A 56,644-nucleotide genomic window follows, 5' to 3' on the forward strand; every position below is an offset into this window, starting at 1 on the left:
ACGGCGCCGAGCAGATCGCCGTCCGCGCGCGTGACGCCGGCTTCGAGGTGGTCTACCAGGGCATCCGGCTCACTCCGGAGCAGATCGTGGACGCGGCCCTCGCCGAGGACGTGCACGCGGTCGGCCTGTCCATCCTGTCCGGCTCGCACGCCCAGCTGGTGCCGGACGTCCTGGACCGGCTCCGTGTGGCCGGTGCCACAGATATACCGGTGATCGCCGGTGGCATCATCCCGAATGGTGACGCCGAACAGCTGCGGGCAGCCGGAGTGGCCGCGGTCTTCACCCCGAAGGACTTCGACATCACCGGAATCATCGGCCGGATCGTCGACGAGATCCGGAACGCGAACAAGCTCGACCCCCTGGAGGTCCCCGCATGACCGTCAACCGTCTGCGTCCCCGCCGCTCGTGTCTCGCGGTACCGGGAAGCAACCCCCGCTTCCTGGAGAAGGCGCAGGGCCTCCCGGCGGACCAGGTCTTCCTCGACCTGGAGGACGCGTGCGCCCCGCTCGCCAAGCCCGAGGCGCGGCACACCATCGTCAAGTTCCTCAACGAGGGTGACTGGACCGGCAAGACGAGGGTCGTGCGCGTCAACGACTGGACGACCGAGTGGACGTACCGCGATGTCGTCACGGTCGTCGAGGGGGCCGGCCAGAACCTCGACTGCATCATGCTGCCGAAGGTGCAGACGGCCGAGCAGATCGTCGCCCTCGACCTCCTGCTGACGCAGATCGAGAAGACGATGGGCTTCGAGGTCGGCAAGATCGGCATCGAGGCGCAGATCGAGAACGCCCAGGGCCTCAACAACGTCAACGAGATCGCGACGGCCTCCCAGCGCGTCGAGACGATCATCTTCGGCCCGGCCGACTTCATGGCGTCGATCAACATGAAGTCGCTGGTCGTGGGCGAGCAGCCGCCCGGCTACCCGGCGGACGCCTACCACTACATCCTGATGAAGATCCTGATGGCCGCCCGCGCCAACAACCTCCAGGCGATCGACGGCCCCTACCTCCAGATCCGCAACATCGACGGCTACCGCGAGGTCGCCCAGCGTGCCGCGGCCCTCGGTTTCGACGGCAAGTGGGTGCTGCACCCGGGCCAGGTCGAGGCGTCCAACGAGATCTTCTCGCCCTCCCAGGAGGACTACGACCACGCCGAGCTGATCCTGGACGCGTACGACTACTACACGTCCGAGGCGGGCGGCAAGAAGGGCTCGGCGATGCTCGGCGACGAGATGATCGACGAGGCCAGCCGCAAGATGGCCCTGGTCATCTCCGGCAAGGGCCGCGCGGCCGGCATGCAGCGCACCAGCAAGTTCGAGATCCCGGAGGGCTGAGCGCGATGCAGTTCGGACGCACGTACGAGGAGTTCGAGGTCGGGGCGGTCTACAAGCACTGGCCCGGGAAGACGGTCACCGAGTACGACGACCACCTCTTCTGTCTCCTCACCATGAACCACCACCCGCTCCACATGGACGTCAACTACGCCGAGAAGACGACGGACTTCGGCAAGAACGTGGTGGTCGGGAACTACATCTACTCCCTGCTGCTCGGGATGTCCGTGCCGGACGTCTCCGGCAAGGCGATCGCCAACCTGGAGATCGAGTCGCTCAAGCACGTGGCGCCGACCTTCCACGGCGACACGATCTACGGCCAGACGACCGTGCTCGACAAGTGGCCCTCCAAGTCGAAGAACGACCGCGGGATCGTCTACGTCGAGACCAAGGGCTACAAGCAGGACGGCACGCTGGTCTGCGTGTTCCGCCGCAAGGTCATGGTGCCCACCGAGACCTACATCAAGGAGCGCGGCGGCGAACAGCCCGGCCGCCCGGAACTTCAGGAGGGCTGACCGACATGGCACGCCTCGCCCAGACCCACGGCCTCACGGACGTCCAGCAGGAGATCCTGTCCACCGTCCGGGACTTCGTGGACAAGGAGATCATCCCGGTCGCGACGGAGCTGGAGCACCGCGACGAGTACCCGCAGCAGATCGTCGACGGGCTCAAGGAGTTGGGCCTGTTCGGCCTGATGATCCCCGAGGAGTACGGCGGTCTGGGCGAGTCCCTCCTGACGTACGCGCTGTGCGTGGAGGAGATCGCCCGCGGCTGGATGTCGGTGTCCGGCATCATCAACACCCACTTCATCGTGGCGTACATGCTCAAGCAGCACGGCACGCAGGAGCAGAAGGACCACTTCCTGCCGCGCATGGCGGCCGGCGACGTCCGGGGCGCCTTCTCGATGTCGGAGCCGGGCCTGGGGTCGGACGTGTCCGCCATCACCTCGAAGGCGGTCAAGGACGGCGACGAGTACGTCCTGAACGGCCAGAAGATGTGGCTGACGAACGGCGGAACGTCAACTCTGGTCGCCGTTCTCGTCCGAAGTGACGAAGGACACCCTGAGGGCACCGCGCCCCACAAGTCGATGACGACCTTCCTGATCGAGAAGGAGCCCGGTTTCGGAGAGGTCCGTCCCGGCCTCACCATCCCCGGGAAGATCGACAAGATGGGCTACAAGGGTGTCGACACCACCGAGCTGATCATGGATGGCCTGCGACTTCCGGCCGATCGGGTGCTCGGCGGGGTCACCGGCCGAGGTTTTTACCAAATGATGGACGGCGTGGAAGTGGGCCGCGTGAATGTGGCGGCGCGTGGCTGCGGCGTCGCTCAGCGTGCCTTCGAGCTGGGCGTCTCGTACGCCCAGCAGCGCCACACCTTCGGCAAGGCGATCGCCCAGCACCAGGCGATTCAGTTCAAGCTGGCCGAGATGGCTACCAAGGTCGAGGCCGCGCATGCGATGATGGTCAACGCGGCACGCAAAAAGGACTCCGGGGAGCGAAACGACCTTGAGGCAGGGATGGCGAAGTACCTCGCCTCCGAATACTGCAAAGAGGTCGTGGAAGACGCCTTCCGGATCCACGGCGGCTACGGCTTCTCCAAGGAGTACGAGATCGAGCGCCTCTACCGTGAGGCTCCGATGCTGCTGATCGGTGAAGGTACCGCCGAGATCCAGAAAATGATCATCGGTCGCAGGCTGCTCGAAGAGTATCGGTTCCAGGGCTAGATGTCCGGATACGGGGTGTTTTCTTGGAGAAGAAGATCACACCCCGTCAAGTCGGTTCAGACGCCGACTCGGCTTCCTGGCTTGCCCAGTTGTGGCCCGCGACCGGTACGATCCCGGAAAGCCGCCGTCCCCCGTCTAGTGCGCGGCATCATCCGCTACGAAGGTCATCCATGCCCCACAGCCAAACCTCTGCACATCGCGACAGCCTGGCAGGCGTACGCCTCGCGCGCGGAGCATCGCCGTGGCTCCTCCCGACCGTCGCCACCGCAGCACTGAGCCTGGTACGCGCGCGCAAGTCGGGCGCCGCCAAGGCCGTCGCCGTGCCCGCCACCGCGCTGGCGGCGGGCATGCTGTGGTTCTTCCGCGACCCCGAGCGTGAGATCGCCCCGGGCCGGGTCATCTCGCCCGCCGACGGTGTGGTGCAGAGCATCATGCCGTGGAAGGACGGTCGCACCCGCGTCGCGATCTTCATGAGCCCGCTCAACGTCCACGTCAACCGCGCGCCGCTCTCCGGCACGGTGACGTCGGTCGAGCACATCCCCGGCGGGTTCGTTCCGGCGTTCAACAAGGAGAGCGAGAACAACGAGCGCGTCGTCTGGCACTTCGACACCGAACTCGGTGACATCGAGATGATCCAGATCGCCGGCGCGGTGGCCCGCCGCATCGTGCCCTACATCCCGCAGGGCACGAAGGTCGAGCAGGGTGACCGCATCGGTCTGATCCGCTTCGGCTCGCGCGTCGACATCTACCTGCCGGAGGGCGTGGAGGTCGCGGTCGAGGTCGGCCAGAAGACGACGGCTGGGGTGACTCGCATTGACCGTGACTGATCCTGAGACCCAGGCGGGCTGGGTGCCCGAGGCCGACGCGGTGGACGACGAGGAGGAGATGCCGCTCTCTCTCCGCCTCTCAATAGCGGACACCCTCACCCTCGGCAACGCCACGTGCGGCTTCATGGCGGTGTACTTCACCACCACCGGCATCCTGATCCCGCACCTCACCGACAGCCAGGAGTCCGGCATGGCGCGCAACAGCGCGGCCACGGCGGTCATCCTCATGCTGTGCGCGGCGGTCTTCGACCTGTTCGACGGCCTGGTGGCGCGCAAGCTGCGCTCCTCGCCGATGGGCGCGGAGCTGGACAACCTCTCCGACCTGATCAGCTTCGGTCTGGCGCCGGCGTACTTCGTCCTCGTCTACGGCATGGTGGCGGACGACGCCTCGCAGAAGGTGGCCGCGGTCGGAGCGGTGGTGGTGCTGCTGGCCGTGGTGCTGAGACTCGCGCGGTTCTCCTGTGTGACGGTCAAGGACGGCACCTTCCAGGGGATGCCGTCGCCGTTCGGCGCGCTCACCGTGGTCTCGATCGTGCTCCTGGAGCTGCCCTTCGTGGCGACGCTCCTGGCGATCGTGGGTACGGCCTGGCTGATGGTGAGCCGGGTCGAGTACCCGAAGCCGCGGGGCCGCCTCGCGGTGGCGATGCTCTCCTGGATCGTCCTGGGCATGGGCCTCCTCGCGGCCTGGGCGTTCGGCGCCCCCAGCGGCCAGCTCCTCCTCCAGACGGGCTGCGCCCTCCAGCTGGTGATGGGCGCGGTGATCCCCCTGTTCGCCACCGCCCGCCGCGTGAACAACTTCCGCGACAACAGGCGCGAGGCGAGGGCGGCCCAGCTGCCGTAAGGCTCCGCCGCAGCACGTCGCCGAGGGGCCCGAACCGATACCGGTTCGGGCCCCTCGCTGTTCACCGTACGACGTCTGCGCCGGCCCTGGGATCGCGCCCCCGGACAGGTCCCCTCAGACGAGGAAGTCCCGCCCGATCCGCTCCGCCACGTCCTCCAGGATCGGGCCCGCCTCCGCGATGCACCGCTGGATGTCCGGCTCGGCGTCGGTGAGGGGGTAGGCGCGGCGGATGCCGGCCCTGCCGATGGCCTCCGGGGGCAGCGCGAGGCGGCCGCAGACCGCGACGACCTCCTTGTCCTTCGCGCGGGCGGCCGCGGCGACGCCCGCCGGGGCCTTGCCGTGCAGGGTCTGCTCGTCGAGGGAGCCCTCGCCGGTGATGACCAGGTCCGCCCACTCCAGCGCGGGCGCGAAGCCGAGCACGTCGAGCATGACCTCGATGCCGGGGCGGAAGCGGGCGCCGAGGAGGAGGGCGCCGTACCCGATGCCGCCGGCCGCGCCCGCACCCGGTGAGGCCGCGTACTCGGCGGCCTTCGCGCCGACGGCCTTCTCCAGCACCTGCGCGTAATGGGCCAGGGCGGAGTCCAGTGCCTCGACGTCGTCCGGGGAGGCGCCCTTCTGCGGGCCGTAGACCGCGGGGGCGCCCTTGGGTCCGGTCAGCGGGTTGTCGACATCGCTGGCCAGGATGAACTCGACGGAGGCGAACCGCGGGTCCAGGTCCGACAGGTCGGCCGAGGCCAGGTGGGCGAGGCCTCCGCCGCCGGGGGCCACGGGCTCGCCGTCGGCGTCCAGGAAGCGGGCGCCGAGCGCGGAGAGCATTCCGGCGCCGCCGTCCGTGGTGGCGCTGCCGCCGACCCCGAACACGATCGTGCGGGCGCCCGCGTCCAGCGCGGCGCGCAGCAGTTCTCCGGAGCCGTACGTCGATGCCGTGAGCGGGGCGAAGACACCCGCGGGCAGCCGTTGCAGACCGCTGGCCTCGGCCATCTCGACGACGGCGGTGTCCCCGCGGACCGCGAAGGCGGCGGTGATCTCCTGTCCGAGGGGCCCGGCGACCGCCACTTCCCGGCGTTCGAAACCGGCCGCGACCGCCGCGGCGACGGTGCCGTCACCGCCGTCGGCGACCGGCAGCGCCTCCACCTCCAGGCCCGGCACGACCCGGCGCAGCCCGGCCTCCACCCGCTCGGCGACCTGCACGGCCGTCAGCGAGCCCTTGAACTTGTCCGCGGCGATGAGCACGCGCTGTGTCACGTCTTCCCCTTGCTCTCCGGGCCTCGTGCATGTCAAGGCCAGTCGCGCCGCTGCGACCTTAACCGGAGACACACCCCGCCGTCATGCACCGCCCGGAGGCTGAGAAGGCGTTGCGAACCCTCTGTGCGCTCCCCCGGAATGGGGTAAACCGGAGCTATGACCCCTGTGGGCACTGAGCCAGAGCTCGGCGACCGCATCCTCGGGGGCTGGCTGGGCCGGATCGCGGGCAACATGCTCGGCAAGCCGGTCGAGCAGGGCGACCTGTGGACGCGGGACCGGATCGACCGCTATCTGCGGCAGGCCGCCGCCCTGCCCCTGACCGACTACCTTCCCGAGCCCGTCGGCGAGAGCGACGGCTTCGAGCTGCGGCCCGAGTGGCGCCAGTGCGTGCGCGGCCGCATCCACGGCAGCTGCCGTGACGACGACGTCGACTACGCCATCCTCGGCCTCGACCTCCTGGAGACCCACGGCTTCGCCTTCAGCACCGAGCAGGTGGGCGACCAGTGGTTGCTGAGGCTGCCGTATCTGCAGACGTTCACCGCGGAGCGGGCCGCCTACCGCAACCTCGCCAACGGGCTGAAACCGCCGCTGACGGCGACGTACGACAACCCCTGCCAGGAGTGGATCGGGGCGCTCATCCGGGCCGACATCTACGGCTGGACCAGCCCCGGTGCCCCACGCCGCGCCGCCTCGCTGGCCCGCCGGGACGCGGTGCTCTCGCACACCGGTAACGGCGTGTACGGGGCGATGTGGGCGGCGGCGCTGATCTCGGCGGCGTTCACCGTGGGCACCGTGCGGCAGGCCGTGGACCAGGCGCTCACCGTGATCCCGGCGAGCAGTCGGCTCGCCCGGACCGTGCGCCGGGTGGTGTCCCTGCACGACACCCGGATGACCTGGGAGGACACGCTGACGACGGTCGCGGAGGAGACCGCCGGGCTCGGCTGGATCCACACCATCCCGAACGCGGCCGTGCTGACCGCGGGCCTGCTGTACGGCGACGGCGACTTCACCCGCACCATCACGCTCACCGTCCGCGGCGGTCTGGACACCGACTCCAACGGCGCGACCGCGGGCTCGGTGGCCGGAGTGCTCACCGGGGCGGACGCGATCCCGGACCAGTGGAAGGAGCCGCTGGAGGACCGGGTGCGCAGCGCGGTGTTCGGCTTCGACGGGGTGCACATCAGCGAACTGGCGGAGCGGACGGTGCGGTTGGCGGGGGCAGGGGCGGAGGGCTGAGACGGCCGGGCCGGGGCGCGCGGAAGCCACGGGGGCGCCCCCTGAGCCCCGTGACCACCTGCTGAGCCGGTGAAGGCGGCCGCGGATGCTGGTTACCCTTCGAGGATGACCACCACCCCTGACTTCGCCGCGTACATCGCCGGTCTTCCCCGGATCCTCGCCGGTGCCGCCGCTCTCTTCCGTGACGCCTCGGGCCGGGTCCTGCTCGTCGAGCCCAACTACCGTGAGGGCTGGGCGCTTCCGGGCGGCACGATCGAGTCCGACGAGGGCGAGACCCCGCGCCAGGGGGCGCGTCGCGAGACGCTCGAGGAGATCGGGCTCGACCGCGACCTCGGCCGGCTGCTCGCGGTGGACTGGGTGTACCGGCCGACCTGGCCGCCGCTGGTGGCGTACCTCTACGACGGCGGTGTCCTCGGCGAGGACGACCTCAAGGCGATCCGGCTCCAGGAGGAGGAGTTGCTGTCGTGGCGGCTCGTGCCGCACGAGGAGCTGGCCGACTATCTGCCCGACGGGCTCGGCCGCCGGGTCCTGGTCGCGCTGGACGTGCTGGCGGACGGGTCGGGGACGGCGGAGCTGGAGAACGGGCGCCGGGTGGGCTGAGCCGGCGCGCCGTCGGCCCTCATGGTTGCTCGCGCCCTGCCGGTGGGATATCCGCTCGCCGCACCCGGATCACCCATCCTACCCTCGGCTCATGACCAAGCCCCTCGTCGCGCTCCTCAGCGGCGCCGGTATCTCCACGGACTCCGGGATCCCCGACTACCGCGGCCCGAACGGCCTGTGGCGCAAGGACCCCGAGGCCGAGAAGCTCGTGACGTACGACTACTACATGAGCGACCCGGAGATCCGGCGCCGCTCGTGGCGGATGCGGCGCGAGAACCGCACGCTGCACGCGGAGCCGAACGCCGGGCACCGGGCCGTGGCCGAGCTGGAGAAGTCCGGTGTGCCGGTGCGGGTGATCACGCAGAACGTGGACGGGCTGCACCAGCTCGCCGGAATGCCCGCCCGCAAGGTCCTCGAACTGCACGGCACCGCACGGCAGGTGGTCTGCACGAAGTGCCACGCCCGCGGCCCGATGGAGGACGCCCTCGCCCGGGTCGACGCCGGCGAGGCGGACCCGCCGTGTCTCACCTGCGGCGGCATCCTCAAGCCGGCGACCGTGATGTTCGGCGAGCACCTGGACCCCGTCGTCCTGGGCGACGCCGTCGCCGTCACCAAGGCCTGTCAGGTGTTCATCGCCGTCGGCACCACCCTCCAGGTCCAGCCGGCCGCGGGCCTCGCGGGCGTCGCCGCCGACCACGGCGCCCGTCTCGTCATCGTCAACGCCGAGCCGACACCGTACGACGGCCTCGCCGACGAGGTGATCCGGGAGCCGATCGGCACGGCACTGCCCGAACTGCTGCGCCGGGTGGGCGCCCGCGGCGACTGACAGGTCTCGGCGCGGGGCCGGTCTCACCCCGGAGGAGCGGACCGGCACCCACGCCGAGCAGAGAGGGTCAGGGATCAGCTCAGCCCGAGATTGGCCAGTGCGGTCGTCCAGTCCGTGACGATCGCGTCCTGGGCGTCGGCGAGGGTGACCGTGCCGGCACAGACGGCCTTCTTGAGCTTGTTCTCGACGGTGTCCTTGTTGGCGGCGGTCGTGGTGCCGTACTCCGGCTCGGGCCAGAGGTTGAGCTCGCTCTTGGGGGCACCGCCGAGTTCGAGGGGGACGAAGTGGTCCTCCTCGTAGTCCGAGGTGCTGGTGTCCGTGTAGCCGTACTCGACGATCTGCGTCTTCTTCAGCGCGGTGGTGTAGGAGCTGGACGGCCGGACGGTCGCGGTCCATCCGGAGACGCAGATCGTGGAGCCGATGGTGGACTGGGTGACGTCCGGATTGAAGTCGCCGGGCTGGCAGCTGGGGTCGGGGAGGGGGAGGTAGTCCTGGCTGCAGCTCTGCGCGTGGGCGGTGCCGGCTGCGACGGTGAGGCCGGCGGCGGCGAGGGCGAGGGAGGAAAGCGCTGTGACCAGCGAGCGGGATATTCGGGGCATGGGGGGCTCTCCCGGAGCGGTGCCCGGCAGGAATTCCGGGCGGTCGGGAGCATGTCAACATCGGAAGTATCTATGCGGGTAGAGCCGTTTGCCGACCGCAGAGATTCCTTGCTGAACATTTGCGTTCGGTGGGGCGGGTGGAGAGCAGGTCATGGACCGCGCTTGGTTGTCGGTACCGCGCGCCAGGCCCGCTGACGGGCCTCTCGACACCTCAACTAAGGCTGTTCGAGAGGCCGATGGAGAAGCAGCTGACCGAAGTCCTTGGGCGAGGTCCGCTCAGACCGCCATCAGCGCCGCCAGGGCGCGGTCCATCGCGGCGTTGAACTCTTCCGGCATCAGCGGCAGACGGGACTTGACGTCCCGACTCCACTGGTCGGCGAGGACCTCGGCGGAGCCCGCCTCCACACCGTCGAGCGCCGCGTCGGCAAGGTCCGACGGAGCGATCTTGGCCACTGGCCAGCCCGCCGCCATGTCGGTGTCGGCCATGCCGAGGTGTACCGCTGTGACCAGGGTGCCCTGCTCGGCGAGCTCCAGGCGGACGCCGTTGGTCATGGCCCAGGCGGCGGCCTTGGTCAGGTGGTAGGCGCCCGCGCCCCTGCCCCCGAACCACGACATGGCGGAGAGGACGTTGACGATCGCGCCCCCGCCGTTCCCGGCGAGCGTCGGCGCGAACTCCCGGATCATTCCCAGGTGGCCGAACATGTTGGTCTCCAGCTCGTGCCGCACCGCGTCCAGCGAACCGGTCACCAGGTCGGTTCCGGTGCTGATTCCCGCGTTGTTGACGAGCAGCGAGACGTCCGGGGCGGCCTCGGCGGCGGCCCGCACGGATGCGGGATCGGCGATGTCGAGGGGCAGCACCTCGACCCCGGGCAGGTCCACGGTCTCGGGCCGGCGGGCCGTCGCGTAGACCTTGCGGGCGCCCCGTTCGAGCAGGCGCTGGGCGAAGGCGCGGCCCAGGCCGCGGTTGGCTCCGGTGACAAGGGCGACGGAGTTGTTGATGTCCATGGCCGGTACGCTAAAACCTGACGCTGACGTCAGAGGCAAGTGCTGATCGTCAGAACAGCGACGCGCCCCGCTCGAAGTCCAGCAGCCGCTGCTTGCGCTCCAGTCCGCCGCCGTATCCCGTGAGGCTGCCGTCGGCGCCGACCACGCGGTGGCAGGGGACGATGATGCCGATGGGGTTCCTGCCGTTGGCGAGGCCTACCGCGCGGGAGGCCTTGGGGTTGCCGAGGGCGTCGGCGAGTTCGCCGTAGGTGCGGGTCTGACCGTGCGGGATCCGGCGGAGCTGTTCCCAGACCGTGCGCTGGAAGGGCGTTCCGTGCAGGCGCAGTTCGAGTGTGAACTCCTGCAACTCGCCGTCGAAGTAGGCCTTCAGCTGGTCCTCGGCCTCCTTGGACCATCCGTCGTCCGGTTCCCCGAAGGTCTCCGGTGACGGGCGGTGGCGCTGGTCGGTCATGTAGAGCCCGCACAGGACGCCGTCGTCGGCGACGAGGGTCAGAGGGCCGTAGGGGCTGTCGATCACGGTGTGCTGTCTCACTGAACGTCCTCACACGGGAAGGAAGTTGATCGGGTGGCTGTCGGTCGCCCACAGGTACTGGACGGCGTAGGCCCGCCAGGGCCGCCAGGCCGCCGCGCGGGCGGTCAGGGCGGCCGGGGTCGAGGGCAGGCCCAACTCCTGGGCGGCGCGGCGGATCCCGAGGTCGGTCGGGAGGAAGGCGTCGGGGTCGCCGAGGGCGCGCATGGCGATGACGTCGACCGTCCAGGGGCCGAAGCCGGGCAGGCCGAGGAGGCGGGTCCGGGTCTCCGTCCAGTCGGTCTCCACGCCCAACTGGAGGGATCTGTCGGCCAGTTGGGCGACCAGGGTCGTGAAGGTCGTACGGCGGGTGCGGGGCATCGCGAGCGAGGCGGGGGCGAGCGCGGCGAGTGCCTCGGGGGTCGGGAAGAGGTGGGTGAGGCCGCCCTCGGGGTCGTCGACGGGATCACCGTGGGCCGTGACCAGGCGGGCCGCGTGAGTGCGGGCCGCCGCCGTGGAGACCTGCTGGCCCAGCACGGCCCGTACGGCGAACTCCGCCTCGTCGACCGTGCGCGGGACGCGTCGGCCGGGCGCCTTGTCCACCAGGGGTGCCAGGAGCGGGTCCGTGCGCAACTGGTCGTCGATCGCGACCGGGTCGGCGTCGAGGTCGAGCATCCGGCGGCAGCGGCTGATGGCGACGGTCAGGTCGCGCAGGTCGCTCAGCCTCAGCCGGCAGGCGACGTGGTCGGGGCGGGGTGTGAGGGCCACGATGCCGTGTCCGTACGGCAGTCGCAGCGTGCGCCGGTACGCGCCGTCCCGCCACTCCTCCACTCCCGGCACGGCGGTGGCCGCGAGGTGGCCGAAGAGGTTGTCGGGGTTGAGGGGGGCGCGGAACGGCAGGCGCAGGGAGAGGAAGCCGGGGGTGTCCGGCGTGGACTTCTTCGCGGCCCGCGTGCGCAGGTCGCTCGGCGAGAGCGCGAAGACCTCGCGCACGGTGTCGTTGAAGGTGCGGATCGCGGAGAACCCGGCCGCGAAGGCGATGTCCGCCATCGGGAGCGCGGTCGTCTCGATGAGGATCCTCGCGGTCTGGGCGCGCTGGGCGCGGGCGAGGGCGAGCGGGCCGGCGCCGAGTTCGGCGAGCAGCTGGCGTTCGATCTGCCGGGTGCTGTATCCGAGCCGGGCGGCGAGACCGGGCACGCCCTCGCGGTCGACCACTCCGTCGGCGATCAGCCGCATCGCGCGGGCCACGAGGTCGGCGCGCTGGTTCCACTCCGGCGAGCCCGGACTGGTGTCGGGCCGGCACCGCTTGCAGGCGCGGAACCCGGCCTGCTGGCAGGCGGCCGCGCTCGGGTAGAAGGTCATGTTCTCGGGCTTGGGCGGTACCACCGGGCAGCTGGGCCGGCAGTAGATGCGGGTCGTCAGGACGGCGGTGAAGAACCATCCGTCGAACCGCGCGTCCTTCGACTGCACGGCGCGCACACAGCGCTCGGTCTCGGTGTACATCCCCGTCTGCATGCGTCCAGCATCGACCACCCGGCCGGCCCGGGCTGGCGAGAATCCGACATCAACCTCGCGTGCCCTGGGCCGGGGCCCGCTCCTGGCGCCACGCGGACTCACGCAGCAGCCGCAGCCCGTTGAGGCCGACGAGGACCGTCGAGCCCTCGTGCCCGGCGACTCCGAGCGGCAGCGGGAGGTGGCCGAGGAGGTCCCACAGGACGAGTCCGGTGATGAAGGCACCCGCGATCAGCAGATTCTGCAGGACCAGCCGGCGGGCGGCCCGGGACAGCCGTACGACCGCCGGAACGGTCGCGAGCTCGTCCCGCACGACGACCGCGTCCGCCGTCTCCAGCGCGAGGTCGGAGCCCGCACGGCCCATGGCGATGCCGGAGTGGGCGGCGGCGAGCGCGGGTGCGTCGTTGACGCCGTCCCCGACGAACAGCACCTTGCGTCCGGCGTCCTGGAGCTCCCGTACGGCGTCCACCTTGCCCTCGGGCAGCAGGTCGGCGCGGACGTCCACCAGGCCGGTGGCCTCGGCGACCCGGGCGGCGGCCCGGGCGTTGTCGCCGGTGAGCAGGACGGGCGCGGTGCCGGTCAGGGTGGTGAGCGCGGCAGTGGTGGCGGGAGCGCCGGGGCGGAGACGGTCGGTGAGGGCGAGGGTGCCGAGGGGGACGCCGTCGCCGGTCACGAGGACGACGGTGGCGGCGGCCTCAAGGGGGTCCGCGCCGTTGTCCGGGAGGTCGAGGGCCGCCCGCCCGACCCCGATGACCTGCCCTTCGACCACTGCCGTCACCCCGCGCCCGGGCACGGCGGCGAAGTCCCGCGCGTCCGCGATCCGCAGCCCCCGCTCCCGTGCCGCCCTGACGACCGCGCGGGCCAGCGGATGCTCGCTGGGGTGCTCGGCCGCGGCGGCCAGGGCGAGGAGGGTGTCCGGGGTCAGCCCGGAGCCCGGCAGCGGTCGTACGGCCGAGACCTCCGGCGCTCCCTCCGTCAGCGTTCCGGTCTTGTCGAGGGCCACGGCGTCCACCTCGCCCAGCCGTTCCATGGCGACCGCCGACTTGACCAGGACGCCGTGCCGGCCGGCGCTGGCGATGGCGGACAGCAGGGGCGGCATGGTCGCGAGGACGACCGCGCACGGCGAGGCGACGATCATGAAGGTCATCGCGCGCAGCAGCGCGTCGGTGAGACCGGCGCCGAACAGCATCGGCACACCGAACACGGCGAGCGTGGCGATCACGACGCCCACCGCGTACCGCTGTTCGATCTTCTCGATGAACAGCTGCGTCGGCGCCTTGGTGCGGGAGGCCTCCTCGACCAGGGTCACGATGCGGGCGATCACGGAGTCGGCGGGGTCGCGCTCCACGCGGACGCGCAGCGCGCCGGTGCCGTTGAGGGTGCCGGCGAAGACCTCGTCGCCGGGGCCCTTGGCGACGGGGAGGGGTTCGCCGGTGATGGTGGCCTGGTCGGCCTCGCTCGCGCCGTCCAGGACCCGGCCGTCGGCGCCGATGCGCTCGCCGGGCCGGATCAACAGGACGTCACCCACGGCGAGTTCACCGGTCGGGACGGTCTCCTCGCCGTGTTCCGTCACCCGGGTCGCCGTCGTGGGCGCGAGGTCGAGCAGTCCGCGTACCGAGTCGGCGGTGCGGGCGGTGGCCAGGGCCTCCAGCGCGCCGGACGTGGCGAAGATGACGATCAGCAGGGCGCCGTCCAGGACCTGGCCGATCGCGGCCGCGCCGAGCGCGGCGACGATCATCAGCAGGTCGACGTCCAGGGTCCTCCCGCGCAGTGCCCGGAGCCCTTCGAGGGCCGGTTCCCAGCCGCCGGTGGCGTAGGCGAGCGCGTACAGCGGGCCGTACGCCCACCACGGCAGGCCGCCGAGGTCCAGCGCGAGACCGAGCAGGAACGCGGCGGTCGAGGCCAGCGCCCAGCGGGCCTCGGGGAGGGCGAGCACCCGGGTGCGCCGGGGCGCCGGCCGAGCGGGTGGGGGGACACGGACGGGGGTCAGGGTCGTGGACACCCGAACACCATACAGGAACACATGAAGACTCATTCATCTGTTCAAGTGTGATGGGTAAGATACCGCCCATGGGTCATGGAGCCGTCACCACCGCGCAGGAAACCGCCGAGCGCGTACGCCTGGACGCGGCGAACGTGGCCAAGGTCGCCACCACCCTCCAGGCCCTCTCCACCCCCTCCCGCCTGCTGATTCTCGCCAGGCTGCGCGAAGGACCGCTGCCGGCCACGGAGTTGGCCGCCGAGGTGGGCATGGAGCAGTCGGCGTGCTCGCACCAGCTGCGGCTGCTGCGCAACCTGGGCCTGGTCGTGGGCGAGCGCCGGGGCCGGTCGGTGGTGTACGCGCTGCACGACCACCATGTCGCCGAGCTGCTCGACCAGGCCGTCTACCACGTGGAGCACCTTCGGCTGGGGCTCAGTGACGCCACCGAGTGAGCCGCCCCGGCGCCTGATGTGGCCGCTGTACGCGGCCGGGTTCACCACCGCCTTCGGCGCGCACGGCATCGCCGCGAACCTCGGCGCCGATTCGGCCGACGCGGTCACCTCACTGCTCGTCCTGGGCGGACTGCTCGCCCTGTACGACGGTGCCGAGGTCCTGCTCAAGCCGCTGTTCGGCACGGTCGCCGACCGGATCGGGGCGCGTCCCGTGCTGCTCGGCGGACTGGTGGCCTTCGCCGTCGCGTCCGCGCTCTACGCCCTCGCCGACAGCCCCGGCTGGCTGTGGGCCGCGAGGCTCGGGCAAGGTGCGGCGGCCTCCGCCTTCTCCCCTGCCGCGTCCGCGCTGGTGTCCCGGCTGAATCCGGCCGCCAAACAGGGCCGGGCCTTCGGGAGTTACGGCTTCTACAAGTCCGTCGGCTACACCCTCGGCCCGCTGCTGGGCGGGGTGCTGGTGTGGGCGGGCGGGCTGCGGCTGCTGTTCACCGTGCTGGCGGTGCTGGGCGCGGCCGTGGCGGTGTGGGCGCTGCTCGCCGTACCCGTCGTACCGCCGCTCCCGCGGGCCCGGCAGACGGTCCTGGACCTGGCGCGACGGCTGGCCGACCCGGCGTTCCTGATCCCGACGGCCGCGCTCGCCGGGGCGACGGCCGCGCTCTCGGTGGGCGTCGGCTTCCTGCCCGTGTCGGGCGCGGTGGCGGGACTCGGCACGGTGGCGACGGGGGCCGCGGTGTCGGTGCTCGCGGCCTGCGCGGCGGTCGTACAACCGCGCGCCGGGCGGGCGTTGGACGCGGGGCGGGTCACGGTACGGGGTGGGCTGAGTGCCGGGTTGGTGCTGGCGGCGGCGGGTCTGGGCTGCGCGATGCTGCCGGGACTCGCGGGTGTGCTGCCGGCGGCCGCGCTGATCGGCGTCGGGACGGGGCTGATCACCCCCCTTGGGTTCGCGGCGCTCGCGGCCTCGGCTCCTCCGGAACGGCTGGGGCAGACGATGGGGGCGGCCGAGCTCGGGCGTGAACTCGGGGACGCGGGTGGGCCGTTGCTGGTCGCGGCAGTGGCCGCGGCGGCGACCCTGACATATGGCTACGGGGTGCTGGCGGTGCTGCTGGCGTGCGGACCATTGGTGGCGGTGGGCCTGCTTCGCCGGCGTGGGTGAGGCGTTCCCCGGCGTACCGGGGGCGCCCCACCCGCGCTGTGCGCTAGGAGGTGGCGGTCGGCCGTCGTGAGGCCGCCGTCGCGCGGGTCACGTCCGTCAGCGGCCGCAGCCGGTACGTGTACGCGTAGTCCCGGTCGGCGAACAGCTTGTACTCGTCGTGGGTGTGCGCGCCCCAGCTGTTGTCGCCCCCGACACCCATCTGCCGGTGGTTGATCCTGAGGACGACCGCGTCGCGCGGGGTGAGCTGGTAGTCGTGGCGCACCCCGTTGGACAGGTCCTCGGGGGTGAAGTGCGAGGCGTTGACCTCCAGGAGCGGCTCACCGGACACGAGCAGTCCCACGCCGTGGCGGTCGGTGAGGGCCGCCCAGCGCACATCCGTCTTGTTGCCGTTCTCCTGGGGGCGGATGTAGGAGGTCCACTGCTCGGCGACGGTCCCGGACCAAAGCCCCACGTCGGTACCGTCGTTGCGGTCCCAGTGGTTCTCCTCGGGTCCGCGGCCGTAGTAGTGCAGCCGGTCCAGCCGGCGCGGCAGGAACAGGAGCGTGCCGACCTCCGGGATGTACGGCAGCGAACTCGCCCCGGGACGCAGGGTGTTGTCGACCTTGATCTCGCCGTTGCCGAAGACCGTGTAGGTCGTGGAGTACGTCGACTCGGTCGTCGTCGGCAGGGTGCCGCTCACCTTGATCTCGACGGCCCGGTCCCCCAGTGCCCGCACGCTCACGTCGGTCACCTTGCGGTGCGCACCCGCGTCGCGCCAGGTCTGGTTGCGGGTGTGCTGTCCGTTGCCGTGGTCGTTGTCGGTGGGCGCGCGCCAGAAGTTGGGCACGGGACCGGAGGTGATCAGACGGGTGCCGTGGGCCTTGTACGACGTGATGGTGCCGCTGCCCTTGTCGACGACGACGGTGAAGTCCTTGCCGGTGACGGTGACTTGGCCGGAGGCGTCCTTGCAGGTCAGTGCCGGGACCTTCGCGAGCGGTACCGGCGTCACCGCCGGGCTCTCCGCGTCGACGGCGAGCTGCTGCTTGGCCACCTCGAAGCCGGCCTTCGCCCAGGGGGTGGACTCCCTGGTGGTGAAGGAGAGCTGGAGGAAGTACTCGGTGCCGGGGGCGGGGGCGCTCGGCAGCTTGTACGGGACGGTGATGTTCTTGCTCGACAGCGGTGCCAGGTTCAGCTGCTCCCGGGTCAGCTTCCCGCGCTGCACCACTTCGCCGTCGGCGGTGAGCGTCCAACTGCCGTCTAGTTCACGAAGGTTGGTGAAAAGGTACTCGTTGGTCAGGGTCACCGAGCCGTCCGTGGCCCAGGACGCGTTCACGGCCTGGTAGATCTGCTTGACCTCGGCGGCCTTGCCGGTGTGGCCGCGGTCGGCGGTGACGATGCCGTCCGCGACGAAGGCGCCGTCGTTGGGGTTGTCCCCCCAGTCGCCCCCGAAGGCGAAGAAGGTCTTCTGCTCGGGCCGCTTCTCGCTGACTCCCACGGTCGCCGCGTCGAACCAGAACCGCACGCCCTCGTCGCCCGGCCCCCGGCTCTCGGAGGCCAGTTCGGCGGCGCTCAGGGGGCGGGCGTACACCCGTGCCTTCCTGATCGTGCCGCTGAACTCCCGTGTGGGGTTGTCGACATCGACGGCCAGCGCGAGTGGCGCGGTGTTGCCGCCGGGCCGCTGTGTGGTGGTCCTGGTCGCCCTGACCTGGCCGTCCACGTGGAGGGTCAGCGTGCCCGCGGCCGCGTCGAAGACACCGGCGACATGGTGCTCCCGGCCCGTCCAGTCGTCCGGCAGCGCCCAGGTGGCGGTGATCCACTGACCGCCGCCGTAGATGAAGAACTCCAGTGTCCTCCCGGACTGTTTGAGGGCGTAGTGGGTGTCGCCCTTGGCGATGATCGGCTGGTGATAGCCGGTCACCTTCGGGGTGATCCAGGCCTCCAGGGTCAGTGAGCCGGTGAGGTCGAGGCGGGCGTCGCGGGCGAAGACGGTGCCACCGGAGACACCCTTGTCGCGGTCGAACCGGGCCCTCGCGGGAAGGACTTCACCCTTCAGCGCGCCGGGTCCGCTCTCGGTGAGCAACTGGCGCACCGGGACGGGCTCGCTGAGGGACTGGTCGACGAAGTCCCAGATCCAGCCGCCCTGGAGGACGGGGTAGCGGCGCACGATGTCCCAGTACTTCTTGAAGTTGCCGTTGGAGTTCCCCATCGCGTGGCAGTACTCGATCATCACGTACGGCCGGGTGTCGGAGGTGTCCTTGGCGCGCTGCTCCACGCGCGCGGGGCTCTCGTACATCTCCGAGCGGATGTCGCTGATGGTGGGCCGGTCGTCGCCCTCGTACTGGACGACGCGGGTGGTGTCGTACGACTTGATCCAGTCGCGCATGTTCACGAAGGTGCTGCCGCCGCCCGCCTCGTTGCCGAGGGACCAGATCACCACCGAGGCGTGGTTCTTGTCGCGATGGACCATGTTCTGGGCGCGCGCCACACAGGCCGCGCTCCAGTCGGGGTGGTCGCCGGGGTACTGGTCGCGGATGCCGTGGGTCTCCAGATTGGTCTCGTCGACGAGGTACAGGCCGTACTCGTCGGCGAGTTCGAGCCACAGCGGATTGTTGGGGTAGTGGGAGGTGCGGACGGAGTTGATGTTCATCCGCTTGATGATCGTGATGTCCTTCACGAGGTCCGCGCGGGTGAGCGCGGTGCCGCGGTCGGGGTGCATCTCGTGGCGGTTGGTGCCGCGGAAGGAGACGGGCTTGCCGTTGATGCGCATCAACCCGTCCTTGAGCGCGAACTCCCGCAGGCCGACGCGGTGCGAGAGCGTCTCGATCACCTTGCCGGCGGGGTCGCGCAGCCGCAGGACGGCGGTGTAGAGGTTCGGGTGCTCGGCCGACCACAGCTTGGGCGCGGGCACGGCCTTCGCGGCCTGGACGGTCGTCTCGTCGCCGGATTCGAGGGCGACGGCCTGCTGGAGCGGGCGGGACCAGACCGGGTGGCCGCCCGCGTCGTAGAGCTGCGTCTCGACCGTGTAGCGGCCCGCGTTGCCGCCGCCGTAGTCGCGCACGCTCGCGGTGACCGAGAGCTCGGCGGAGGTGTAGTCGTCGGCGAGCGGGGTGTCCAGCTTGAAGTCGCGCAGGTGTACGGCCGGGGTGGAGTACAGGTAGACCGAGCGGAAGATGCCGCTCAGCCGGATCATGTCCTGGTCCTCCAGCCAGTCCCCGTCGGAGAAGCGGTAGACCTCGACGGCGATCTGGTTGCTGCCCGGCTTGAGGTGCTCGGTGATGTCGTACTCGGCGGGGGTGAAGGAGTCCTCGTGGTACCCGACGAGTTCGCCGTTGATCCACACGTAGTGGGCCGACTTGACGCCCTCGAAGTGCAGGAAGGTCCGCCGCCCCGACCAGTCCTTCGGCACGGTGAAGGTGCGCCGGTACTGGCCGACGGGGTTGTAGCGGGTCGGGGCGGCGGGCGGCTGGGCCTCCTCGCCGAGGCCGTTGGGGCCCCACCACGGGTAGGTGATGTTGACGTAGATCGGGAAGTCGTAGCCATGCACCTGCCAGACCGAGGGCACAGGAATGGTGTCCCAGTCCCTGTCGTCCACGTCGGTGCGGTAGAAGTCGGTGTCCCGGTCGGCGGGCCGGTCGGCGTAGGCGAACTTCCACGTGCCGTCGAGGCTCACGCGGTACGGCGAACGGGTGCGGTCGGCGGCGAGCGCCTGGCGGGTGTCGGCGTACGGCATGAGGGTGGTGTGCGGGGGCTGGGTGCCCACCCGAAAGAGGTCGATGGCACCGTTCCACTCCGGGGCCGGGGTGCCCTCCGCCGCGTGGCCGCGGGCGGCGAGGGGGCCGGAGGAGAGGGCGAGGGCGCCGAGGACGGCCGCCCCCGACTCCAGCAGACGCCTGCGGCTGATGGGGGCAGGCAGGTACGGGTGGGGCATCGGTGGAACCTTCCTCGGGACGACAGTGCGGTGTACGTACTGAGGGAGCGTCAATTCCTGTGCGCTATTGGTGACTTTGAGGCACAGGATGCGACTCAACCTAGATCCCGAAGAGTTCCGAGGCAATGACCTTGTCGGACCTTGTGGGGTCCTGGGGACATGACGACATGCGGCACCCCCGCGTGCGGTACGCGGGGGTGCCGTGGGTGTGGTGCCGTGGGTGGCGTGGTGCCATGGGTGGCGTGGTGCCATGGGTGGCGTAGTGCCGTGGGTGGCGTAGTGCCGTGGGTGGCGTGGTGCCGTTGTGTCAGCCGGTGGCCGGCAAGGAGGGCAGTCCGCCGCCGAGAAGTCCGGTGACCGCTCCGACCACGGTGCCGAGGAGACCGGTGACCGCACCCAGCACACCGCTGACATCCAGCGAGGTCAGCGACTTGAGCAGGTCGTCGACCGTGGACTGGAGCGAGGCCAGCAGGTCGGACACCGGGTCGCCCGCCGCCGCGGACCGGTCCGTGCCGCTCAGCTGCCGCACCCCTTCCTGGACCTCGGCGTTCGCCGTCTCCACGGCCTTGGCGTGGGCGGCCGCCTCGCTCGCGTCGAGGTGGGTGCCGTTCAGGGTGGTGAGGCCGGTGACGGCGTCGAGGAGGGGCTGCAGGACGGGCTGCAGGACGCTGCCGTGCTCGGTCCGGTCCAGCGCGCCGAGGCGGTCCGCGGTGGTGGCCGCGTCTTCGGTGCCGTGGGTGGTGGCCGTCTGTGTCACAGCGGGGTCCGAGGCGCCGCGGCCCGCGTCGACGGCGGCGGCCGCGGTGCCGACCGGGCCGAGGATCAGCGCGGCACAGACCAGGGACGGCAGGAGAAGGCCGCGGGGGGCGAGGGGGCGCATGCGGGGGTCCTTTCGAAGTACTTCGTTGGGCCCACCGTGAGAACCGCCCGGGCGTCCCGCAACCGGTCACTCGCCCCCGTCCCCGGCTGTCCACCGCGTCGATGCGGCCCTGAACAGGAACTTTCCCGGTGCGCCCCGCGGTTTTCGACGCCTGGAGGCGTTCACCCGTCAGGGTTTGTCTTGCCCGGCCGCCGGTGCGGCTGCCCGGCCGCCGGTGCGGCTCCCCGGCCGTCAGGCGACCTGTCCCGCGAACGCCTCGTACGCCTCCGCGTCGAACAGCACGAACCGGACCTCCTCGACCGCGGTCTCCGTCTCCCGTACGGTCTCCACCGCGATCCGCGCGGCGTCCTCGACCGGCCAGCCATAGATGCCTGCGGACACGGCCGGGAAGGCGACGGTCCGGGCGCCCAGTTCGTCGGCGACGCGCAGGGACTCGCGGTAGCAGGAGGCCAGCAGCTCCGAGCGGTCCTCCTCGCGGCTGTAACGGGGGCCGACGGTGTGGATCACCCAGCGCGCGTCCAGGTCGCCGGCGGTGGTGGCGACGGCTTTGCCGGTGGCCAGACCCTTGCCGTAGTGGGAGGCGCGCAGTTTTCGGCAGTCCGCGAGGATCGCGGGGCCGCCGCGGCGGTGGATGGCGCCGTCGACTCCTCCCCCGCCGAGCAGGGAGGAGTTCGCGGCGTTGACGATCGCGTCGGCGCGCTCTTCGGTGATGTCGCCCTGGACGAGCCTGATGGTGGTCATGACCACCACTCTTGCAGCCCGCCCCGCGCGGGGGCTGCCCGGTTTGGCGGAGCACGGTCGTGGCCGGTATCGGCGGGCTACGGCTGCGGACGGTTTTGGCGGGCCGCGGCCGTGGCCGGTTGAGCGGACCGCGGCCGTGGCCGGTTCGTGGGCCTCAGATCTCCTGCCGCAGCCTGCGCCATACGGCCTTCGCCGCGTTGTGGCCCGACATACCGTGCACGCCGGGCCCCGGCGGGGTCGCCGACGAGCAGATGAAGACGGCAGGGTGCGGGGTGCCGTACGGGGACAGGGAGAGCCTGGGGCGCAGCATGATCTGGAGTCCGGTGACCGCGCCGGAGGCGATGTCGCCGCCGACGTAGTTGGCGTTGCGGGCGGCCAGTTCGGGCGGTCCGGCAGTGGCTCGGGCGAGGACACGGTCGCGGAACCCCGGAGCGAAGCGCTCCAGTTGGCGCTCGATGGCGTCGGTGAGATCGCCGGTCCAGCCGCTGGGGACATGGCCGTACGCCCAGAAGACGTGTTTTCCGGCCGGAGCCCGGCCGGGGTCGACGACACTCGGCTGCACCGTGATCATGAACGGCCTGTCCGGCGCGCGGCCCTCACGGGACGCGGCGCGCAGGGCGGTGCCGATCTCCGCGGTGTCGGCGCCGATCTGCACGGTGCCCGCGGCGCGCGCCTCCTTCGCGGTCCACGGCACGGGCCCGTCAAGGGCGTAGTCGACCTTGAAGACGCCCGGGCCGTAGCGGTAGCCCTCGTAGTAGTTGCCGAAGCCGGCGATCCTGGCCAGGGCGGTCGGCGAGGTGTCGAAGACGTACGCGCGGGCCGGCGGCAGGTCGTCGAGCCGCTTGACCTCGTAATCGGTGTGGACGCTGCCGCCGAGGTCCGTGAGGTACGCGGCGAGCGCGTCGGAAATCGACTGGGAGCCGCCGCGCGCCACGGGCCAGCCGCGCGCGTGTGCCGCGAGGGCGAAGACCAGGCCGATGGCGCCGGTGGCGAAGCCGCCGAGCGGGGCCATGACATGCGCGACGAGCCCGGCGAACAGGGTCTTCGCGCGCTCGTCGCGGAAACGGCGCATCAGCCAGGTCGACGGGGGCAGGCCGACGAGACCGAAGCGGGCCAGGGTGACCGGGTCGCGGGGCAGCGCGCTCGCGGGCAGGGACATGAAGTCGCGGGCCAGGGTGTCCCACTTGGGCAGGAACGGCTCGACGAGCCTTCGGTACGTCCCCGCGTCGCGCGGCCCGAAGGAGGCGGCCGTCTCGGCGACCGACCTCGACAGCACGGCGGCGGTGCCGTCGGTGAAGGGGTGCGCCATGGGCAGCTCGGCGTGCAGCCACTCCAGGCCGTAGCGCTCCAGGGGCAGGGCGCGGAACGCCGGGGAGTTGATACCGAGGGGGTGGGCCGCGGAGCACGGGTCGTGCAGGAAGCCGGGGAGGGTCAGCTCCTCGGTGCGGGCGCCCCCGCCCACGGTGCCGCGCGCCTCGAAGACGGCCACGGAGAAGCCGCGCCGGGCCAGCTCCACGGCAGCCGTCAGTCCGTTCGGCCCCGCACCCACCACGACCGCATCGAGCATCGACGGCACCTTCGGACCCCTTCGTCAGCCGATGGCCAGAGGATCAGGATATGCCGGGGGACCGACAGTCTCGGGGTGCGGGGGTAAGTCGGGGGGGGCGGAGTCCGGCGGTGGGGAGCCCAGGACGACCACGCCCCGGCCCGACCGAGCCCGCCCACGCCCGGACTCCGACCTGCTTCCGCCGTCCCACCTGCTGCCGCCCGACTCCCACCTGCTGCCGCCCGACTCCGACCCGCGACCGCCCACCCCGGCCCCCCGCGACATCCGGACCGTGGCCGCACTGCCCCCCGGGCCCGTCCGGTCCCCAGCCTCCCGACCCCGGGGCCAGGCTCCGCAGCAGGCCTGGCCGACGCCCGGTCGCCCCGGCGCGGAGCAGGCGCGTTGACGCCGGTCTGCGGGACTGCGGGACTGCGGGACTGCGGGACTGCGGGACTGCGGGACTGCGGGACTGCGGGACTGCGGGACTGCGGGACTGCGGGACTGCGGGACTGCGGACATGTTGGCCACATGTCGACGGCGGATGCGGGTCGCCCCAGACCGACAAAGGATGACGACGCCCCGGATCCACCCGGCCCCGACCCCCTCCGATCCCGCAACCCCCTCCGATCCCGCAACCCCCTGCCGAGCCCCCGCCCGACCCGAACCCCCAGGCTCAGACCCCGCAAACACCCCACCCCACCCCACCCCGCCCGTCGCGTCAGACCCCGCCCTCCCCCGCCAGCAGCCCCCGCACCCTGCGAGCAGTCGCCGTGTCGCGGGCCGCGGTGAAGGGGAGGGTGTTGCCGCCCGTGATGCGGAACGGTTCGCCGGTGAGGGTCAGATGGGCGCCGCCCGCCTCCTCGACCAGCAGCAGGCCCGCCGCGTGGTCCCAAGCCGCCTCCCAGGAGAACGCGACCGCGTCCAACTCGCCCCGCGCGACGGCGAGATACTCCAGGCCGGCCGAGCCGCACGGGCGCGGTGCGACGCCGTCCGTCCACAGTCCCAGCAGGCCGCGCTTCTGGTCGTCCGTCGTGTAGTCCGGATGGGAGGTGGCCACTTGGAGGTCGCGGCCCGGCTCGGGCACGCCCGCGTACAGCCGCTCGCCGTCGAGGAACGCACCCCGGCCACGTATCGCCGTGGCCAGTTGGTCCCGGGCCGGTGCGTAGGTCCAGGAGGCGAGCAGGACGCCGTTCCTGGCCAGCGCGACCAGTGTGCAGAAGCCGGGGTCGCCGTGCACGAACTGCCGGGTGCCGTCCACGGGGTCGACTATCCAGACCGGCGTGTCGCCCTGGAGCGCCTCGTACGACGCCGGGTTGGCGTGGACCGCCTCCTCACCGACCACGACGGAGCCGGGCAGAAGGGCTCCGAGCACTTCGGTGAGGTACTGCTCGGCCAGCCGGTCGGCGTCCGTGACCAGGTCGTGCGGGCCGGCCTTCTGGTCGACCTCGTGCGCGGCGAGCCGCCTGAAGCGCGGCATGATCTCGGCCGCGGCGGCCTTGCGCACCGCCTCTTCCACGTCGTCCGCGTGCCGGTCGAGAAACTCGTCGATGGTTTCCGTGTCTTCGATCATGACTCCATGAGAGCACGCGGGACTGACAATCCCCACCCGCCTGATGGAGGGCGGGTGGAGTCGCCATGAACACCGGGATCCGGAGGCGACGAACGCTCAATTCACAACGAATGGCACAATCCTGGCCATTCCGCCCCGTCAGGCTCCGTCACCGCCCCACCGCGTACCCCTGCATCCCCCGCGGGTTCGCCCCCGCCGACAGCACCCCCGTCTCCGGATCCCGCGCCACCGCGCACAGCCGTCCCTCCGACCACGGCTCCCCCACCGTCACGTCGTGCCCCCGCCGCCGTAGCTCCGCGACCACCCCGGGATCCGTCCGGGACTCCACCGTGAGGCTCCCCGGCCGCATCCCCCGCGGATAGAACGACCCCGGGAAGCTGTCGTTGTGCCAGTTCGGGGCGTCGATCGCACCCTGGAGGTCGAGGCCGCCGCGGACCGGGGAGCGCAGGGCGACGGCGAGGAAGAAGTGGAGCTGCCACTGGTCCTGCTGGTCCCCACCGGGCGTCCCGAAGGCCAGGACGGGCACCCCGTCGCGCAGGGCGATCGAGGGGGTGAGCGTGGTGCGGGGGCGGCGGCCCGGCGTGAGGGAGTTCGGCAGGCCCTCCTCCAGCCAGGTCATCTGGAGCCGGGTACCGAGCGGGAAGCCCAGCTCCGGCACGACCGGGTTGGACTGGAGCCAGCCGCCGCTGGGCGTGGCGGCGACCATGTTGCCCCAGCGGTCGACGATGTCGAGGTGGCAGGTGTCGCCCATGGTCGTGCCGTCCGGGGCGATCTCGGGCTCACCCGGCACCGGGGACGTGGGATTCTTCGCGACCGTCGGCTCGCCGACGCCCATCGGGCTGAACCCGGGCTCGTCGGTGACGACCACGCGCGCGTGTGCGCTGAGCCGCGGTTCGCGCCCCCCGGGGCTGCCCGGCCGCAGCTCGTACGAGGCCTTGTCGCCGACGAGTTCCCGCCGCCCCGCGTTGTACCGCGCCGACAGCAGCTCAGCGAGCGGCACCTCGGCCGCGTCGCCGTACCAGGCCTCCCGGTCGGCCATCGCCAGCTTGCAGCCCTCGACCAGCAGATGGACGTACTCGGCGGACCCGTACCGCGGCAGCTCGGGCGGCAGCAGCGCGAGTTGCTGGAGCAGGACCGGGCCCTGGCTCCAGGGGCCGGCCTTGCACAGCGTCCAGCCGTTCCAGTCGTACGTCGTCGGCGTCTCGTAGGTCGCGGACCACCCGGCGAGGTCGGCGGCCGTGAGCGTGCCGGTGTGCCGCGTGCCGCTGGTGTCCATGGTGGGGCGCCGCGCCTGCCGTACGAGCGCCTCGGCGATGAATCCGGTACGCCACACCTCACGCGCCGCCTCGATCTGCGCGACCCGGTCGCCCGCCCCCGCCACCTCGGCGATCAGCCGCTTCCAGGTGGCGGCGAGGGCGGGGTTGCGGAACAGCGAACCGGGCCGGGGGGCCTTTCCGTCCGGCAGATACACGTCGGCCGACGAGGTCCACTCCGTCTCGAACAGCTCCCGTACGCTCTCGACGGTCGCGCCGACGTTCTCCACGGGCGCGTGCCCGTCCTCCGCGTACCCGATGGCGTACTTGAGGACCTGGGCCAGGGATTTGGTGCCGTGGTCGCGGAGGAGCAGCATCCAGGCGTCGAAGGCGCCGGGTACCGCCGCGGCGAGGGGCCCGGTGCCGGGGACGAGATCCAGGCTCAGCCCCTTGTAGTGGGCCACCGTCGCCCCGGCCGGAGCGACACCCTGCCCGCACAGCACCCGCACCTCCCCACCGGCGGGCGCGAGCAGGATCGGCACTTCTCCCGCGGGCCCGTTGAGGTGCGGCTCGACGACGTGCAGCACGAAGGCACCGGCCACCGCCGCGTCGTACGCGTTGCCGCCGTCCTCCAGGACCGCCATCGCCGACTGCGAGGCCAGCCAGTGCGTGGAGGACACCATGCCGAAGGTGCCCTGGAGGGTCGGCCGGGTGGTGAACGACATCTCTCACCTCGCTGGTCGGGCGCGCCTCGGCCGGTCCGAAGCGGTCGCGTCCACGGATCCTTTCATTCCACACCGACCGGCCCACGAAGATTTTGCGATCACACGGGAACTCCATGAACCGCCTCCCACCTGCACGAAGTCCCCTTTGCCCGACTGTGCGGACCGTCGGTAACCCCGAGTTCACCGGACTTCTCTTCCTCCGCGTTCTACGCGCGTGGTGCCATGCGGATGCCCGCACCCCCCACGCGGGCATCAACTCGACCAGGAGTCACGCATGTTGTGGAAGGTCCTCACCCGTACCGGTGTCGCTCTCGCCGCCGGTGCCGCCGTGTTCGCCGCCTCCGTCCCCGCCAGCGCCGCGAGCTACACCGCCTTCGCCTTCTCGCAGAGTGGCGGCCAGCCCACGATCTACGACTTCATCAACTCGGCCGCCACCTCCCTCGACATGACCATGTACGAGCTGGAGGACACCACCGCCGTCAACGACCTGATAGCCCTGAAGAACAAGGGTGTCACCGTGCGGGTCGTCCTGGACCGCGCGCACCAGAGCGCCAACAGCTCGGCGTACACGGCGCTGACGAACGCGGGCGTCGGCGTGGTCTGGTCGCCGTCGAGCTTCGTCTACACGCACCAGAAGACGATCACCGTGGACGGCGCCAAGTCGCTGGTGCTCACCGGCAATCTCACCTCCCAGTACTACGCGACCGGCCGTGACTACGGCGTGTTCACCGACGACACCCGCGATGTCGCCGCGATCGAGAAGGTCTTCGCCGCGGACTACGCCGGCACCGCCGTCACCCCCACCGACGGCGACCACCTGCTCTGGTCCCCCACCGACTCCCGCAGCCGTCTGCTGTCCGTGGTGAACGCGGCCACCAAGACGCTCGACGTCGAGGAACTGGAGTTCAGCGACAGCACGGTGGTGGACGCCATCGCGGCGCGCGCGAAGGCGGGCGTGAAGGTGCGGGTGGTCCTGGAGACCCCGGGCGACTACGCGAGCGAGGTCTCCGAGATCAAGGCGGCCGGCGGCACGGTCGTCGGATACTCCGACCCCGACGGCTTCTACATCCACGCCAAGGCCATGGTCGCCGACTACGGCCTCGCCACCCAGGAGGTGGAGGCCGGCTCCATGAACCTCAGCAGCAACTCGCTCTCCAGCAACCGCGAGCTGGGCATCATCCTCACCGGCACCGGGGTGGCCCAGTCGGTGGCGACCACCGTCGAGACCACGTTCAACGGTGACTACACGGGCGGAACGGCCGCGTAGTCACCGTCACCCGCCCGGCAGACGGCCGTCCTGTCACACCGACGGCCGCCTGCCCACCGTGAGCAGATGTCCGCTCGCCCCCAGCAGCGTGGGCTCCGACTCGATGTGCCGGCACGCGGCCAGCACGGTCTCGCGCCGGTCCGGGTCGTCCAGCCAGTCCTCGACGCCGCCCATCAGCCAGGCGACGCCCTCGATGCCGTACCGGCCCGTCACGGCCAGCCGTGCGTCGCCGAACTCCGCGACCACCTCGTCCGGCGCGGCGAAGTGGGCGACGGTGAAGAAGCCCTCGTCGTGGTAGGGGTGCCGGCCGTCCACGAGGACCGCGTCGGTGCGTTCACGGTGCTCCGGGGTGAAGTAGCGCTCCTCGCGCAGCAGGTCGTGCAATTGCGCGTACCGGTTGATGGTGGCCGCGACCACGAGCCCGCCCTGCCGGAGGACTCGGCGGGCCTCGGCCAACGCCGTGAGCCGGTCCGCTCGTTCGGGCAGGTGGTACAGCGGGCCGAGCAGGAGCACCACGTCGAACGAGGCGTCGGGGGCGGCAAGTTCGCGCGCGTCGCCGAGGCGGGCGGTCACCCCCGGCAGGCGCGAGGCCTGTTCGACGTGGAGCGGTACGGGGTCGACGAGTTCGACCGCGTATCCGTCCCGCGCGAGCCATTGCGCGTGCACGCCGCTGCCGCCGCCGACGTCCAGTACACGTGCGGGCGCCGGGGGCAGCAGCCTGCGCAGTACGTCCTGCGTGCGCCAGAACTCCAGCCGCCCCGCGGGCGCTCCGCCCTCTCTGAGCCGGGCGTCCTCCTTGCCCTGGGCGTAGTAGGCGAGGATCTCTTCGCGCATGCGCGGTGGTGTCTCGGTCATCGTCTCAGCGTGCTGATCCACGGCCCGGGCCGGCAACGGAATATCAGGAGCCGCGGGCCGTCACCAGGCCCGACTCGTAGGCGAACACGACCAGTTGGGCCCGGTCCCGGGCGCCCAGCTTCGTCATCGCGCGGCTGATGTGCGTCTTGGCGGTGAGGGGGCTGATCACCATGTGCTCGGCGATCTCCTCGTTGCTCAGGCCCCGGGCGGCCAGGGCCGTGACCTCGCGTTCGCGACGGGTGAGGCATTCCAGGCCGGGGGCGGTGGACCGGTCCGGCGGACGGGAGACGAACTCGCCGATCAAGGTGCGGGTGACCGCGGGGGACAACAGGGCCTCGCCCCGGGCCACCACCTCGATGGCCTGGAGGAGGTCGGCCGGCTCGGTGTCCTTCAGCAGGAACCCGCTCGCACCCGCCCGCAGCGCCTCGAACACGTACTCGTCGACACCGTAGTTGGTGAGGATCACCACGCGGACCCCCGCCAGAGCGGGATCGGCGGCGATCTGCCGGGTCGCCTCGATGCCCGTCATCACCGGCATCTGTACGTCGATCAGCGCGATGTCGGGCACGTGCGCGCGCACCAGCTCCACGCCCCGCTCCCCGTCCGCCGCCTCCCCGACCACCTCGATGCCGTCCTCGGCGTCGAGCAGGGCCCGGAACCCGGCCCGCATCAGCGCCTGGTCGTCGACGAGCGCCACCCTGATCACACCGACACCTCCCCGCGTACGGCGAAGCCGCCCGCACTCGCACCCACCCACCCCCGACCCATCCGGGAGCCCCCTCCCCCATCTCCCCATCTCCCCATCACCCCGGCTCCCCCACCCCCAACGGCAGTTCCGCCCGCACCGAGAACCCGCCCTCCTCCCGCGGCCCGGTACGCAGCGTGCCGCCGAGTGCCGTGACGCGTTCGCGCATGCCGGTCAGACCGTGTCCGGGCTGCGGTGGGCGGTCCGGGTGCGCGGCCCCGTCGTCGTCCACCCGGATCGCCAAGTCGTCCTTGCCGTAGGCCAGTTCGACCCGCACCTTCGCCGGTCCCGCGTGCCGGGCGGCGTTCGTCAGGGACTCCTGGACGATCCGGTACACGGCCCGGTCGACGGGCGCGGGCAGCGCGCACTCCTCCCCCGTCACGCTCAGCTCGACGGCGAGGCCCGCGGCCCGCGCCCGCTCCACGAGCAGCGCCGGCGTGCCGGTCGGCTCATCGGTGCGCAGGACCTCCAGCGTGGCGCGCAGCTCCCGCATGGCCTCGCCGCCCGCCTCCTGGATGGCGAGCAGGGCGGGTGGCACCTCCTCGCCCCGCTTGCGCGCCAGGTGCACGGCCACGCCCGCCTGGAGCTTGACGATGGAGATGCTGTGGGTGAGGGAGTCGTGCAACTCCCGTGCTATCCGCAGGCGTTCCTCGCCCGCCCGGCGCAGGGCGGCCTCCTCCCGGGTCCGCTCGGCCTCCAGGGCGCGCTGTTCGGTCTGGCGCAGATAGGCCTGCCAGTTGCGTCCGGCGAGGCCCGTCACCACCGCGCACACGAACCAGCCCGCGAGCAGCGCGGTCTTCTCGACCGACTCCTGGACCGTCGGACCGGTCGCCGCGTACGCCCCGAGGAAGACCCCGCTCGCCCCCGCGGCCCAGCCCCGGTGCCCCAGCTGGGACGCCAGGTGGACGGCGGCGAAGACGGACAGCGCGCCGAGGGGCCCGGGGTGGGCGTGCAGCACGTAGGCAGCCCCGCTCGCCGTGGCCACGGCCAGCATCGGCAACGGAACCGCGCGATAGAACCCGAGGGCGCCCGCGCTCACCACGAGCAGTCCGTAGTCGAGGGTGGTGGTGTCCGCGTCGAATGCCGCCACGGTCACCACGACGGCGCCGATCACGACCACGAGGGCCAGATCGGCGAGCCGCTTGGAGATGGCCGGGTCGACCGGGTGCCCGCTCATGCCCACACGCTAGACCGCCGTACCGACACCGGCGTCAGCCCTGTGGACAACCTCTGCGCTACTCCCCCGGTAGTAGTGGCCGGCCGGGCCCGCGCCGGGGGACGCAGCGCCAACTCCCTTCGGTGGTACGACGACCACGACCAGGTCCGGGGCGCACGCTGCTGTCCATGTCCACACCGTTCCGTTACACCCGGCCCCTGCCGCCGAAGGCCGCCACCGGCCGTGTCGCCGAGGTCTACGAGCAGTTGTCCCGCGACTTCGGCATCGACGAACCCGTCACCTTCGTGGTCCTCTCCTCCGCGCCGGAGCTCCTCGCCCCCGCGTGGGCGCTGATGCGCGAGTCGCTGATCGCCGGTCCCGGCAGCCGCACCGGCAAGGAGCTGGCGGCGCTCGGGGTCTCGCTGGCCAACCGGTGCCCGTTCTGCGTGGACGCGCACACCGTGCTGCTGCACGCCACCGGCGACCACGCCCTCGCCGAACGCCTCGCCCGAGGAGAGCGGCCGCAGAACGAGGAGCACGCGCGTGTGCTGGAGTGGGGCCGGCACACACGCGTGCCGGGCGGGCTGGGCGCCGGGCCGTATCCCTTCCCGCGCGAGCACGCTCCCGGCTACCTCGGCACCGCGTTCGCGTTTCACTTCATCAACCGGATCGTTTCCGCCCTGCTCACCGAGGACCTGCTGCCGGGCAACGCCCAGCGCTTCCGGGCCGTACGCAGCCTCGCGGGCCGTACGCTCGCCCGGACCGTGCGCCGCCCCGCCCGGCCCGGCGCGTCCCTCGCGCTGCTCGACCTGCCCGACCCCGGCGAGGCACCCGCGTGGGCGGACGGTACGCCCGTCGGACTCGCGTACGCGGCGCTGCTCCGGGCGGCCATGGCGGGCGCCGGCCTCCTCGACACCGACGACCAGGATCTCGTGGAGGAGACCTTGCTGGACTGGGACGGGTCGCACCCTCCGCTCGACCTGAGCGGCTTCCCGGACCGGCGGGAGCGTCCCGGCGCCCGACTTGTGCTGCTGGCCGCGCTCGCGCCGTACCGGATCACGGACGAGGACGTGGCGGCCTGGCGGCGGCCCGAGCACACCGACCACTGTCTGGTGCAGCTCGTGGCCTACGGGGCGTTCCTCGCCGTGGACCGCGTCGAATCGGCGCTCTACCGCCCCACCTCCCGGACATAAAGGGACACATGACGCATCGACGGCGGGGCGCTGTGACGGCACCAGTACGGAGCGAGTTCACACTTCCACCCCACAGGCAGACATGTGAAACTGGCGTTCCGTCCGCAGTGCGGACCCGTCCGCACCGTCCGTCCCCCACGAAAAGTGCGCTGTGCGAACTCTTTCCCTGCCGCTCGCGCTCACCGCGCGGATCTCGCCCGTCGTCGTGCTCGCCGCGGCCGGCTGGGCGCTGACGTCGGGCCCGGCCACGACGCCGGCCGCCGAGAAGGAGTCGGCGCCGCAGTCCGCCCCCGGCGAGACCCCCTCGGGCGCGTCCACGGCCGTCCCCGCCAAGCAGTACGCCGCCGCGCCCGCGCCCTGCGGCAGCATCAGCGCGGCGACGATCAAGTCGCTGGTGCCGGGCGCCAAGACGGCCGGCAAGGAGATCCCCTCGACGGACACCTCACTGCGCCGCACCTGCTCCTGGAACGCGCTCAAGGGGTACGACTACCGCTGGCTCGACGTGTCCTTCGAGATCCTGGAGTCGGACCAGGCGGCCGCCAAGTCGTACAAGGACAACGTCGCCGAGAAGAGCGGCGGCGGCCCCGTCCCCGGTGTCGGCGACGCGGGCTACTCGGTGGTGAACCTCACCACCGAGGACAAGCAGCAGACCCGTGAGGGTGTGGTCATGATCCAGGCGTCCAACGCGCTGGTGACCGTGACGTACAACGGCAGCGACTTCGAGTCGAAGAAGGCGCCCAGCACGGACGAGATCAACAAGGGTGCCATCAAGGCCGCCAAGGAGGCGGTGGCGGCCCTGCAGAGCGGCCAGAAGGCCTGAGCCGCACCGGCCCGGGCCCCCTGACCGCTCACCGTCAGGCCGCGATGCCCTCCTGCTCCCTGCCCCTCGGCAGCATCAGCGCGACGTACAGGAGCAGGGACGCGCCGAGGCCCACTGCCCAGCCGTAGTCGGCCAGCGGCTTGAGGAACGGGATCAGACCGTCGACCGGGAACGGCCCGGTCTTCTTGCCGTCCGCGCCCACCGCGGAGTACGAACCACCGACCGCGAGCAGCCCGCCGACCACGAAGGCGGCGATGGCCCGCCAGTTCCAGCCGTTCGCGTACCAGTAGCGGCCGCCGGGCGTGTACAGGTCCGCGAGGTGCAGGACCGTACGCCGGACGACCCAGTAGTCGGCGATGAGGATGCCCGCGACCGTGCCGAGCAGACCGCCGACCACGCCGAGCCAGGTGAAGATGTAGAACTCCGGGGTGGAGATCAGCTTCCACGGGAAGATCAGGATGCCCACGACACCCGTGATCAGCGCGCCCGTGCGGAAGTTGATGAACTTCGGAGCCAGGTTGGACAGGTCGTACGCCGGTGAGACCACGTTCGCCGCGATGTTCACGGAGATCGTGGCGACCAGCACGATGATCAGCGCGAAGAGCAGACCGAAGGCGTTGTCCGTCTTGGCCGCCAGCGCGACCGGGTCCCAGATGGCCTCGCCGTAGACGACCTCGGAGCCGGAGGTGACCAGCACGGCGAGGACCGCGAAGAGCGTCATCGTCGTGGGGAGCCCGAGGGCCTGCCCCCAGGTCTGCGCCTTCTGACTGGCGCCGAAGCGGGTGAAGTCGGGGATGTTCAGGGACAGGGTCGCCCAGAAGCCGATCATTCCCATCAGGGACGGGAAGAAGACCGGCCAGAAGTCGGGGCCCCAGCCGAGCTTCGAGGGCTGGTCGAGCAGCGCGCCGAAGCCGTCCGCCTTGACCGCGATCCAGATCAGCAGGACCAGGGCGCCGGCGATCACGAAGGGCGCGGCCCAGTTCTCGAAGTGCCGCAGGAAGTCCATACCGCGGTAGATGATCGCGATCTGGAGCGCCCAGAACAGCAGGAAGCACAGCCACAGGGGCCACGGGTTGCCCGCGATCTTGCCGGCGTCCTCCCAGTGGCCGCCGGTGAGCTTGGAACCCAGCGCGAAGATGCCGCTGCCGCCGATCCAGGTCTGGATGCCGAACCAGCCACAGGCCACGGCGGCCCGGATGAGCGCCGGGACGTTGGCGCCGCGCAGTCCGAAGGAGGCGCGGGCGAGCACCGGGAAGGGAATGCCGTACTTGGGTCCGGCGTGCCCGGTGGCCAGCATCGGCAGCAGCACGATGATGTTGGCCAGGGCGATGGTGAACACGGCCTGCTTCCAGTCCATGCCGAGCGCGACCAGGCCGGAGGCCAGGGTCCAGCTGGGGATGCAGTGCGCCATGGAGATCCACAGGGCCGCGAAGTTGTACGTCGTCCACTTGCGCTCGGAGACCGGTACGGGACGCAGGTCCTCGTTGGCGAAGGGACTGTCGGCGGGGAAGGCCTCGGGGGCGAGCTCGACGCGGCCACCGGTGGACTGCGGTATCGGCGACCCCGTGGGGACTGTTTCGGTCATGGGCAGGCCAATCGATCAGGACGGGACGGGAAAGGCCGTGCGGGGGCCTTGGACCCCTCTCCGCCCCGGAACGGCGGGGAGGAGAGGGGCGGACAAGGTGTGGGGGGACGGGGGGTCAGGCATTGACGGCAGGGATGACCTTCGCCCCGTACGCGTCGATGGTCGCCTCCTGCGCGTCGTGCATGTCGTACACGGCGAACTGGTCGACGCCCAGCTCGCGCAGCGCGTTCAGCTTCTCGATGTGCTTCTCGACCGGTCCGATGACACAGAACCGGTCGACGATCTCGTCGGGCACGAACGCGGTGTCCGGGTTGTCGGCACGGCCGTGGTGCGAGTAGTCGTATCCCTCACGTGCCTTGATGTAGTCGGTGAGCTCCTGAGGGACCAGGCCACCGCCGGAACCGTACTTCGACACCAGGTCGGCCACATGGTTGCCGACCATCCCGCCGAACCAGCGGCACTGCTCGCGCGCGTGGGCGAGCGCCTCGGGCGAGTCGTCCTCGGTGACGTAGGCGGGGGCGGCCACACAGATCTTGACCTCTGAGGGGTCCCGGCCGGCGGCGACGGCCGCGTCCTTGACGGCCTTCACCATGTACTCGGTCAGATACAGATCGGCCAGCTGGAGGATGAACCCGTCCGCCTCCTCGCCGGTCATCTTCAGCGCCTTGGGCCCGTACGCCGCCATCCATACGGGGAGTTCGGCGCCCTCCTTGATCCACGGGAACTTGACGACCGTACCGCCGAGGTCGGCCTCCTGGCCCGAGCCGAGGGCCCTGATGACCTTCATGGCCTCGCTGATCCGGGCCAGCGTGTTGGGCGTACGGCCCGCGACGCGCATCGCGGAGTCGCCGCGGCCGATACCGCAGACCGTGCGGTTGCCGAACATGTCGTTGAGGGTGGCGAAGGTGGAGGCGGTGACCTCCCAGGTGCGGGTGCCCGGGTTGGTGACCATCGGGCCGACCGTCAACTTCGAGGTGTTGGAGAGGATCTGACTGTAGATCACGAACGGCTCCTGCCAGAGCACGGCGGAGTCGAAGGTCCACCCGTAGGTGAAGCCGTTGCGTTCGGCCCGCTTCATCAGGCTGATGACCTTCGAGGCGGGCGGATCCGTCTGCAGGACGAGTCCGAAGTCCATGGGCGCCACTCCTAGTTGAGGTACTGACAGGTGGAGCGGGGGGTGTACGTGCCGTGCCCGGCGCGTCCGGTGTACTCCCGCTCGGTGATGACGAGTTCGCCGCGCGAGAGAACCGTCTCGACCCGGCCGGTGAGGCGCTTTCCTTCGTACGCCGAGTAGTCGACGTTCATGTGGTGGGTCTCGGCGGACACGATCTGCTCGGCGTGCGGGTCGTAGATGACGATGTCGGCGTCGGCGCCCGGGGCGATGGTGCCCTTCTTCGGGTACATGCCGAACATCCGGGCCGGGGTGGCACAGGCGATCTCGATCCAGCGGCGGCGCGAGATGCGCCCCTCGACCACGCCCTGGTGGAGCAGGTCCATGCGGTTCTCGACGCCGGGAAGGCCGTTGGGGATCTTCGAGAAGTCGCCGCGGCCGAGTTCCTTCTGGCCCACGAAGCAGAAGGGGCAGTGGTCGGTGGAGACGACCTGGAGGTCGTTGGTCCTGAGCCCCTGCCAGAGCTTGGCCTGGTGCTCCTTCGGCCTCAAGGGCGTGCTGCACACGTACTTCGAACCCTCGAAGTCGGGCTCCGCAAGGTTGTCCGTCGACAGGAAGAGGTACTGCGGGCAGGTCTCGCCGAAGACGTTGAGCCCCTCGTCCCGCGCGCGTGCCAGCTCGGCCACTGCCTCCATGGCCGAGACGTGCACGACGTACAGCGGGGCGCCGGCGACCTGCGCGAGCTTGATGGCCCGGTGGGTGGCCTCGGCTTCGAGGAGTGCCTTGCGGACCTCGCCGTGGTAGCGGGGGTCGGTCTCGCCGCGCGCCAAGGCCTGCTCGACGAGGACGTCGATCGCGATGCCGTTCTCGGCGTGCATCATGATCAGGCCGCCGTTGTCGGCCGAGCGCTGCATGGCCCGCAGGATCTGGCCGTCGTCGGAGTAGAAGACGCCGGGGTAGGCCATGAACTGCTTGAAGGAGGTCACGCCCTCCTCGACCAGCAGGTCCATCTCCTTGAGCGTCTCCTGGTTCACATCGGAGACGATCATGTGGAAGCCGTAGTCGATGGCGCAGTTGCCCTCGGCCTTGGCGTGCCAGGCGTCCAGCCCTTCGCGCAGGGTGTGGCCGACGCTCTGCACCGCGAAGTCGACGATGGTCGTCGTACCGCCCCAGGCGGCGGCCCGGGTGCCGGTCTCGAAGGTGTCGGAGGCGAAGGTGCCGCCGAAGGGCAGCTCCATGTGGGTGTGGGCGTCGACGCCACCGGGGATGACGTACTTTCCGGTGGCGTCGATCGTGCGGTCCGCGGTCCAGCTCTGCGTACCGGGCACGGCGAGGGCGGCGATGCGGCCGTCCTCGATCAGCACGTCGGCGTGGATCTCGTCGGACGCGGTGATGACGAGGCCACCGCGGATGACGGTACGGCTGCTCATGTTCCCTCTCCTGCCAGGGTGGTCGGTTCGGTCAGGGTGCGGTCAGCGGCGGGTACGCGTCCGGACGGCGGTCGCGGTAGAACTGCCAGCGGTCGCGGACCTCCCGCAGCTTGGCCATGTCCAGGTCGCGGACGACGAGTTCGGTCTCCTTGTCGGAGGCCACCTCGCCCACGAACTGCGCCTCCGGGTCGACGAAGTACGTCGTCCCGTAGAAGTCGTTGTCGCCCAGTTCCTCCACGCCCACGCGGTTGATCGCGCCGACGAAGTACTCGTTGGCGACGGCCGCGGCCGGCTGCTCCAGCTGCCAGAGGTAGGCCGACAGTCCGCGCGAGGTGGCCGACGGGTTGAAGACGATCTCGGCGCCCGCGAGGCCCAACGCCCGCCAGCCCTCCGGGAAGTGGCGGTCGTAGCAGATGTAGACACCGATCTTCCCGACCTTGGTGTCGAAGATCGGCCACCCCAGATTGCCGGGGCGGAAGTAGAACTTCTCCCAGAATCCCGGCACTTGGGGGATGTGGTGCTTGCGGTACTTGCCGAGGTACGAGCCGTCCGCGTCGATCACGGCGGCGGTGTTGTAGAGGACGCCGGGCTGCTCCTCCTCGTACATCGGCAGGATCAGGACGATGCCCAACTCCTTGGCCAGCGACTGGAATCGCTTGACGATGGGGCCGTCCGGGATCTGCTCGGCGTACTCGTAGAACGCCTTGTCCTGGACCTGGCAGAAGTACGGCCCGTAGAACAGCTCCTGGAAGCACAGGACCTGAGCACCCTGCGCGGCCGCGTCCCGGGCCGCCTGCTCGTGTACCTGGATCATCGACTCCTTGTCGCCCGTCCACGCGGTCTGGAAAAGGGCGGCACGAATCACTCTGCTCATCGGGACCTCCGGTCGCTCGGTGTGCGAGAAGACTAGGAAGTCCGAAAACAGGCTTTGAGTTGCAGCGTGTCACGTCTGCGGGCGTGCGGCGTGCCACGGTGTCACCCTGTCGCGAGCCCATGTTTCACCGCCGTTTTCCCAGGTCGTGGCACGTTTCAGCTCTGTTGCGCGTCGTGTGCGAGGAGTGCGATGTGCACCGAGGCGGCCTGCTCGAAGTCGTCGAGGTCGACGCCCAGCCGGCCCTGTATCGCCTCCAGCCGGCGGTAGAGCGCGGGCCGGGAGACGTGGTGGAGCTGGGCCGTGCGGGACTTGTTGCGGCCGGTGGCGAGATAGGTGCGCAGGACGGCCAGCAGGCCCTCTCCCGGGCCCGAGTCGCACAGCAGCCCGTCCAGCTCGCGTTCCGCGAAGGACTGGACGTGCGGGTCGTCGCGCAAGAGCCTGATCAGGCCGCGCAGATGGACGTCCTTGAGGCGGACGACGGCCGGGAGGTCGAGCGCTCCCGAGGCGACGGCGTCCGCGACATGCCGGGCCTCACGCATCCCGGCGGGCACGTCGTCCCAGGCGGTACGTGGGTCGGCGGCGGCCACCACCGTCCCCGTCAGCCGGGCCGCGAAGTTCGCCGTGAGCACCGTGGCGTCCTGGTCCCGGGCCAGGCTCAGCAGCACCGCCGTCGCCCCGTCGGCGAGTTCGGCGACGATGCCGGGCAGCCCCAACAGCCTTAGCACCCGGTCGAGTTCGGCCGGGTCGCCGTCCCGTACGACGAGCGGGACGAAGGTGCGCCTGTTGACGGGCAGTCCGGCCGCCCGCGCGCGTGGCAGCAGCTGCCGTGCCGGTACGACCCCGCTGACCAGGTCGGTGAGCAGGCTCTGCGCGGACTGCTCCTCCCACGTGTGGGCGGAGGTGCCGCCGAGCATGCGGTGCAGGACGAGGGACTCGGCGGCACGGTCGGCGAGCAGCCGTCCCGTGGCTGTGTCTCCCCGGTAGCCGCACAGCATGATCTGACCCCAGCGCTCCCCGCGCCCGCCCAGTTCGGCGCGGATCCAGCCGTCGCCCTCACTGCCCCCGGCCTGGCGGGCGATGCGCTCCCAGTCGCGCAGCACGTCCTCCACCGCGGACCGCTCCCCCGCGGTGGCGAGGACCCGGTGGGCGAGGTTGGTGACGACGACGGGACAGCCGCTGTGGTGGGCGATCTCGTCCAGCATCCGCTGGAGCGGGGCGCCCGCGGTGATGAGCCCGGTGAGGGCGGTGCGGACGGCCTCGGACATGCTGACGGCGGCGAACTTCCGCCGTACCAGCCGGGCTTGGACCTCCTCCGTCAACTCGGCGAAGGGGAAGGGCCGATGGAGGACGACCATGGGCAGCCCGCACCGCTCGGCCGCCCGGCGCATCACGTCCGGCGGGGTCGGGAAGGCGCGGCCGAGTCCGAGGACCACGGCCGCGGCCTCCGCGCGGTGCAGGGACTGGATGTACTCGGCCTGCTTGTCCTCGTCACCGGCGAGCAGCACGCCGGTGGTGAGGACCATCTCGCCGCCGCTGAGCATCACGCCGACGTCGGCGGCCTCGGCCACGTGCACCCAGCGCACGGCGCGGTCGAGCTGGCCGGCACCGGCCACCACCTCGGGCTCCCCGGCGAGGACCCGTTCCAGCATGAGGACCTGACGGACCGACAGGGTCGGCTCCAAGGACTCCAGGGGCTCCAAGGTGGTGCTCATGACGGTGTGTTCCCTTGCTGTGGACCTACTGGATGGTGCTCCTCAGAGCGTGTTCGAGGATCGCGGCGCCCTCTTCGGCCTCCGCGACGGTCAGGGACAGGGGCGGGGCGATCCTGAGGGCGCTGGTGTTGTGCCCGCCGCCCTTGCCGATCAGCAGCCCCTCCGCGCGGGCGGCTTCCAGCACGGCGGACGCGGCTTGCGGGTCGGCCTCGTCGGTGCCGGGTTTGACCAGCTCGACGCCGAGCATCAGACCGCGCCCGCGCACCTCCCGTACGCCCGGAACCTGCGCGGCGACCGCCCGCAGCCGCTCGATGAGCAGTCCGCCGACCCGGCGGGCGTTGCCCTGGAGGTCGTGTTCCAGCAGATACGACAGGTTCGCGAGGCCGGCCGCCATGGTGATCTGGGTGCCGCCGAAGGTCGAAATGCTGTTGGAGTCCAGGCAGTTCATGATCTCGGCGCGGGCGACGACCCCGCCGATGGACATGCCGTTGCCGATGCCCTTGGCGAAGGTGAGGATGTCCGGCGGGCCGTTCTGGTCGTGCGCCTGCCAGCCCCAGAAGTGGTCGCCGGTGCGGCCCCAGCCGGTCTGCACCTCGTCGGCGATCCACAGGATGCCCCGCTCGTTCAGCACCTCGCGGAAGGCGGCGTAGAGGCCGTCGGGCGGGGAGGTGAAGCCGCCGACGCCCTGGATCGGCTCGGCGATCAGGGCGGCGGGCGGGCGGGTGTGGCCGAGGAGGTCCTTCAGGTCGTCGACGCAGGCCGCGATGAAGTCGTCGTCACCGAGGGAGGCGTACGGGCCGCGGGTCCGCACGCCCCCATGGACGTACAGCGTCTGGAGCGGGGACAGCGAGGTGGGCGACCAGCCGCGGTTGCCGGTGATGCCGACCGCGCTGAAGGAGCGGCCGTGGTAGCTGTTGCGCATCGCCAGGATCGTGTTGCTGCGGCGGTAGGTCGTGGCGAGCAGCAGGGCGGTGTCGTTGGCCTCGGTGCCGGAGGTCGTGAAGAACACCCGGGCGTCCGGGATGCCGGACAACTGGGCGACACGCTCGGCGAGTTCGACCATCGGCCGGTTCAGGTACAGGGTCGAGGAGTGGATGATCCGCCCGGCCTGTTCGCTCACCGCCTTGGTGATCTCGGGCAGGGCGTGCGCGGTCATCGTCGTGAGGATGCCGCCGAAGAAGTCGAGGTACTTGTTGCCCTCGGAGTCCCACACGTGCCGGCCCTCGCCGTGTGTGATCTCCAGCGGGTTCTCGTAGTAGAGCGCGAGCCAGTCGGGCAGGACGGCCCGGTGGCGTCCCAGCAGGTCCTCGGTCACGGCTGCACCAGCCCTTCGTAGGCGTCGGGGCGTCGGTCGCGGTAGAAGGCCCACTGCTGCCGCACGTCCTCGATGAGGTCGAAGTCCAGGTCGCGGACGACCAGTTCCTCCTCCTTGTCGCTCGCCGTGTCCCCCACGAACTGGCCGCGCGGGTCGACGAAGTACGAGGTCCCGTAGAAGTCGTTGTCGCCGTACTCCTCGACGCCGACCCGGTTGATCGCGGCGACGAAGTACTCGTTGGCGACGGCGGCCGCGGGCTGCTCCAGGCGCCACAGGTGGGAGGAGAGTCCCCGGTGGGTGGCGGACGGGTTGTAGACGAGCTGGGCGCCGTTGAGGCCGAGCTGCCGCCAGCCCTCCGGGAAGTGGCGGTCGTAGCAGATGTAGACGCCCACCTTGCCGACGGCGGTCTCGAAGACGGGCCAGCCGAGGTTGCCGGGCTTGAAGTAGTACTTCTCCCAGAAGCCCTTGACCTGCGGGATGTGGTGCTTGCGGTACTTGCCGAGGACGCTGCCGTCGGCGTCGATGACGACCGCGGTGTTGTAGTAGAAGCCGGACTGCTCGACCTCGAACACCGGCACGACGATCACCATGCCGGTCTCGCGGGCGAGTTCCTGCATACGACTCGTGGTGGGGCCGTCGGGCACCGGCTCGGCCCAGCGGTAGTGCTCGGGTTCCTGGACCTGGCAGAAGTAGGGGGCGTTGAACACTTCCTGGAACCCGATGATCTTCGCGCCCTGTCGGGCCGCCTCGCGGGCGTGCTCCTCGTGTTTCGCCACCATGGACTCGGTGTCGCCGGTCCAGGTGGCCTGGACCAGAGCGGCACGAACGACGTTGGCCATGAGCTGCTCCTTCGGCGGGGACGTCAGAGCCTCTACGCCCGTAGAAGGGGCCGTAGAGGGACGAACGTAAGCCTCCTGGACAGGCTTGCCAAGACCATCGTCGTTAACCCGCGAAGTCGATCACGTTTCACACTCCAGTGGAGGAGTGACGTGCCCGGTCAGCGGGGTTGCGGAGGACCTGTCAGGCGGAGAATCCGGCGACCCGCAGGGCGTGCACCAGGTCCCAGTGCCGTTCCTGCGAGACACCCTTCGCGGCCGCGAGGAGCAGGGGCACCATGGTCCGCTGGTCGGGCTCGGCGCTGCGGGCGGCCTCCTCTGGGGTGCGGACGCGGACGTAGGCGTCGAGGAGCGCGGTGACCTCACGGCGGCGCCCCTCGGCGACCAGGGCGAGCACGGCCGCGCCGATCTCACCGGCGGGCCGTGCGACGCCCTGCCGCAGGATCTGCTCCCCGTCCGCGCTCCGTCCGGCGTCGACCAGGGCGTCGGCGGCTGCCACCAGCCGGTCGGCGGGCAGCGAGGCGGCCTCCCACAGCAGGGTCGCCCAGTCGGCGCCGAGCCCGGCGTGCTGGAGCTCCGCGGCGAGCAGCGGGAAACGGTCGGCGGGCCAGTGGGCGGCCTCGACGAGCAGGGCGTGCGCCTCTCCGGTACGCCCCTCCGAGCGCAGCCGCACCAGCGCCGCGACCGTCTCGGCGGTCTCCCGCCGCGCCACCGCGTCCAACGCCTCGGCCTGCCGCGGCCCCGTCTCCGGCCCGTCGTCGGCCCCGGCGTACCGGGCCCCCCGCAGCGTCCGCCCCTTCGTCACGGGCGCGGTGGGCAGCTCGGGCCCGGCAGCCGACGGTACGACGACGGGGACCCCGCTCTCCTCGGCCGCTCCGGCGAAACGGGCACCGCCGCGGCGGCGCCTGCGCTTGGGGGTGGCGGGATGCGGGGCGTGTTCGAGGGCGTCGGCCTCGGTGGGACCGGTCGGGAGCGGCACGTGTCCGGGGGCGGCCGTCTCGGTGGGGGCGGTCGGGTGCTGCGCATGTCCGGGACGGGCCGCTTCGGCCGGGCCCGGACGGTGCGAGGCACCTGCGCCGGAGGCGTCCGCCCAGGTGGGAGCCGTCGACTGCGGCGCATGTCCGGCGTGAGGCGCTTCGGTGTCCGTGGCCGACGTCGTACCCCGCTGCTGGGGCATGTCCGGGAACCCGGCGCCTGGAGTGTCGGCACCGGTGGCAGCCTCCTGGCCGCCGGCCCCGGCCACGGCACCCTCGTAGCGGCCGGTCCGTCCGCCGCGCGACCTGCGGGCGTCCAACTCGGCCATGCGGGATTGGAGTTCGGCGCAGCGCCGGACAGCGCGTTCGTGGTCGTCGCGGGCCCAGGCGAGGTCCAGGCGGATGCCGTCGGCCTCCTCCTGGGTGGTGGCGGTGGCGAGTCGGCGGCCCAGTTCGGCCTGCCGTTCCGCGGCGTAGCGCTGTTCGCGGAGCATGACGTCGAAGCGGTCCTGGAGGGCGTCCCGGCCGCCGGGGCGGGCGTCGTGGGCGGCCTGGGCGGCGGCGTGCAGCGGGCGGACCCGTTCCGCCTCGGCATGGGCCACCTCGGGACCGTACCCGGCGGAAAGATCCTGCAGGAGCGCCTCCATCACGTCCCAGGGCGGCACTTCGCGCCCGTCGAGGCAGGCCTGCATACCGTCGGGGTCGCGCTGCCAGAACACGGCGCACCAGCCGGCACCCTGATCCAGGCGCCCCAGCAGCCCCTCCAGGTACGCCACGAACTCCCGCATCCGACCCGGGAGTTGATCCACTGCCATCGCTCAACTCCCGTTAGACCGGAGCACTCCGGTCCGTAAGGCAACACCAGCCGTGTTACGAACGGGCTACAGACAGTTTGCAAAGGGGCAGCAGAGGCCTCCGGACGGCACTCCCGGCCGGTGAGCGAACTCCCCTCACACGCCCGCCGGCTCGCACAGTCCGGCCAGTTCGTCCATGGACAGCCCGAGCGCCCGGGCGAGCGCGGCCACCGTGAAGAACGCCGGGGTCGGAGCCCGCCCGGTCTCGATCTTCCGGAGGGTCTCCGCGGAGATCCCGGCACTCGCCGCGACCTCCGCCATACTGCGGCCGCCGCGGGCCTCGCGCAGCAGCCGGCCGAGCCGCTCGCCGCGTTCGCGTTCTTCGGGAGTGAGAGGGGTGCGCACCATGAGCCCATTCTAATACCGGTATAGTAATTGGCATGGTGGAGCTGAAGACGGACACATCGATCGATGCCATGTACGAGGCGGGACAGGTGGTCGGGCGCGCCCTGACCGCCGTACAGAAGGCCGCTGACGTGGGTGTTTCCCTGCTGGAGCTGGACGAGGTGGCGCGCGGGGTGCTGCGGGAGGCCGGGGCGTCCTCGCCCTTCCTGGGCTATCGGCCCTCCTTCGCCTCCACGCCCTTCCCCGCCGTCATCTGCGCCTCCGTGAACGACGCGATCGTGCACGGCATCCCGACCGGCTACCGGCTGCGTGACGGCGACCTGGTCTCGATCGACTGCGGTGCCCAACTCGGCGGCTGGGCCGGTGACTCGGCGATCAGCTTCACCGTGGGCGGGCCGCGCCCCGACGACGTACGGCTGATCGAGACCGCGGAGCGGGCACTGGCGGCCGGGATCGCGGCGGCGCACGTGGGCAACCGCGTCGGCGACATCGCGCACGCGATCGGCACGGTCTGCCGGGAGGGCGGCTACGGAATCATGGACGACTTCGGCGGGCACGGCATCGGCCGCCGTATGCACGAGGACCCCCCGGTGCCCAACGAAGGGCGCCCGGGGCGGGGGCTCGCGCTGCGGCACGGCATGGTGCTCGCGATCGAGCCGATGCTCATCGCCGGCGGCACGGACGAGTACCACGCGGCGCCGGACGGCTGGACGCTGAAGACGAACGACGGCTCCAGGGCGGCGCATGTGGAGCACACGGTGGCGATCACCGACAGCGGGCCACGCGTGCTGACCGCACGCTGAGCCGATCACTGAAAATGCCCCGCTCTCCCATCCGTGCGAAGGTGTAACCGGCTGACACCCGGGTTACCCGGCCCCGGCACGTCGATCAGCGAGGGCGTCCCCGGCCCTCCCCCACACCTCGAACGGACTCGGTCCGGGGGGACCCCCATGGGGATGCCGGATGGGAACGCCCATGACCAGCGGATTCAGCGGACCGGAAGGCTACGACGCCTTCGGAGAGTTCCTCGCCCGTTTCTTCGGCGGACCGCGCCCCGGCCCCCGGCAGATCAACATCGGCCAGTTGCTGAGCCAGCCCGCCCGGGAGCTGGTGCGGGGCGCCGCGCAGTACGCCGCCGAGCACGGCAGCCGGGATCTGGACACCCAGCACCTGCTGCGGGCCGCGCTCACGGCCGAGCCGACCCGGACCCTGCTGAGCCGGGCGGGGGCCGATCCGGACTCGCTCGCCTCGGAGATCGACGAACGCTCCGGCCCCGTCCAGCACCAGCCGGAGGAGGCCCCTCCGCCCACCTCGCTGTCCCTCACCCCGGCCGCCAAGCGCGCCCTGCTCGACGCGCACGAGCTGGCCCGGGCCCGGGGCGCCGGGTACATCGGCCCTGAGCACGTGCTCAGCGCCCTGGCGGCGAACCCCGACTCGGCCGCCGGGCACATCCTGAACTCGGCCCGGTTCGCCCCCACCGGTCTGCCTCCCGAGGCGAGCCCGGATGCCGGGCAGCCCCGTGGTGAGGCACCGCGCAGCACGGGCACGCCCACCCTCGACAAGTACGGCCGCGACCTCACCGAGCTGGCCCGCCAGGGCCGTATCGACCCGGTGATCGGCCGGGACGAGGAGATCGAGCAGACCATCGAGGTGCTGTCCCGGCGCGGCAAGAACAACCCGGTGCTCATCGGCGACGCGGGCGTCGGCAAGACCGCCATCGTGGAGGGCCTGGCCCAGCGGATCGTCGACGGGGACGTGCCCGACGTGCTGATCGGGCGCCGGGTCGTCGCCCTCGACCTGACCGGCGTGGTCGCGGGCACCCGCTACCGGGGCGACTTCGAGGAGCGCCTGACGAACATCGTGGGCGAGATCCGCGACAACTCCGACCGGCTGATCGTCTTCATCGACGAGCTGCACACGGTGGTCGGCGCGGGCGGTGGCGGTGAGGGCGGCTCGATGGACGCCGGCAACATCCTCAAGCCCGCCCTGGCCCGCGGCGAGCTGCACATCGTCGGCGCGACCACGCTGGAGGAGTTCCGCCGGATCGAGAAGGACGCGGCCCTGGCCCGCCGCTTCCAGCCGATCCTGGTCCCGGAGCCCACCCCGGCGGACGCGATCGAGATCCTGCGCGGGCTGCGCGACCGCTACGAGGCCCACCACCAGGTCCGCTACACCGACGAGGCGCTGGTGGCCGCGGTGGAGCTGTCCGACCGCTATCTCACCGACCGCCGGCTGCCGGACAAGGCGATCGACCTCATCGACCAGGCGGGGGCACGCGTACGGCTGCGCGCCCGCACCAAGGGCACGGATGTACGGGCCCTGGAGCGCGAGGTCGAGCAGCTGACCCTCGACAAGGACCAGGCGGTCGCCGACGAGCAGTACGAGCAGGCCACGCAACTGCGGGACCGTATCGCCGAGTTGAAGCAGCGGATCGGCGAGGTCGGCGGGGACCACGACGCGGCCGAGGAGGGCCAGCACCTGGAGGTCACCGCGGAGGCCGTCGCCCAGGTGGTGTCCCGGCTGACCGGCATCCCGGTCAGCAGCCTCACCGAGGAGGAGAAGGACCGCCTGCTCGGCCTGGAGAACCACCTGCACGAACGGGTCGTCGGCCAGGACGAGGCCGTACGGGTCGTCTCCGACGCCGTACTGCGTTCTCGCGCGGGCCTCGCGAGCCCGGACCGCCCGATCGGCAGCTTCCTCTTCCTCGGCCCGACCGGGGTCGGCAAGACCGAACTGGCCCGTGCCCTCGCCGAGTCCCTGTTCGGCAGCGAGGAGCGCATGGTCCGCCTGGACATGAGCGAGTACCAGGAGCGGCACACCGTCAGCCGGCTGGTCGGCGCCCCGCCCGGGTACGTGGGCCACGAGGAGGCGGGCCAGCTGACCGAGGTGGTCCGCCGGCACCCGTACTCGCTGCTCCTGCTTGACGAGGTGGAGAAGGCCCACCCGGACGTCTTCAACATCCTCCTCCAGGTCCTGGACGACGGACGGCTCACCGACTCCCAGGGCCGCACGGTCGACTTCACCAACACGGTGATCGTGATGACCAGCAACCTCGGCTCGGAGGCGATCACGCGCCGGGGCTCGGGCATCGGTTTCGGCCCGCAGTCCGGCGAGGAGGCCCGCCGCGAACAGATCCTGCGCCCGCTGCGCGAGCACTTCCGCCCGGAGTTCCTGAACCGCATCGACGAGATCGTCGTGTTCCGCCAGCTCACAGGTGAGCAACTACGGGAGATCACCAAGCTGTTGCTGGAGCGGACCCGTCGTCTGCTCCAGGCCCAGGGCGTCACGGTCGACTTCACGGACGGCGCGGTGGACTGGCTCGCGGAACACGGCTACCAACCGGAGTACGGCGCGCGTCCGTTGCGCCGCACGATCCAGCGGGAGGTCGACAACCAGCTGTCCCGCCTGCTGCTGAACGGCACGATCACGGACGGCGGCCGGGTCACCGTGGACACGGCGGCAGGCGGTCTGACCTTCTCGGAGACGCCGTAGGCGACTACGGCGCGGGGTGCACCACTTGCGCGGACCCCCCACCCCGCCGCACCGTCTCCGCGGCCGCCAGCCACTTCCCGCCCGGCAACCGCTGCACACCGGTCGCGGCCCCGATCTCCGGATTCAGCTTGAAGGAATGCCCGATGGCCTCCAACTGGGACCGCACCCCGCTGCTGTACAGCCCGGGCTCCAGCTCGGTCTGCGCGGCGTTGCGCTGACTGGCCCGGGGCGCGGCGATCGCGTCCACCAGCGGCAGCCCGCGGTCCACGAACTCGGTCAGCACCTGGAGCACGGTGGTGATGATGGTCGCCCCGCCGGGCGAACCCAGCGCCACCACAGGCTCGTTGTGCCGGTCCAGCACGATCGTCGGCGAGATCGAGGACCGCGGCCGCTTCCCGGGCCCGGGAAGGTTCGGGTCGTGGACGGCCGGGTTGGCGGGCGCGAAGGAGAAGTCCGTCAGCTCGTTGTTGAGGATGAACCCCCGCCCGGGCACGGTGATCGCGCTGCCACCGGTCTGCTCGATGGTCAGCGTGTAGGAGACGACGTTCCCCCACTTGTCGGCCACCGTCAGATGCGTGGTGTTCTCGCCCTCGTACGTCGTCGGGGCCGCCGTGCCCCTGGCCGAGCAGGACGCGGGATGACGCGGGTCCCCCGGCGCCACCGGACTGGTCAGCACCGCGTCGTCCTTGATCAGGCAGGCCCGCGAGTCGGCGAACTTCTGCGACAGCAGCCCCTTCGTCGGTACGTCCTCGAAGGCGGGGTCGCCGACCCAGCGCCCCCGGTCCGCGAAGGCGATCCGGCTGGCCTCGATGTAGTGGTGCAGATACTGGACCTCACTGGCCTTCGAAAGGTCGGTGTTCTCAAGGATGTTGAGGGCCTCGCCGACCGTCGTGCCGCCGGAGGAGGAGGGCGCGATGGAGTAGACGCCGAGGCCGCGGTAGGAGGTCTTGGTGGGCTTCTGGAGCTTGGCCCGGTAGACGGCGAGATCCTTCTCCGACAACCGGCCCGGCCGGGCGTTCCACCCTGAACCCGGGTCGACCGGCGGCTTGTTCACGGTGTCGACGATCTCGTCGCCGAGGTCGCCGTGGTAGATCGCGCCGACGCCCTTGCGGGCCAACTCCGCGTAGGTGCGGGCGAGATCGGGGTTCTTGAAGGTGGAGCCGACGACGGGCAGTTGACCGCCCGGAAGGAACAGCTTCGCCGTGTCCGGGAAGTACCGGAACCGGGTCTCGTTGGACGCGGTCTGCGAGCGGAAGGTGTCGTCGACGACGAAGCCGTCGCGGGCGATCCGCTCGGCGGGCTTCAGGACGGTGCCGAGCGATCTGCTGCCCCACTCGCCCAGCGCCGTGGCCCACGTGGCCGGCGTGCCCGGGGTGCCCACACTCAGTCCGCTGCTGACGGCGTCCGCGAAGGCGAGCGGCTTGCCGTTCTCCAGGAACAGGTCGGAGCCGGCGCTCAGGGGTGCCGTCTCGCGGCCGTCGATCGTGTGGACCGTACGGGACTTGGCGTCGTAGTAGACGAAGTAGCCGCCTCCGCCGATGCCGGAGGAGTACGGCTCGGTGACGCCGAGCGCGGCGGCGGTGGCGACGGCCGCGTCGACCGCGTTGCCGCCCTTCCTCAGGACCTCGATGCCGGCGGCGGAGGCGTCCGCGTCGACGCTGGAGACGGCGCCGCCGTAGCCGACGGCGACGGGTACCTTCTCGGGTGCCGAGGTGGTCTGCGGCGGTGCCGCCGCTCCCACCGAGACCACGGCGGCCGAGACCGCCAGGACCGACAGCTTCCGTGCGACAGGGCGACGCATCCGTACCTCCAGTCCAGGACCGTCCGCGCAGCGTAACCACATCGCGGGGGCCCCGACAGCCCTCTTCGGGTCAGGTGTCATACGAATGCCACACTTCGAACACCGGTACGTAGGAGTCGTGTCGGCCCGCTAGCATGCGCGCACATGACAGACGACGTGCGCAACATCGTCCTGGGCGTGGTGGCGGCGGGCATCAGCGCCGCGCTCGGCTGGCTCGCCCGGACATATCTGTGGAAGCGGAAACTCCGCCGCAAGCAGGCGTTCTTCGGGCTGCCGGACAACTCCGAGTCACTGCTCGTGGTGAACCGCGGCGCGAGCGGCCCGGACCTCGCGGTGATGCGCTACGACGTGTTCGCCCTCCTCGAACTGGCCGCCCTCATCAAGGACTGCAACGCCCACGCCCAGGTCCTTCCGCACGACGCGGCACGCCAGGGCTTCGGCGAGCGCACCGAGTTCTGCGTCGGCGGTCCGGCGTCCAACCGCCGCATGGCCGCGCACCTCTCCTCCCTGCTGCCCGGTGTCCGGGTCAACGTGGACGCCGAGCCGAGCCCGGACCGCGGCGCGTTCCAGGTCGGCACCGAGCGCTACCGCGTGGAGGTCGGCACCTCCGAGTACGCGCTCCTCGCCCGGCTCACCGTCGAGCAGAGCAACGGCGCCCGGCCGGTGTTCCTGTTCTGCGGTCAGACCGCGATCACCAACCAGGCCGCGACCCGCTATCTGGCCCGCAACCAGGAGCGGTTGACCCGCAAGTACGGCGACAGCACCTTCGTACTGCTGCTGCGGGTGGTCAACTCCGGGGCCTACGGGCCGGACGTCGTGGAGCTGGTCGCGGACGTGACACGGGAGGCCAAGACCCCCCTCCCGGCACCCACGGCTCCACGCAACTCCCACCGCGCCTCCTGAATTGATTCACACCACAACAATCGTTACTCCCACGTAACTTACCGACGGGTTACCTCTGGTAAGCCGCCGAGGTTACCGTCTGGTCACTTTGCATTGACACGAGCAAGGAGTGACCCGTGGGACACCCTCGCAAGGCCCTGCGTACGACCACCGTGGGCGCCGTCTCCGCGACTCTGATCGCCGGTAGCGCCCTCGGACTCGCCCCCACCGCCCAGGCCGCGGACGCCGTCCGCTTCGTCGACATCACCGGCGACGGCGGAACCGTCCTGAAGGCGAACGTCGTCACGCCCGCCGGATCCGACGGCGCCAAGCGCTACCCGCTGCTCGTCCTGCCCACCAGCTGGGGCCTGCCCCAGATCGAGTACCTCGCCCAGGCCCAGAAGCTCGCGAACTCCGGGTACGTCGTCGTCAGTTACAACGTCCGCGGCTTCTGGCAGTCCGGCGGGGAGATAGACGTCGCGGGCCCGTCCGACACCACCGACGCCTCCCGGGTCATCGACTGGGCTCTCGCCAACACCCCCGCGGACAACCGGCACATCGGCATGGCCGGGGTCTCGTACGGCGCCGGCATCAGCCTGCTCACCGCCGCGAAGGACAAGCGCGTCAAGGCGGTCGCGGCCCTCAGCGGCTGGGCCGACCTGATCGACTCGATCTACTCCGGCCGCACCCAGCACGTCCAGGCCGCGGCCGTGCTGGACGGCGCGAGCCTGGTCACCGGCCGTCAGAGCGCCGAAGTCCGGCAGATCTTCGACAACTTCTACGCGTCGAACCTGTCGAAGGAACAGGACATGATCGACTGGGGGAAGAAACGTTCGGCCATCACCTACGTGGACCAGCTGAACCAGAACGGCACGGCGGTCATGATGGCCAACGCGTGGGGCGACACGGTCTTCTCGCCCAACCAGTACGCGGACTTCTACGAGAAGCTGACCGGCCCGAAGAGACTGGAACTGCGCCCCGGCGACCACGCCACGGCCGAACTGCCCGGCCTGTTCGGCCTGCCCAACGACGTCTGGACCGACACCGGGCGCTGGTTCGACCACTACCTCAAGAGCGCGGACAACGGCATCGACCGCGAGGAGCCGGTCCAGCTCAAGCCCCGCTCCACGGGCGGCTACGAGAGCTACCCGGACTGGAAGTCGGTCGCCGCCACCCGCAGGAAGATCGCCCTCGCGGGCACGACCACGATCCACACCAACGTCGACTCGGGCGCGGACGGCGGGATCGTCTTCCTGTCCAGCATCCTCGACCAGCTCGCCCAGGCGCCCCCGGTGGCCTCGGTCCCCCTGCTCCCCCGCCGCTGGGCCGCCGTATGGCAGTCGGAGAAGTACACGGCCGCACAACAGGTGCGCGGTACCGCGAAGTTGCACACCACGCTCACCCCCACCAAGGAGAGCGGCACCCTCGTCGCCTACCTGTACGACGTGGGGCCGCTCGGCCTCGGCAAGCTGGTCTCCAACGCGCCGTACACCTTCCACGGGCGGACACCCGGCAAGCCGTTCGGCGTCGACCTGGAGCTGTTCTCCACGGCCTACGACGTCCCGGCAGGGCATCGCCTGGCCCTGGTGGTCGACACGGTCGACCCGCTCTACATCGAGCACAACCCGTCCGGCGCTCAGCTGACCTTCTCCTCGCCGGCGAACGACCCGTCGTACGTGTCGATTCCGCTGCGCGAGCAGTGATCTCCGGCCGGCGCCGGGCGGGTATGGCTCCGTGACTGCTGCCCCCTACGGTTCAAGGGCCGTGGGGGGATCCCCACCCGGCAGCAGCGTCCCTGGGGGCTCGTTCGCCATCACCGTGGGGATGAGCGGACCATCGTAGTCCAGGTCCGAGGACATGGCCGCGCCCCCCCTCAGTGCTTGAGGATCTTGGAGAGGAAGTCCCTGGCGCGCTCGCTGTCCGGGTTGGTGAAGAAGTCGTCGGGGGCGCGGTCCTCGACGATGCGGCCGTCGGCCATGAACACCACGCGGTTGGCGGCCGAGCGGGCGAAGCCCATCTCGTGGGTGACGACGATCATGGTCATGCCCTCCCGGGCCAGTTGCTGCATGACCTCCAGGACCTCGTTGATCATCTCCGGGTCGAGGGCCGAGGTGGGCTCGTCGAAGAGCAGGGCCTTGGGCTCCATGGCGAGGGCGCGGGCGATGGCCACACGCTGCTGCTGACCGCCGGAGAGCTGGGCCGGGTACTTGTCGGCCTGGTCGGCGAGGCCCACCCGGTCGAGGAGTTGGCGGGAGCGCCGGTCGGCCTCGTCCTTCTTCCGTCTGCGGACTTTGACCTGGGCCAGCGAGATGTTCTGCAGAACCGTCTTGTGGGCGAACAGGTTGAAGGACTGGAAGACCATGCCGACCTCGGCGCGGAGCTTCGCGAGGGCCTTGCCCTCCTCGGGCAGCGGCTGTCCGTCGAGCGTGATGGAGCCGGACTTGATGGTCTCCAGACGGTTGATCGCCCTGCAGAGCGTGGACTTGCCCGACCCCGAGGGGCCGATGACCACGACCACCTCCCCCTTGCCGACGGTGAGGTTGATGTCCTGCAGGACATGCAGCTCCCCAAAGTACTTGTTGACGTCACGCAGTTCGATCAGCGGATCGGCGACGGCCATGCCCAGCCCTACTCACTCTCAGCTGTGTCGTGGTTGCCGCAACCTATCGAGGCAAGATCGCGCCCACGGAACGACACGCACTTTTCGGTCATTAGCCGTATTTACACCGCACTTACGGCCAGGGGCTCACTCCTCGGCGACCTCGGCGTAGAGCTGCGACAGCTCGGGCACCCCGCTCGCGGCCCACTCGTGCCCGGCCGCCACGACGTCGAACTCGCGGCCCGACTCCAGCCGGATCACGGGCTGGCCGTCCGAGCGCAGATCCCAGGTCGCCCCGGGTACGGTCCGCACGATGACGGTGCCCAGGTAGAGCCCGGCGTCGTTGCCGAGCCAGAGCAGGATCTCCTCGTCGTCCCGCCAGCCCGGCACCAGCTGGTCGAGCGCCTCCAACGAGGCCGGTGTGTCGTCCAGTCGGACACCCGAACGGGAGGCGTGGGAGCGCAGGAGCTCGCACTCGGAGAGGAGTTCGGCGATGCCCTCGGGGTCTCGGGTCCCTGGTTTCTCACTCCAGCCGCCCAGAAAAGGGATCTTCATACGCCCAGCGTGTCACTCACCCGGCCGCATGCACCACAGGCGCGCGGACCGTCGTTTCCGGCCGGCTGCGCGCGTGGTGCGTTGACGTGCCGCTGATGTCTGCTTGGCTGCGCGATGCGCGTTTCGTCCCCTGCGGACAGGGTCTGCGGCTGGGTGCCTGTGCGTCCGAAGCGGTGCGGTGGTCCTCGCGCCGGGCCGGGCCGCGGCCGCCGTGGGGGAGGCACAGTCCCTCCCTCGAACGGCACCCCACGTGTCAGCGCCGACGCCCGGCTGGGTCAGGAGGACCGCGACGGCTGCGGCGACTCACAGTCGGCACGGGACTGGCGGGCAGGCGCGCGCGAGGGACCGGTGACGTACGCGCTCGGCGGCGGGCCCCCGTGCCTGGTGGGGGGCCGCCGACTGGACGCCACCGGGTACACCCTCGCCATGCAGGGCGCCGCGCCGACTTGGCTGGACCAGAAGGGGACGCGGTCGTACGGTGAGGGGTGCCGACCTGGTGCCTGGCGGGGGTCGGCGGGGCGTTCTGCAACCTGCTGGAGTTCGACGCGTCGGCCGCCCGTTTGCGCCTGCTGCCCGCGAGACACGGGCCCCGGCGCGCCCGCGCGGTCGCCGGGCCGGCCCTACACGTCCAGGTCGACGACCACGGGTGCGTGATCGGACGCGCCCTTGCCCTTGCGCTCCTCGCGGTCGACGTAGGCGTCGGTGACGGCCTTCGCGAAGGGTTCGTTGCCGTACACCAGGTCGATGCGCATGCCGCGGTTCTTGGGGAAGCAGAGCTGGCGGTAGTCCCAGTACGTGAACGGGTGGTCGTACTTGAGGGGCCGCGGGACCACGTCCGACAGGCCCGCCTCGCGCAGGGAGGCGAGCGCGGCACGCTCGGCCGGGGTGACGTGGGTGAGGCCCTCGAAGGCGGCCACGTCGTAGACGTCGTCGTCCGTCGGTGCCACGTTGTAGTCGCCCAGGACCGCGAAGGGGCGGCTGCCCGCCGCGTCACCGGCGACGGCGGCCTTGAGGGCCTCGAACCACTGGAGCTTGTAGGCGTAGTGCGGGTGGTCCACCTCGCGGCCGTTGGGCACGTAGACCGACCAGACGCGGACCGGGCCGCAGGTCGCGGAGATGGCGCGGGGCTCCGGGGCGCCGTCGTACCCGGGATCGCCGGGCAGACCCTTGACGACGTCCTCGAGGCCCACCCGGGAGATCACCGCCACGCCGTTCCACCGCCCCGTCGCGTGGACCGCCGCCTCGTAGCCCGCCTCTCGCAGCTGGTCGAACGGGAACTGCGCCTCGGCGACCTTGGCCTCCTGGAGGCACAGCACATCCGTGCCGGTGCTCTCGAGCCAGGCCAGCAGCCTCGGGAGACGGGCGGTGATCGAGTTGACGTTCCAGGTCGCGATGCGCATGCCTCACAACCTACCGGGCGGCACTGACAGTCACAGAGCCGTGCTCTCCCCCGGCGCGAGACGCAGGTGCTCCGCGCCCCCGAGGGCGCCGATCTGGTTGTCGTAGATCGGGCGGGCGAGGTCCGTGAGAAGGGCGTCGTGGATGTCGTAGGCGCGCTGGGGCCTGACCTCACGGACGTAGTCGATGACCTCGGAGATCTTGCTCCAGGGGGCCATGACGGGCAGCATCAGCGTCTCGACGGCGTGGTCGGGGACGGTGAGGGCGTCGCCGGGGTGGAAGACCCGGCCGCCGTCGACGAGGTAGCCGACGTTGGTGATGCGCGGGATGTCCGGGTGGATCACGGCGTGCAGTTCGCCGTGGACCTGGACGTCGAAACCGGCGGCCGTGAAGGTGTCGCCGTGGCCGACGGTGTGCACGCGGCCGGGGAAGGCGGCCGAGATCTTCTCGGCGACCGACCTGAGGGTCCAGATCTCGGCGGCCGGGTTGGCGTCCAGGGCCGTCCGCAGCCGCTCCTCGTCGAAATGGTCGGGGTGTTCGTGGGTGACGAGGATCGCGTCCGCTCCGAGGGCGGCGTCCTCCTCGCTGAACGCCCCGGGGTCGAGGACGAGCGTCTGCCCGTCCTTCTCCAGACGGACACAGGCGTGCGACATCTTCGTGAGCTTCATGGCATCCATCCTGCCCCTCGTCGCGCGCGGACCGGCGGCAGAGGCAGGTGCTCTCACCACCCGCCTCGGACGATCACTCGGGGGGCGTGGTCTCCTCGCGGATGACCTGCTGGGCCACCCTGAACGCGCTGTTGGCCGCCGGGACACCGCAGTACACGGCCGCCTGGAGGAGCACTTCCTTGATCTCGGAGGGGGTGAGGCCGTTGCGCAGCGCGGCCCGGGTGTGGGAGGCGAGCTCGTCCAGGTGTCCGCCGGCGACCAGCGCGGTGAGGGTGGCGACGCTGCGCGAGCGGCGGTCGAGGCCCGGCCGGTCCCAGATCTCGCCCCAGGCGTAGCGGGTGATGAGCTCCTGGAAGTCGCCGGAGAACTCGTCGGCCTGCGCCAGCGTCCGGTCGACGTGCGCGTCGCCGAGCACCTCACGGCGCACCTTGATGCCGGCGTCGTACGGGTCGGGACGGCCCCCGGTCTCCGGGGCGGGGGCGGCCGGGGCGATCTCGGCGATCGGCACCGGCTGCGGCGGCGCGGCGGTCAGGACCGGTTTGAGCGGGGCCGAGGGGATCGCCGTCTGACCGGTGGCCGAGTCGAAGGCGGGCTGCCAGGCGGTGGAGAAGTGTCTGAGCAGCAGGTCGGTGACGGCCGCGGGCTGCTCGACCGGCACCAGGTGGGAGGCGCCGGGTACGACGGCGAGCCGGGCGTCCGGGATGCCCGCGACCAGGGTGCGGGCCTCGGCCGGGCCGGTGACCTGGTCGTCGGAGCCGACGAGGACGAGGGTCGGCACCCCCACGCTCGCCAGGTCGGCCCGCACGTCGAACGCGGCTAGCGCCTCGCAGGCCGCGATGTAGCAGCCGGGGTCGGTGGTGCGCACCATCTGCACGGCCCACTCGGTGATCGCGGGCTGGGCGGCGGCGAACCCGGAGGTGAACCAGCGGTCGGGCGAGGTGCGGGCGATGGGATCGAGCCCGTTCGTCCGTACGATCACCCCGCGCTGGCGGAACTCGTCGGCCGTGCCGAAGCGGGGCGAGGCGGCGATCAGCGCGAGTGAGGCGAGCCGCTCCGGGTGGCGCAGTGCCAGCTCCATGCCGACCGCACCGCCGAGCGCGCAGCCCGCGTAGCCGAAGCGGTGCACCCCGAACTGGTCGAGCGTGCCGAGCAGCCGGTCGGTGAGGTCCCGGACCGAGCCCGCCGGGTAGGCGGGTGCGCCACCGTGCCCCGGCAGGTCGAACCGGAAGACGCGCCACTGCTTGACCAGCTCGGGGACCTGGCGGTCCCACATGTGCCATGTGGTGCCCAGAGAGGGGCCCAGGATCAGGACGGGTGCGTCGTCCGGGCCGTCAAAGCGGTATTGCAGGGTGTTCGGTGGTGTCTCGCTCACCCTTCTCAGCCTCTCATCTCTCACGGGATCTCACATGGCCGGTCCCAACCTAACGGCTCCTGTCGGGGGTGCTACGACACGTTCGGCGCCGCCGGAAGCCCCGGAGATGAGGCGTACTCGGTTCCCGTCCCTGCGGCTGGGGGCTTCGGCCCTCGTCACCACTGCCAAGGGGTCGGGTTGCAGCACGGCGCGCGATGGCCTCATCGGGGCCCGACGGGGCTGACCTGGAGGTTTTCCGGGATCTCGCCCACCAGAAGCCGGATCACCACTGGCTGAACAGGGGTCGTCCCCCGCAGGTGGTTCCGGGTCCACTTCGATCTTGCCGGCCAGGCGGCTGGGCAAGCC

At 71.1% G+C, this 56,644-nt stretch carries 48 protein-coding genes (1 of these 48 running past the window's edge); 18 read left to right on the forward strand and 30 right to left on the reverse strand.

Annotated features, from left to right (window positions below; genetic code table 11):
- The 6 genes from ACFYZ8_RS29565 to pssA form a co-directional block, all read left to right on the forward strand.
- Positions 1–377, forward strand: the end of a protein-coding gene (locus ACFYZ8_RS29565) for a protein meaA (RefSeq protein WP_359035088.1). 1,672 nt of this gene lie to the left of the window's left edge; 377 of the gene's 2,049 nt are visible here — the last part of the coding sequence; the start codon falls outside the window, past its left edge; the stop codon is at positions 375–377.
- Entirely contained in the window at positions 374–1,333 is a 960-nt protein-coding gene (locus ACFYZ8_RS29570; RefSeq protein WP_020119114.1) for a CoA ester lyase, read from the forward strand. Before ACFYZ8_RS29565 ends, ACFYZ8_RS29570 begins: the two co-directional genes overlap by 4 nt.
- Positions 1,334–1,338: 5 nt before the next feature.
- Positions 1,339–1,845, forward strand: a complete 507-nt coding sequence (locus tag ACFYZ8_RS29575) for a MaoC family dehydratase (protein WP_007385824.1) — start codon at positions 1,339–1,341, stop codon at positions 1,843–1,845.
- Positions 1,846–1,850: 5 nt separating this feature from the next.
- On the forward strand, positions 1,851–3,056 hold the full coding sequence (locus tag ACFYZ8_RS29580; RefSeq protein WP_359035092.1) for an acyl-CoA dehydrogenase family protein: 1,206 nt from the start codon (positions 1,851–1,853) through the stop codon (positions 3,054–3,056).
- A 170-nt stretch (positions 3,057–3,226) separates the two neighbouring features.
- Positions 3,227–3,883, forward strand: coding sequence for a phosphatidylserine decarboxylase (locus tag ACFYZ8_RS29585; protein WP_355746681.1), 657 nt, complete (start codon positions 3,227–3,229; stop codon positions 3,881–3,883).
- A 22-nt stretch (positions 3,884–3,905) separates the two neighbouring features.
- Positions 3,906–4,724 carry a CDP-diacylglycerol--serine O-phosphatidyltransferase gene (gene pssA, locus ACFYZ8_RS29590; RefSeq protein ID WP_359035267.1) on the forward strand — a complete coding sequence of 273 codons (819 nt, stop codon included), beginning with the start codon at positions 3,906–3,908 and terminating at the stop codon, positions 4,722–4,724.
- Between the two features lie 114 nt (positions 4,725–4,838).
- Here the strand turns inward: pssA and ACFYZ8_RS29595 are convergent, their stop codons facing one another.
- Positions 4,839–5,957: a glycerate kinase gene (locus ACFYZ8_RS29595; protein WP_359035269.1), complete on the reverse strand. Its 1,119-nt coding sequence runs from the start codon at positions 5,955–5,957 to the stop codon at positions 4,839–4,841.
- Between the two features lie 168 nt (positions 5,958–6,125).
- Here ACFYZ8_RS29595 and ACFYZ8_RS29600 point away from each other — a divergent pair, with 168 nt between their 5' ends.
- From ACFYZ8_RS29600 to ACFYZ8_RS29610, 3 genes are all read left to right on the forward strand, one after another.
- Positions 6,126–7,205, forward strand: coding sequence for an ADP-ribosylglycohydrolase family protein (locus tag ACFYZ8_RS29600; protein WP_388538272.1), 1,080 nt, complete (start codon positions 6,126–6,128; stop codon positions 7,203–7,205).
- A gap of 105 nt (positions 7,206–7,310) precedes the next feature.
- Positions 7,311–7,805: an NUDIX hydrolase gene (locus ACFYZ8_RS29605; protein WP_359035096.1), complete on the forward strand. Its 495-nt coding sequence runs from the start codon at positions 7,311–7,313 to the stop codon at positions 7,803–7,805.
- A 91-nt stretch (positions 7,806–7,896) separates the two neighbouring features.
- Positions 7,897–8,631: a Sir2 family NAD-dependent protein deacetylase gene (locus ACFYZ8_RS29610; RefSeq protein ID WP_359035098.1), complete on the forward strand. Its 735-nt coding sequence runs from the start codon at positions 7,897–7,899 to the stop codon at positions 8,629–8,631.
- 74 nt (positions 8,632–8,705) lie between these two features.
- On the opposite strand, the gene ACFYZ8_RS29615 is transcribed toward ACFYZ8_RS29610, so the two are convergent.
- The 5 genes from ACFYZ8_RS29615 to ACFYZ8_RS29635 form a co-directional block, all read right to left on the reverse strand.
- Complete coding sequence (locus ACFYZ8_RS29615) at positions 8,706–9,230, reverse strand: hypothetical protein (protein WP_359035100.1); 525 nt, start codon at positions 9,228–9,230, stop codon at positions 8,706–8,708.
- 276 nt (positions 9,231–9,506) lie between these two features.
- Positions 9,507–10,235, reverse strand: coding sequence for an SDR family oxidoreductase (locus ACFYZ8_RS29620; RefSeq protein ID WP_388538269.1), 729 nt, complete (start codon positions 10,233–10,235; stop codon positions 9,507–9,509).
- A 49-nt stretch (positions 10,236–10,284) separates the two neighbouring features.
- Positions 10,285–10,767, reverse strand: a complete 483-nt coding sequence (locus tag ACFYZ8_RS29625) for a methylated-DNA--[protein]-cysteine S-methyltransferase (RefSeq protein ID WP_388538267.1) — start codon at positions 10,765–10,767, stop codon at positions 10,285–10,287.
- A gap of 9 nt (positions 10,768–10,776) precedes the next feature.
- Positions 10,777–12,258, reverse strand: coding sequence for a DNA-3-methyladenine glycosylase 2 family protein (locus tag ACFYZ8_RS29630; protein ID WP_388538265.1), 1,482 nt, complete (start codon positions 12,256–12,258; stop codon positions 10,777–10,779).
- 49 nt (positions 12,259–12,307) lie between these two features.
- Positions 12,308–14,290: a heavy metal translocating P-type ATPase gene (locus ACFYZ8_RS29635; RefSeq protein WP_388538263.1), complete on the reverse strand. Its 1,983-nt coding sequence runs from the start codon at positions 14,288–14,290 to the stop codon at positions 12,308–12,310.
- A 35-nt stretch (positions 14,291–14,325) separates the two neighbouring features.
- Between ACFYZ8_RS29635 and ACFYZ8_RS29640 the strand changes: the two genes are divergently transcribed.
- Both ACFYZ8_RS29640 and ACFYZ8_RS29645 read left to right on the forward strand, forming a co-directional pair.
- Complete coding sequence (locus tag ACFYZ8_RS29640) at positions 14,326–14,688, forward strand: metalloregulator ArsR/SmtB family transcription factor (protein WP_057608409.1); 363 nt, start codon at positions 14,326–14,328, stop codon at positions 14,686–14,688.
- Positions 14,689–14,704: 16 nt separating this feature from the next.
- Complete coding sequence (locus ACFYZ8_RS29645) at positions 14,705–15,838, forward strand: MFS transporter (RefSeq protein WP_388538394.1); 1,134 nt, start codon at positions 14,705–14,707, stop codon at positions 15,836–15,838.
- A 43-nt stretch (positions 15,839–15,881) separates the two neighbouring features.
- Here ACFYZ8_RS29645 and ACFYZ8_RS29650 read toward each other — a convergent pair whose 3' ends face one another.
- The 6 genes from ACFYZ8_RS29650 to ACFYZ8_RS29675 all read right to left on the reverse strand — a co-directional run bounded on the left by ACFYZ8_RS29650 (position 15,882) and on the right by ACFYZ8_RS29675 (position 26,460).
- Positions 15,882–19,745, reverse strand: coding sequence for a glycoside hydrolase family 2 TIM barrel-domain containing protein (locus ACFYZ8_RS29650; RefSeq protein ID WP_388538261.1), 3,864 nt, complete (start codon positions 19,743–19,745; stop codon positions 15,882–15,884).
- Between the two features lie 307 nt (positions 19,746–20,052).
- Positions 20,053–20,625, reverse strand: coding sequence for a hypothetical protein (locus ACFYZ8_RS29655; RefSeq protein ID WP_388538259.1), 573 nt, complete (start codon positions 20,623–20,625; stop codon positions 20,053–20,055).
- Positions 20,626–20,856: 231 nt separating this feature from the next.
- Positions 20,857–21,366, reverse strand: a complete 510-nt coding sequence (locus ACFYZ8_RS29660; RefSeq protein ID WP_359035113.1) for an O-acetyl-ADP-ribose deacetylase — start codon at positions 21,364–21,366, stop codon at positions 20,857–20,859.
- Positions 21,367–21,520: 154 nt separating this feature from the next.
- Complete coding sequence (locus tag ACFYZ8_RS29665; protein WP_359035115.1) at positions 21,521–22,933, reverse strand: NAD(P)/FAD-dependent oxidoreductase; 1,413 nt, start codon at positions 22,931–22,933, stop codon at positions 21,521–21,523.
- 697 nt (positions 22,934–23,630) lie between these two features.
- Positions 23,631–24,482 (reverse strand): inositol monophosphatase family protein, encoded by an 852-nt coding sequence (locus ACFYZ8_RS29670; RefSeq protein WP_388538257.1) that lies wholly within the window; start codon positions 24,480–24,482, stop codon positions 23,631–23,633.
- Between the two features lie 148 nt (positions 24,483–24,630).
- Positions 24,631–26,460, reverse strand: a complete 1,830-nt coding sequence (locus ACFYZ8_RS29675) for a gamma-glutamyltransferase family protein (protein WP_388538255.1) — start codon at positions 26,458–26,460, stop codon at positions 24,631–24,633.
- A gap of 274 nt (positions 26,461–26,734) precedes the next feature.
- On the opposite strand from ACFYZ8_RS29675, the gene ACFYZ8_RS29680 reads away from it, so the two are divergent.
- Positions 26,735–27,727 carry a phospholipase D-like domain-containing protein gene (locus ACFYZ8_RS29680; RefSeq protein ID WP_359035121.1) on the forward strand — a complete coding sequence of 331 codons (993 nt, stop codon included), beginning with the start codon at positions 26,735–26,737 and terminating at the stop codon, positions 27,725–27,727.
- Positions 27,728–27,760: 33 nt separating this feature from the next.
- Here the strand turns inward: ACFYZ8_RS29680 and ACFYZ8_RS29685 are convergent, their stop codons facing one another.
- The 3 genes from ACFYZ8_RS29685 to ACFYZ8_RS29695 form a co-directional block, all read right to left on the reverse strand.
- A complete protein-coding gene (locus ACFYZ8_RS29685; protein WP_388538252.1) occupies positions 27,761–28,582 on the reverse strand; it encodes a class I SAM-dependent methyltransferase in 822 nt (273 codons plus the stop codon).
- A gap of 43 nt (positions 28,583–28,625) precedes the next feature.
- Positions 28,626–29,288, reverse strand: coding sequence for a response regulator transcription factor (locus ACFYZ8_RS29690; RefSeq protein WP_359035125.1), 663 nt, complete (start codon positions 29,286–29,288; stop codon positions 28,626–28,628).
- A 97-nt stretch (positions 29,289–29,385) separates the two neighbouring features.
- Positions 29,386–30,504, reverse strand: coding sequence for a sensor histidine kinase (locus ACFYZ8_RS29695; protein ID WP_388538250.1), 1,119 nt, complete (start codon positions 30,502–30,504; stop codon positions 29,386–29,388).
- Between the two features lie 167 nt (positions 30,505–30,671).
- Between ACFYZ8_RS29695 and ACFYZ8_RS29700 the strand changes: the two genes are divergently transcribed.
- Entirely contained in the window at positions 30,672–31,676 is a 1,005-nt protein-coding gene (locus ACFYZ8_RS29700) for a carboxymuconolactone decarboxylase family protein (RefSeq protein WP_388538248.1), read from the forward strand.
- A 151-nt stretch (positions 31,677–31,827) separates the two neighbouring features.
- On the forward strand, positions 31,828–32,496 hold the full coding sequence (locus ACFYZ8_RS29705; RefSeq protein ID WP_388538247.1) for a hypothetical protein: 669 nt from the start codon (positions 31,828–31,830) through the stop codon (positions 32,494–32,496).
- A gap of 34 nt (positions 32,497–32,530) precedes the next feature.
- On the opposite strand, the gene ACFYZ8_RS29710 is transcribed toward ACFYZ8_RS29705, so the two are convergent.
- The 9 genes from ACFYZ8_RS29710 to ACFYZ8_RS29750 form a co-directional block, all read right to left on the reverse strand.
- Positions 32,531–34,081: an NCS1 family nucleobase:cation symporter-1 gene (locus ACFYZ8_RS29710; RefSeq protein ID WP_388538245.1), complete on the reverse strand. Its 1,551-nt coding sequence runs from the start codon at positions 34,079–34,081 to the stop codon at positions 32,531–32,533.
- A gap of 115 nt (positions 34,082–34,196) precedes the next feature.
- A complete protein-coding gene (locus tag ACFYZ8_RS29715) occupies positions 34,197–35,216 on the reverse strand; it encodes a TIGR03842 family LLM class F420-dependent oxidoreductase (RefSeq protein WP_359035135.1) in 1,020 nt (339 codons plus the stop codon).
- Positions 35,217–35,227: 11 nt separating this feature from the next.
- Complete coding sequence (hydA, locus tag ACFYZ8_RS29720) at positions 35,228–36,622, reverse strand: dihydropyrimidinase (RefSeq protein ID WP_359035137.1); 1,395 nt, start codon at positions 36,620–36,622, stop codon at positions 35,228–35,230.
- 31 nt (positions 36,623–36,653) lie between these two features.
- The gene (locus ACFYZ8_RS29725; protein WP_355746358.1) at positions 36,654–37,496 is read right to left on the reverse strand and encodes a nitrilase-related carbon-nitrogen hydrolase; all 843 of its coding nucleotides are present in this window, start codon (positions 37,494–37,496) and stop codon (positions 36,654–36,656) included.
- 155 nt (positions 37,497–37,651) lie between these two features.
- A complete protein-coding gene (locus tag ACFYZ8_RS29730; RefSeq protein WP_359035140.1) occupies positions 37,652–39,208 on the reverse strand; it encodes a PucR family transcriptional regulator in 1,557 nt (518 codons plus the stop codon).
- Positions 39,209–39,233: 25 nt separating this feature from the next.
- Positions 39,234–40,523 (reverse strand): aspartate aminotransferase family protein, encoded by a 1,290-nt coding sequence (locus ACFYZ8_RS29735; protein ID WP_359035142.1) that lies wholly within the window; start codon positions 40,521–40,523, stop codon positions 39,234–39,236.
- Positions 40,520–41,362, reverse strand: coding sequence for a nitrilase-related carbon-nitrogen hydrolase (locus ACFYZ8_RS29740; RefSeq protein ID WP_359035144.1), 843 nt, complete (start codon positions 41,360–41,362; stop codon positions 40,520–40,522). Before ACFYZ8_RS29740 ends, ACFYZ8_RS29735 begins: the two co-directional genes overlap by 4 nt.
- 181 nt (positions 41,363–41,543) lie before the next feature.
- Positions 41,544–43,148: a hypothetical protein gene (locus ACFYZ8_RS29745; RefSeq protein ID WP_388538242.1), complete on the reverse strand. Its 1,605-nt coding sequence runs from the start codon at positions 43,146–43,148 to the stop codon at positions 41,544–41,546.
- A 135-nt stretch (positions 43,149–43,283) separates the two neighbouring features.
- The gene (locus ACFYZ8_RS29750; protein WP_388538240.1) at positions 43,284–43,535 is read right to left on the reverse strand and encodes a helix-turn-helix domain-containing protein; all 252 of its coding nucleotides are present in this window, start codon (positions 43,533–43,535) and stop codon (positions 43,284–43,286) included.
- Positions 43,536–43,567: 32 nt separating this feature from the next.
- Between ACFYZ8_RS29750 and map the strand changes: the two genes are divergently transcribed.
- Positions 43,568–44,335 carry a type I methionyl aminopeptidase gene (gene map, locus ACFYZ8_RS29755; RefSeq protein WP_388538238.1) on the forward strand — a complete coding sequence of 256 codons (768 nt, stop codon included), beginning with the start codon at positions 43,568–43,570 and terminating at the stop codon, positions 44,333–44,335.
- A gap of 172 nt (positions 44,336–44,507) precedes the next feature.
- A complete protein-coding gene (locus tag ACFYZ8_RS29760) occupies positions 44,508–47,024 on the forward strand; it encodes an ATP-dependent Clp protease ATP-binding subunit (protein ID WP_388538236.1) in 2,517 nt (838 codons plus the stop codon).
- 4 nt (positions 47,025–47,028) lie between these two features.
- Here ACFYZ8_RS29760 and ggt read toward each other — a convergent pair whose 3' ends face one another.
- Positions 47,029–48,825 carry a gamma-glutamyltransferase gene (ggt, locus tag ACFYZ8_RS29765; protein ID WP_359035153.1) on the reverse strand — a complete coding sequence of 599 codons (1,797 nt, stop codon included), beginning with the start codon at positions 48,823–48,825 and terminating at the stop codon, positions 47,029–47,031.
- A 144-nt stretch (positions 48,826–48,969) separates the two neighbouring features.
- Here ggt and ACFYZ8_RS29770 point away from each other — a divergent pair, with 144 nt between their 5' ends.
- Entirely contained in the window at positions 48,970–49,728 is a 759-nt protein-coding gene (locus ACFYZ8_RS29770) for a hypothetical protein (RefSeq protein ID WP_359035155.1), read from the forward strand.
- A 116-nt stretch (positions 49,729–49,844) separates the two neighbouring features.
- Positions 49,845–51,410 carry a CocE/NonD family hydrolase gene (locus tag ACFYZ8_RS29775; RefSeq protein WP_388538235.1) on the forward strand — a complete coding sequence of 522 codons (1,566 nt, stop codon included), beginning with the start codon at positions 49,845–49,847 and terminating at the stop codon, positions 51,408–51,410.
- A 170-nt stretch (positions 51,411–51,580) separates the two neighbouring features.
- On the opposite strand, the gene ACFYZ8_RS29780 is transcribed toward ACFYZ8_RS29775, so the two are convergent.
- From ACFYZ8_RS29780 to pcaC, 5 genes are all read right to left on the reverse strand, one after another.
- On the reverse strand, positions 51,581–52,327 hold the full coding sequence (locus tag ACFYZ8_RS29780; protein ID WP_359035159.1) for an amino acid ABC transporter ATP-binding protein: 747 nt from the start codon (positions 52,325–52,327) through the stop codon (positions 51,581–51,583).
- Positions 52,328–52,453: 126 nt separating this feature from the next.
- A complete protein-coding gene (locus tag ACFYZ8_RS29785; protein WP_388538233.1) occupies positions 52,454–52,861 on the reverse strand; it encodes a DUF6278 family protein in 408 nt (135 codons plus the stop codon).
- 620 nt (positions 52,862–53,481) lie between these two features.
- Positions 53,482–54,261: an exodeoxyribonuclease III gene (locus tag ACFYZ8_RS29790; RefSeq protein WP_388538232.1), complete on the reverse strand. Its 780-nt coding sequence runs from the start codon at positions 54,259–54,261 to the stop codon at positions 53,482–53,484.
- A 30-nt stretch (positions 54,262–54,291) separates the two neighbouring features.
- Entirely contained in the window at positions 54,292–54,927 is a 636-nt protein-coding gene (locus ACFYZ8_RS29795; RefSeq protein ID WP_359035165.1) for an MBL fold metallo-hydrolase, read from the reverse strand.
- Positions 54,928–55,000: 73 nt separating this feature from the next.
- A complete protein-coding gene (pcaC, locus tag ACFYZ8_RS29800; protein WP_359035167.1) occupies positions 55,001–56,299 on the reverse strand; it encodes a 4-carboxymuconolactone decarboxylase in 1,299 nt (432 codons plus the stop codon).
- Between the last annotated feature and the right edge of the window lie 345 nt (positions 56,300–56,644).

It is taken from the genome of Streptomyces sp. NPDC001668 (genome assembly GCF_042893155.1).
Taxonomy (GTDB): Bacteria; Actinomycetota; Actinomycetes; order Streptomycetales; family Streptomycetaceae; genus Streptomyces.

Excerpts from the sequence above, each read along its gene's own strand:
- ACFYZ8_RS29770 (WP_359035155.1), top strand. The coding sequence starts at position 48,970 with ATGACAGACGACGTGCGCAACATCGTCCTGGGCGTGGTGGCGGCGGGC.
- ACFYZ8_RS29655 (WP_388538259.1), bottom strand. The coding sequence starts at position 20,625 with ATGCGCCCCCTCGCCCCCCGCGGCCTTCTCCTGCCGTCCCTGGTCTGT.
- ACFYZ8_RS29685 (WP_388538252.1), bottom strand. The coding sequence starts at position 28,582 with ATGACCGAGACACCACCGCGCATGCGCGAAGAGATCCTCGCCTACTAC.
- ACFYZ8_RS29570 (WP_020119114.1), top strand. The coding sequence starts at position 374 with ATGACCGTCAACCGTCTGCGTCCCCGCCGCTCGTGTCTCGCGGTACCG.
- ACFYZ8_RS29785 (WP_388538233.1), bottom strand. The coding sequence starts at position 52,861 with ATGAAGATCCCTTTTCTGGGCGGCTGGAGTGAGAAACCAGGGACCCGA.
- ACFYZ8_RS29580 (WP_359035092.1), top strand. The coding sequence starts at position 1,851 with ATGGCACGCCTCGCCCAGACCCACGGCCTCACGGACGTCCAGCAGGAG.
- ACFYZ8_RS29680 (WP_359035121.1), top strand. The coding sequence starts at position 26,735 with ATGTTGTGGAAGGTCCTCACCCGTACCGGTGTCGCTCTCGCCGCCGGT.
- ACFYZ8_RS29760 (WP_388538236.1), top strand. The coding sequence starts at position 44,508 with ATGACCAGCGGATTCAGCGGACCGGAAGGCTACGACGCCTTCGGAGAG.
- ACFYZ8_RS29650 (WP_388538261.1), bottom strand. The coding sequence starts at position 19,745 with ATGCCCCACCCGTACCTGCCTGCCCCCATCAGCCGCAGGCGTCTGCTG.
- ACFYZ8_RS29795 (WP_359035165.1), bottom strand. The coding sequence starts at position 54,927 with ATGAAGCTCACGAAGATGTCGCACGCCTGTGTCCGTCTGGAGAAGGAC.
- ACFYZ8_RS29615 (WP_359035100.1), bottom strand. The coding sequence starts at position 9,230 with ATGCCCCGAATATCCCGCTCGCTGGTCACAGCGCTTTCCTCCCTCGCC.
- ACFYZ8_RS29740 (WP_359035144.1), bottom strand. The coding sequence starts at position 41,362 with ATGGCCAACGTCGTTCGTGCCGCTCTGGTCCAGGCCACCTGGACCGGC.
- ACFYZ8_RS29730 (WP_359035140.1), bottom strand. The coding sequence starts at position 39,208 with ATGAGCACCACCTTGGAGCCCCTGGAGTCCTTGGAGCCGACCCTGTCG.
- ACFYZ8_RS29725 (WP_355746358.1), bottom strand. The coding sequence starts at position 37,496 with ATGAGCAGAGTGATTCGTGCCGCCCTTTTCCAGACCGCGTGGACGGGC.
- ACFYZ8_RS29645 (WP_388538394.1), top strand. The coding sequence starts at position 14,705 with ATGTGGCCGCTGTACGCGGCCGGGTTCACCACCGCCTTCGGCGCGCAC.
- ACFYZ8_RS29780 (WP_359035159.1), bottom strand. The coding sequence starts at position 52,327 with ATGGCCGTCGCCGATCCGCTGATCGAACTGCGTGACGTCAACAAGTAC.
- ACFYZ8_RS29605 (WP_359035096.1), top strand. The coding sequence starts at position 7,311 with ATGACCACCACCCCTGACTTCGCCGCGTACATCGCCGGTCTTCCCCGG.
- ACFYZ8_RS29745 (WP_388538242.1), bottom strand. The coding sequence starts at position 43,148 with ATGGCAGTGGATCAACTCCCGGGTCGGATGCGGGAGTTCGTGGCGTAC.
- ACFYZ8_RS29640 (WP_057608409.1), top strand. The coding sequence starts at position 14,326 with ATGGGTCATGGAGCCGTCACCACCGCGCAGGAAACCGCCGAGCGCGTA.
- ACFYZ8_RS29620 (WP_388538269.1), bottom strand. The coding sequence starts at position 10,235 with ATGGACATCAACAACTCCGTCGCCCTTGTCACCGGAGCCAACCGCGGC.
- ACFYZ8_RS29575 (WP_007385824.1), top strand. The coding sequence starts at position 1,339 with ATGCAGTTCGGACGCACGTACGAGGAGTTCGAGGTCGGGGCGGTCTAC.
- ACFYZ8_RS29710 (WP_388538245.1), bottom strand. The coding sequence starts at position 34,081 with ATGACCGAAACAGTCCCCACGGGGTCGCCGATACCGCAGTCCACCGGT.
- ACFYZ8_RS29675 (WP_388538255.1), bottom strand. The coding sequence starts at position 26,460 with ATGTCGTTCACCACCCGGCCGACCCTCCAGGGCACCTTCGGCATGGTG.
- ACFYZ8_RS29635 (WP_388538263.1), bottom strand. The coding sequence starts at position 14,290 with ATGAGTCTTCATGTGTTCCTGTATGGTGTTCGGGTGTCCACGACCCTG.
- ACFYZ8_RS29665 (WP_359035115.1), bottom strand. The coding sequence starts at position 22,933 with ATGCTCGATGCGGTCGTGGTGGGTGCGGGGCCGAACGGACTGACGGCT.
- ACFYZ8_RS29610 (WP_359035098.1), top strand. The coding sequence starts at position 7,897 with ATGACCAAGCCCCTCGTCGCGCTCCTCAGCGGCGCCGGTATCTCCACG.
- ACFYZ8_RS29695 (WP_388538250.1), bottom strand. The coding sequence starts at position 30,504 with ATGAGCGGGCACCCGGTCGACCCGGCCATCTCCAAGCGGCTCGCCGAT.
- ACFYZ8_RS29585 (WP_355746681.1), top strand. The coding sequence starts at position 3,227 with ATGCCCCACAGCCAAACCTCTGCACATCGCGACAGCCTGGCAGGCGTA.
- ggt (WP_359035153.1), bottom strand. The coding sequence starts at position 48,825 with ATGCGTCGCCCTGTCGCACGGAAGCTGTCGGTCCTGGCGGTCTCGGCC.
- ACFYZ8_RS29600 (WP_388538272.1), top strand. The coding sequence starts at position 6,126 with ATGACCCCTGTGGGCACTGAGCCAGAGCTCGGCGACCGCATCCTCGGG.
- map (WP_388538238.1), top strand. The coding sequence starts at position 43,568 with ATGGTGGAGCTGAAGACGGACACATCGATCGATGCCATGTACGAGGCG.
- ACFYZ8_RS29670 (WP_388538257.1), bottom strand. The coding sequence starts at position 24,482 with ATGATCGAAGACACGGAAACCATCGACGAGTTTCTCGACCGGCACGCG.
- ACFYZ8_RS29715 (WP_359035135.1), bottom strand. The coding sequence starts at position 35,216 with ATGGACTTCGGACTCGTCCTGCAGACGGATCCGCCCGCCTCGAAGGTC.
- ACFYZ8_RS29750 (WP_388538240.1), bottom strand. The coding sequence starts at position 43,535 with ATGGTGCGCACCCCTCTCACTCCCGAAGAACGCGAACGCGGCGAGCGG.
- ACFYZ8_RS29660 (WP_359035113.1), bottom strand. The coding sequence starts at position 21,366 with ATGACCACCATCAGGCTCGTCCAGGGCGACATCACCGAAGAGCGCGCC.
- ACFYZ8_RS29630 (WP_388538265.1), bottom strand. The coding sequence starts at position 12,258 with ATGCAGACGGGGATGTACACCGAGACCGAGCGCTGTGTGCGCGCCGTG.
- hydA (WP_359035137.1), bottom strand. The coding sequence starts at position 36,622 with ATGAGCAGCCGTACCGTCATCCGCGGTGGCCTCGTCATCACCGCGTCC.
- ACFYZ8_RS29790 (WP_388538232.1), bottom strand. The coding sequence starts at position 54,261 with ATGCGCATCGCGACCTGGAACGTCAACTCGATCACCGCCCGTCTCCCG.
- ACFYZ8_RS29700 (WP_388538248.1), top strand. The coding sequence starts at position 30,672 with ATGTCCACACCGTTCCGTTACACCCGGCCCCTGCCGCCGAAGGCCGCC.